55 protein-coding genes, 1 tRNA gene and 3 pseudogenes (2 of these 59 cut by a window edge) are annotated in these 57671 nt (G+C 49.9%); 28 read left to right on the forward strand and 31 right to left on the reverse strand.

Going from position 1 to position 57671, the window contains the following annotated elements; all coding sequences use genetic code 11:
* A protein-coding gene (tdh, locus tag ACLJQD_RS19470; RefSeq protein ID WP_000645990.1) for an L-threonine 3-dehydrogenase crosses the window boundary here: on the reverse strand, positions 1-733 show its 5' portion. It extends 293 nt beyond the left edge of the window; the window shows 733 of its 1026 coding nt (coding positions 1-733); its start codon is at positions 731-733; its stop codon lies beyond the left edge, outside the window.
* A gap of 9 nt (positions 734-742) precedes the next feature.
* A complete protein-coding gene (kbl, locus tag ACLJQD_RS19475; protein ID WP_001213790.1) occupies positions 743-1939 on the reverse strand; it encodes a glycine C-acetyltransferase in 1197 nt (398 codons plus the stop codon).
* A 202-nt stretch (positions 1940-2141) separates the two neighbouring features.
* On the opposite strand from kbl, the gene rfaD reads away from it, so the two are divergent.
* The 4 genes from rfaD to rfaL are packed head-to-tail and all read left to right on the forward strand — an operon-like array spanning position 2142 to position 6330.
* Entirely contained in the window at positions 2142-3074 is a 933-nt protein-coding gene (gene rfaD / locus ACLJQD_RS19480; RefSeq protein WP_000587771.1) for an ADP-glyceromanno-heptose 6-epimerase, read from the forward strand.
* 2 nt (positions 3075-3076) lie between these two features.
* The gene (rfaF, locus tag ACLJQD_RS19485) at positions 3077-4123 is read left to right on the forward strand and encodes an ADP-heptose--LPS heptosyltransferase RfaF (protein ID WP_000699196.1); all 1047 of its coding nucleotides are present in this window, start codon (positions 3077-3079) and stop codon (positions 4121-4123) included.
* The gene (gene rfaC / locus ACLJQD_RS19490; RefSeq protein WP_017442137.1) at positions 4123-5076 is read left to right on the forward strand and encodes a lipopolysaccharide heptosyltransferase RfaC; all 954 of its coding nucleotides are present in this window, start codon (positions 4123-4125) and stop codon (positions 5074-5076) included. Before rfaF ends, rfaC begins: the two co-directional genes overlap by 1 nt.
* 39 nt (positions 5077-5115) lie before the next feature.
* Positions 5116-6330: an O-antigen ligase RfaL gene (rfaL, locus tag ACLJQD_RS19495; RefSeq protein WP_017442136.1), complete on the forward strand. Its 1215-nt coding sequence runs from the start codon at positions 5116-5118 to the stop codon at positions 6328-6330.
* A gap of 57 nt (positions 6331-6387) precedes the next feature.
* On the opposite strand, the gene ACLJQD_RS19500 is transcribed toward rfaL, so the two are convergent.
* From ACLJQD_RS19500 to rfaQ, 10 genes and pseudogenes are all read right to left on the reverse strand, one after another.
* Complete coding sequence (locus ACLJQD_RS19500) at positions 6388-7533, reverse strand: lipopolysaccharide N-acetylglucosaminyltransferase (protein WP_000591834.1); 1146 nt, start codon at positions 7531-7533, stop codon at positions 6388-6390.
* 116 nt (positions 7534-7649) lie between these two features.
* Positions 7650-8459 (reverse strand): 3-deoxy-D-manno-oct-2-ulosonate III transferase WaaZ, encoded by an 810-nt coding sequence (waaZ, locus tag ACLJQD_RS19505; RefSeq protein WP_000536017.1) that lies wholly within the window; start codon positions 8457-8459, stop codon positions 7650-7652.
* Between the two features lie 149 nt (positions 8460-8608).
* Complete coding sequence (gene rfaY / locus ACLJQD_RS19510) at positions 8609-9307, reverse strand: lipopolysaccharide core heptose(II) kinase RfaY (protein ID WP_017442272.1); 699 nt, start codon at positions 9305-9307, stop codon at positions 8609-8611.
* Positions 9308-9329: 22 nt separating this feature from the next.
* On the reverse strand, positions 9330-10340 hold the full coding sequence (gene rfaJ / locus ACLJQD_RS19515) for a lipopolysaccharide 1,2-glucosyltransferase RfaJ (RefSeq protein WP_023242775.1): 1011 nt from the start codon (positions 10338-10340) through the stop codon (positions 9330-9332).
* Between the two features lie 17 nt (positions 10341-10357).
* Entirely contained in the window at positions 10358-11371 is a 1014-nt protein-coding gene (waaO, locus tag ACLJQD_RS19520; RefSeq protein ID WP_000088490.1) for a lipopolysaccharide 3-alpha-galactosyltransferase, read from the reverse strand.
* A gap of 5 nt (positions 11372-11376) precedes the next feature.
* On the reverse strand, positions 11377-12456 hold the full coding sequence (waaB, locus tag ACLJQD_RS19525) for a lipopolysaccharide 1,6-galactosyltransferase (RefSeq protein WP_017442015.1): 1080 nt from the start codon (positions 12454-12456) through the stop codon (positions 11377-11379).
* A gap of 117 nt (positions 12457-12573) precedes the next feature.
* A pseudogene (locus ACLJQD_RS19530) lies at positions 12574-12735 on the reverse strand (glycosyltransferase family 8 protein); the annotation flags it as partial.
* A 55-nt stretch (positions 12736-12790) separates the two neighbouring features.
* A complete protein-coding gene (rfaP, locus tag ACLJQD_RS19535) occupies positions 12791-13588 on the reverse strand; it encodes a lipopolysaccharide core heptose(I) kinase RfaP (protein WP_000229825.1) in 798 nt (265 codons plus the stop codon).
* The gene (locus ACLJQD_RS19540; protein ID WP_017442017.1) at positions 13581-14705 is read right to left on the reverse strand and encodes a glycosyltransferase family 4 protein; all 1125 of its coding nucleotides are present in this window, start codon (positions 14703-14705) and stop codon (positions 13581-13583) included. The genes rfaP and ACLJQD_RS19540 overlap by 8 nt, the downstream gene beginning before the upstream one ends.
* On the reverse strand, positions 14702-15772 hold the full coding sequence (gene rfaQ / locus ACLJQD_RS19545) for a lipopolysaccharide core heptosyltransferase RfaQ (protein WP_001521713.1): 1071 nt from the start codon (positions 15770-15772) through the stop codon (positions 14702-14704). The genes ACLJQD_RS19540 and rfaQ overlap by 4 nt, the downstream gene beginning before the upstream one ends.
* Positions 15773-16180: 408 nt before the next feature.
* Between rfaQ and waaA the strand changes: the two genes are divergently transcribed.
* Together waaA and coaD are read left to right on the forward strand one after the other, a co-directional pair.
* On the forward strand, positions 16181-17458 hold the full coding sequence (waaA, locus tag ACLJQD_RS19550; RefSeq protein ID WP_017442018.1) for a lipid IV(A) 3-deoxy-D-manno-octulosonic acid transferase: 1278 nt from the start codon (positions 16181-16183) through the stop codon (positions 17456-17458).
* 8 nt (positions 17459-17466) lie between these two features.
* The gene (gene coaD, locus ACLJQD_RS19555) at positions 17467-17946 is read left to right on the forward strand and encodes a pantetheine-phosphate adenylyltransferase (protein WP_001171884.1); all 480 of its coding nucleotides are present in this window, start codon (positions 17467-17469) and stop codon (positions 17944-17946) included.
* Between the two features lie 27 nt (positions 17947-17973).
* Here coaD and mutM read toward each other — a convergent pair whose 3' ends face one another.
* The 4 genes from mutM to radC all read right to left on the reverse strand — a co-directional run bounded on the left by mutM (position 17974) and on the right by radC (position 20188).
* The gene (mutM, locus tag ACLJQD_RS19560; protein WP_001114515.1) at positions 17974-18783 is read right to left on the reverse strand and encodes a bifunctional DNA-formamidopyrimidine glycosylase/DNA-(apurinic or apyrimidinic site) lyase; all 810 of its coding nucleotides are present in this window, start codon (positions 18781-18783) and stop codon (positions 17974-17976) included.
* A 97-nt stretch (positions 18784-18880) separates the two neighbouring features.
* Entirely contained in the window at positions 18881-19048 is a 168-nt protein-coding gene (gene rpmG / locus ACLJQD_RS19565) for a 50S ribosomal protein L33 (protein ID WP_001051798.1), read from the reverse strand.
* A 20-nt stretch (positions 19049-19068) separates the two neighbouring features.
* Positions 19069-19305, reverse strand: a complete 237-nt coding sequence (gene rpmB / locus ACLJQD_RS19570; RefSeq protein ID WP_001519051.1) for a 50S ribosomal protein L28 — start codon at positions 19303-19305, stop codon at positions 19069-19071.
* A 217-nt stretch (positions 19306-19522) separates the two neighbouring features.
* The gene (gene radC, locus ACLJQD_RS19575; RefSeq protein WP_000380129.1) at positions 19523-20188 is read right to left on the reverse strand and encodes a RadC family protein; all 666 of its coding nucleotides are present in this window, start codon (positions 20186-20188) and stop codon (positions 19523-19525) included.
* Between the two features lie 175 nt (positions 20189-20363).
* Here radC and coaBC point away from each other — a divergent pair, with 175 nt between their 5' ends.
* The 3 genes from coaBC to slmA all read left to right on the forward strand — a co-directional run bounded on the left by coaBC (position 20364) and on the right by slmA (position 22724).
* Positions 20364-21584, forward strand: coding sequence for a bifunctional phosphopantothenoylcysteine decarboxylase/phosphopantothenate--cysteine ligase CoaBC (gene coaBC / locus ACLJQD_RS19580; RefSeq protein ID WP_000050176.1), 1221 nt, complete (start codon positions 20364-20366; stop codon positions 21582-21584).
* Positions 21562-22020 (forward strand): dUTP diphosphatase, encoded by a 459-nt coding sequence (dut, locus tag ACLJQD_RS19585; RefSeq protein WP_000976078.1) that lies wholly within the window; start codon positions 21562-21564, stop codon positions 22018-22020. The genes coaBC and dut overlap by 23 nt, the downstream gene beginning before the upstream one ends.
* Positions 22021-22127: 107 nt before the next feature.
* Positions 22128-22724: a nucleoid occlusion factor SlmA gene (gene slmA, locus ACLJQD_RS19590; protein WP_000818607.1), complete on the forward strand. Its 597-nt coding sequence runs from the start codon at positions 22128-22130 to the stop codon at positions 22722-22724.
* 77 nt (positions 22725-22801) lie between these two features.
* Here slmA and pyrE read toward each other — a convergent pair whose 3' ends face one another.
* Both pyrE and rph read right to left on the reverse strand, forming a co-directional pair.
* The gene (gene pyrE, locus ACLJQD_RS19595) at positions 22802-23443 is read right to left on the reverse strand and encodes an orotate phosphoribosyltransferase (protein WP_000806167.1); all 642 of its coding nucleotides are present in this window, start codon (positions 23441-23443) and stop codon (positions 22802-22804) included.
* 78 nt (positions 23444-23521) lie between these two features.
* Positions 23522-24238, reverse strand: a complete 717-nt coding sequence (gene rph, locus ACLJQD_RS19600; protein WP_001247078.1) for a ribonuclease PH — start codon at positions 24236-24238, stop codon at positions 23522-23524.
* A 125-nt stretch (positions 24239-24363) separates the two neighbouring features.
* On the opposite strand from rph, the gene ACLJQD_RS19605 reads away from it, so the two are divergent.
* On the forward strand, positions 24364-25227 hold the full coding sequence (locus ACLJQD_RS19605; RefSeq protein WP_000621352.1) for a YicC/YloC family endoribonuclease: 864 nt from the start codon (positions 24364-24366) through the stop codon (positions 25225-25227).
* Between the two features lie 49 nt (positions 25228-25276).
* Here the strand turns inward: ACLJQD_RS19605 and ACLJQD_RS19610 are convergent, their stop codons facing one another.
* On the reverse strand, positions 25277-26179 hold the full coding sequence (locus tag ACLJQD_RS19610; protein ID WP_017442019.1) for a LysR family transcriptional regulator: 903 nt from the start codon (positions 26177-26179) through the stop codon (positions 25277-25279).
* 73 nt (positions 26180-26252) lie between these two features.
* Here ACLJQD_RS19610 and ACLJQD_RS19615 point away from each other — a divergent pair, with 73 nt between their 5' ends.
* A complete protein-coding gene (locus ACLJQD_RS19615; RefSeq protein WP_017442020.1) occupies positions 26253-27134 on the forward strand; it encodes an HARLDQ motif MBL-fold protein in 882 nt (293 codons plus the stop codon).
* Positions 27135-27384: 250 nt separating this feature from the next.
* Positions 27385-28002 (forward strand): trimeric intracellular cation channel family protein, encoded by a 618-nt coding sequence (locus ACLJQD_RS19620; RefSeq protein ID WP_000924334.1) that lies wholly within the window; start codon positions 27385-27387, stop codon positions 28000-28002.
* Here the strand turns inward: ACLJQD_RS19620 and ligB are convergent.
* Positions 27999-29684 (reverse strand): NAD-dependent DNA ligase LigB, encoded by a 1686-nt coding sequence (gene ligB / locus ACLJQD_RS19625; RefSeq protein WP_017442021.1) that lies wholly within the window; start codon positions 29682-29684, stop codon positions 27999-28001. The two genes, ACLJQD_RS19620 and ligB, sit on opposite strands and share 4 nt — an antisense overlap.
* 256 nt (positions 29685-29940) lie before the next feature.
* Between ligB and gmk the strand changes: the two genes are divergently transcribed.
* From gmk to recG, 5 genes are read left to right on the forward strand one after another with little or no spacing between them, the layout of a single operon-like run.
* Complete coding sequence (gene gmk, locus ACLJQD_RS19630) at positions 29941-30564, forward strand: guanylate kinase (protein WP_000046966.1); 624 nt, start codon at positions 29941-29943, stop codon at positions 30562-30564.
* A gap of 54 nt (positions 30565-30618) precedes the next feature.
* Positions 30619-30894 (forward strand): DNA-directed RNA polymerase subunit omega, encoded by a 276-nt coding sequence (gene rpoZ, locus ACLJQD_RS19635; protein ID WP_000135058.1) that lies wholly within the window; start codon positions 30619-30621, stop codon positions 30892-30894.
* 18 nt (positions 30895-30912) lie between these two features.
* Positions 30913-33024 (forward strand): bifunctional GTP diphosphokinase/guanosine-3',5'-bis pyrophosphate 3'-pyrophosphohydrolase, encoded by a 2112-nt coding sequence (gene spoT / locus ACLJQD_RS19640; RefSeq protein ID WP_000280467.1) that lies wholly within the window; start codon positions 30913-30915, stop codon positions 33022-33024.
* A gap of 4 nt (positions 33025-33028) precedes the next feature.
* Positions 33029-33718 (forward strand): tRNA (guanosine(18)-2'-O)-methyltransferase TrmH, encoded by a 690-nt coding sequence (gene trmH / locus ACLJQD_RS19645; protein ID WP_001068436.1) that lies wholly within the window; start codon positions 33029-33031, stop codon positions 33716-33718.
* A 5-nt stretch (positions 33719-33723) separates the two neighbouring features.
* Positions 33724-35805 carry an ATP-dependent DNA helicase RecG gene (gene recG, locus ACLJQD_RS19650; protein WP_017442022.1) on the forward strand — a complete coding sequence of 694 codons (2082 nt, stop codon included), beginning with the start codon at positions 33724-33726 and terminating at the stop codon, positions 35803-35805.
* A gap of 2 nt (positions 35806-35807) precedes the next feature.
* Here the strand turns inward: recG and ACLJQD_RS19655 are convergent, their stop codons facing one another.
* Positions 35808-36659 (reverse strand): hypothetical protein, encoded by an 852-nt coding sequence (locus ACLJQD_RS19655; protein WP_017442023.1) that lies wholly within the window; start codon positions 36657-36659, stop codon positions 35808-35810.
* A gap of 2 nt (positions 36660-36661) precedes the next feature.
* Positions 36662-37867 carry a sodium/glutamate symporter gene (gene gltS, locus ACLJQD_RS19660; protein ID WP_000462251.1) on the reverse strand — a complete coding sequence of 402 codons (1206 nt, stop codon included), beginning with the start codon at positions 37865-37867 and terminating at the stop codon, positions 36662-36664.
* A gap of 227 nt (positions 37868-38094) precedes the next feature.
* Here gltS and xanP point away from each other — a divergent pair, with 227 nt between their 5' ends.
* Both xanP and ACLJQD_RS19670 read left to right on the forward strand, forming a co-directional pair.
* Positions 38095-39486 (forward strand): xanthine/proton symporter XanP, encoded by a 1392-nt coding sequence (xanP, locus tag ACLJQD_RS19665; RefSeq protein ID WP_000115428.1) that lies wholly within the window; start codon positions 38095-38097, stop codon positions 39484-39486.
* A gap of 120 nt (positions 39487-39606) precedes the next feature.
* Complete coding sequence (locus ACLJQD_RS19670; protein WP_000766662.1) at positions 39607-41316, forward strand: AsmA family protein; 1710 nt, start codon at positions 39607-39609, stop codon at positions 41314-41316.
* A 102-nt stretch (positions 41317-41418) separates the two neighbouring features.
* On the opposite strand, the gene yicI is transcribed toward ACLJQD_RS19670, so the two are convergent.
* On the reverse strand, positions 41419-43737 hold the full coding sequence (gene yicI / locus ACLJQD_RS19675) for an alpha-xylosidase (protein ID WP_017442024.1): 2319 nt from the start codon (positions 43735-43737) through the stop codon (positions 41419-41421).
* Positions 43738-43748: 11 nt separating this feature from the next.
* Positions 43749-45131, reverse strand: coding sequence for a glycoside-pentoside-hexuronide family transporter (locus ACLJQD_RS19680; protein ID WP_000834259.1), 1383 nt, complete (start codon positions 45129-45131; stop codon positions 43749-43751).
* A gap of 287 nt (positions 45132-45418) precedes the next feature.
* Between ACLJQD_RS19680 and ACLJQD_RS19685 the strand changes: the two genes are divergently transcribed.
* Positions 45419-45513: transfer RNA gene (locus tag ACLJQD_RS19685), tRNA-Sec, on the forward strand.
* Between the two features lie 316 nt (positions 45514-45829).
* On the opposite strand, the gene ACLJQD_RS19690 is transcribed toward ACLJQD_RS19685, so the two are convergent.
* The gene (locus tag ACLJQD_RS19690) at positions 45830-46174 is read right to left on the reverse strand and encodes a hypothetical protein (RefSeq protein WP_000120776.1); all 345 of its coding nucleotides are present in this window, start codon (positions 46172-46174) and stop codon (positions 45830-45832) included.
* Positions 46175-46585: 411 nt separating this feature from the next.
* Here ACLJQD_RS19690 and ACLJQD_RS19695 point away from each other — a divergent pair.
* The 7 genes and pseudogenes from ACLJQD_RS19695 to misL form a co-directional block, all read left to right on the forward strand.
* Positions 46586-46717: pseudogene (locus tag ACLJQD_RS19695) on the forward strand (TA system toxin CbtA family protein); the annotation flags it as partial.
* Between the two features lie 133 nt (positions 46718-46850).
* Positions 46851-48042 (forward strand): annotated as a pseudogene (locus ACLJQD_RS19700) (AAA family ATPase).
* Positions 48039-48248 carry a hypothetical protein gene (locus ACLJQD_RS19705; protein ID WP_125011023.1) on the forward strand — a complete coding sequence of 70 codons (210 nt, stop codon included), beginning with the start codon at positions 48039-48041 and terminating at the stop codon, positions 48246-48248. Before ACLJQD_RS19700 ends, ACLJQD_RS19705 begins: the two are co-directional and overlap by 4 nt.
* Positions 48245-48970: a retron system putative HNH endonuclease gene (locus ACLJQD_RS19710; protein WP_024137353.1), complete on the forward strand. Its 726-nt coding sequence runs from the start codon at positions 48245-48247 to the stop codon at positions 48968-48970. Before ACLJQD_RS19705 ends, ACLJQD_RS19710 begins: the two co-directional genes overlap by 4 nt.
* Positions 48971-49199: 229 nt before the next feature.
* Complete coding sequence (locus tag ACLJQD_RS19715) at positions 49200-49331, forward strand: transposase (protein ID WP_000548511.1); 132 nt, start codon at positions 49200-49202, stop codon at positions 49329-49331.
* 735 nt (positions 49332-50066) lie between these two features.
* A complete protein-coding gene (locus ACLJQD_RS19720; RefSeq protein WP_000984812.1) occupies positions 50067-50684 on the forward strand; it encodes a helix-turn-helix transcriptional regulator in 618 nt (205 codons plus the stop codon).
* 74 nt (positions 50685-50758) lie between these two features.
* Entirely contained in the window at positions 50759-53611 is a 2853-nt protein-coding gene (gene misL, locus ACLJQD_RS19725; RefSeq protein ID WP_017442027.1) for an intestinal colonization autotransporter adhesin MisL, read from the forward strand.
* Positions 53612-53705: 94 nt separating this feature from the next.
* On the opposite strand, the gene ACLJQD_RS19730 is transcribed toward misL, so the two are convergent.
* Together ACLJQD_RS19730 and ACLJQD_RS19735 are read right to left on the reverse strand one after the other, a co-directional pair.
* Complete coding sequence (locus tag ACLJQD_RS19730) at positions 53706-54170, reverse strand: hypothetical protein (protein ID WP_001521985.1); 465 nt, start codon at positions 54168-54170, stop codon at positions 53706-53708.
* A 10-nt stretch (positions 54171-54180) separates the two neighbouring features.
* Positions 54181-55038, reverse strand: a complete 858-nt coding sequence (locus ACLJQD_RS19735; protein ID WP_017442028.1) for a transcriptional regulator — start codon at positions 55036-55038, stop codon at positions 54181-54183.
* 783 nt (positions 55039-55821) lie between these two features.
* Between ACLJQD_RS19735 and ACLJQD_RS19740 the strand changes: the two genes are divergently transcribed.
* A complete protein-coding gene (locus ACLJQD_RS19740) occupies positions 55822-56502 on the forward strand; it encodes an isochorismatase family protein (RefSeq protein ID WP_000106461.1) in 681 nt (226 codons plus the stop codon).
* 162 nt (positions 56503-56664) lie between these two features.
* On the opposite strand, the gene cigR is transcribed toward ACLJQD_RS19740, so the two are convergent.
* The 4 genes from cigR to mgtA form a co-directional block, all read right to left on the reverse strand.
* Entirely contained in the window at positions 56665-57144 is a 480-nt protein-coding gene (gene cigR / locus ACLJQD_RS19745) for an anti-virulence regulatory inner membrane protein CigR (RefSeq protein ID WP_001065322.1), read from the reverse strand.
* A 101-nt stretch (positions 57145-57245) separates the two neighbouring features.
* The gene (mgtU, locus tag ACLJQD_RS19750; RefSeq protein WP_252515021.1) at positions 57246-57332 is read right to left on the reverse strand and encodes a magnesium transporter protection protein MgtU; all 87 of its coding nucleotides are present in this window, start codon (positions 57330-57332) and stop codon (positions 57246-57248) included.
* A gap of 12 nt (positions 57333-57344) precedes the next feature.
* Entirely contained in the window at positions 57345-57437 is a 93-nt protein-coding gene (gene mgtR, locus ACLJQD_RS19755; RefSeq protein WP_001082117.1) for a protein MgtR, read from the reverse strand.
* A 21-nt stretch (positions 57438-57458) separates the two neighbouring features.
* Positions 57459-57671, reverse strand: the final stretch of a protein-coding gene (mgtA, locus tag ACLJQD_RS19760) for a magnesium-translocating P-type ATPase (protein ID WP_017442029.1). Its footprint extends 2514 nt past the window's final position; 213 of the gene's 2727 nt are visible here — the last part of the coding sequence; its start codon lies beyond the right edge, outside the window; its stop codon occupies positions 57459-57461.

A 57671-nucleotide genomic window follows, 5' to 3' on the forward strand; every position in this document is an offset into this window, starting at 1 on the left:
CCGGCGGCGCGCCGGACATCTCCAGACCCACATCGAACCCTTCGGTCATTCCCAGCTCCGCCATGACGTCGTTCAGGCTCTCTTTCGCGACGTTGACCGCGCGGGTGACGCCCATTTTACGCGCCAGCTCCAGACGGTATTCATTGACGTCAGTAATCACCACATGACGCGCGCCGACATGTTTCGCCACCGCGGCGGCCATTACGCCGATTGGCCCCGCCCCCGATACCAGTACATCTTCGCCGACCAGATCGAAAGACAGCGCCGTATGCACCGCATTACCAAACGGGTCGAAAATAGAGGCTAAATCATCAGAAATGTTATCCGGGATTTTAAACGCATTGAACGCCGGGATGACCAGGTATTCCGCGAAGCAGCCGGGACGGTTGACGCCCACGCCGGTGGTGTTGCGACACAGGTGAGTACGACCGCCACGGCAGTTGCGGCAATGACCGCAGGTGATATGACCTTCGCCGGAGACGCGATCGCCGATTTTAAAGCCTTTCACTTCCTGACCGATGCCGACCACTTCGCCGACATATTCATGCCCCACGACCATCGGAACCGGGATGGTTTTTTGCGACCAGTCATCCCAGTTATAGATGTGAACGTCAGTACCGCAGATGGCTGTTTTACGGATTTTAATCAGCAAATCGTTATGGCCGACTTCCGGTTCCGGAACGTCGGTCATCCAGATGCCCTCTTCCGCTTTCAGTTTGGATAACGCTTTCATCTTACATCCTCAGGCAATCACGCCCAGTTGTTTACCAATACGCGTGAACGCGTCTACTGCACGCGTAATTTGCTCAGGCGTATGCGCCGCAGACATCTGGGTACGAATACGCGCCTGACCTTTTGGTACGACCGGATAGAAGAAACCGGTAACGTAAATGCCCTCTTTTTGCAGTTCGCGGGCAAATTTCTGCGCGACAACCGCATCTCCCAGCATTACCGGGATGATGGCGTGATCCGCGCCTGCCAGCGTAAATCCCGCGGCAGACATCTGCTCACGGAACTGCCGGGCGTTCGCCCACAAGCGATCGCGCAGTTCTGCGCCCGCTTCCACCATCTCTAACACTTTAATAGAAGCCGCCACGATCGCCGGCGCCAGTGAATTGGAAAACAGATATGGGCGGGAACGCTGACGCAACCACTCAACGACCTCTTTGCGCGCCGCGGTATAGCCGCCGGATGCGCCGCCTAACGCTTTGCCCAGCGTACCGGTAATAATATCTACGCGGCCCATTACGTCGCAGTATTCATGGGAACCACGACCGTTTTCGCCGACAAAGCCTACCGCGTGGGAGTCATCAACCATCACCAGCGCATCGTATTTATCGGCCAGATCACAGACGCCTTTCAGATTGGCGATGACGCCATCCATTGAGAACACGCCGTCGGTGGCGATCAGGACATGACGCGCGCCGGCCTCACGCGCCTCTTTCAGCCGCGCTTCCAGCTCTGCCATATCGTTGTTGGCATAGCGATAGCGCTTCGCTTTACACAAACGCACGCCGTCAATGATAGACGCGTGGTTCAGCGCGTCGGAAATAATAGCGTCTTCCGCGCCCAGCAACGTCTCAAACAAGCCGCCGTTAGCGTCGAAACAGGAGGAATACAGAATCGCATCTTCCATGCCGAGGAAGCTTGCCAGCTTTTGCTCCAGCGCTTTGTGGCTGTCCTGGGTGCCGCAGATAAAACGCACGGACGCCATACCGAAACCGTGGCTGTCCATGCCCGCTTTTGCGGCATTAATCAGCTCAGGGTGATTCGCCAGCCCGAGATAGTTATTGGCGCAAAAGTTAATAACGTGGCTTCCATCCGCCACGGTGATATCCGCCTGCTGCGCAGACGTAATAATGCGCTCTTCTTTAAACAATCCTTCCGCTCGGGCGGTTTCCAGATCGTTGGTTAACTGTTTGTAAAAATCCCCACGCATTGCGATTCTCCAGACTGGGCAAATTTCAGCACATATTACCCAAAGCGATACGTTGATACGAGATGACGCGTCATCACTTCTTTAAAATGCAGCATAAATCACGCGTATCCTCACGGGTTATCAGTGAATGGATGAATAGTGTTATGATAAGAGCATTCATGTCTGAGACAGTCTCTGACACCATAATTCAAAGGTTACAGTTATGATCATCGTTACCGGCGGCGCGGGCTTTATCGGCAGCAATATCGTTAAGGCCCTGAATGATAAAGGTATCACCGATATTCTGGTGGTGGATAACCTGAAAGACGGCACCAAGTTTGTAAACCTGGTGGATCTGAACATTGCTGACTATATGGATAAGGAAGATTTCCTGATCCAGATTATGTCCGGAGAAGAGCTCGGCGATATCGAAGCTATTTTCCATGAAGGCGCCTGCTCTTCCACCACCGAGTGGGACGGCAAGTATATGATGGATAATAACTATCAATACTCCAAAGAGCTGCTGCACTATTGTCTTGAGCGCGAAATCCCGTTCCTCTACGCCTCTTCTGCCGCCACCTATGGCGGTCGCACGTCTGATTTCATCGAATCGCGCGAATACGAAAAACCGCTTAACGTTTACGGCTATTCTAAATTCCTGTTTGATGAATATGTGCGCCAGATCCTGCCAGAAGCGAACTCGCAGATTGTCGGTTTCCGCTATTTCAACGTCTATGGACCACGTGAAGGCCATAAAGGCAGCATGGCAAGCGTGGCATTTCATCTGAATACACAGTTAAACAACGGCGAAAGCCCGAAACTGTTTGAAGGCAGCGAAAACTTCAAGCGCGACTTCGTTTACGTGGGCGATGTGGCCGCCGTTAACCTGTGGTTCCTGGAAAGCGGTAAGTCCGGCATCTTTAACCTGGGCACAGGCCGTGCGGAATCTTTCCAGGCCGTCGCCGACGCGACGCTGGCATACCATAAAAAAGGCAGCATTGAATACATTCCGTTCCCGGATAAGCTGAAAGGCCGCTATCAGGCGTTTACGCAGGCGGATTTAACCAATCTACGCAACGCGGGCTACGACAAACCCTTTAAGACCGTCGCCGAAGGCGTCACGGAGTATATGGCCTGGCTGAACCGCGACGCGTAAGTATGAAAATTTTGGTCATTGGCCCGTCCTGGGTGGGCGACATGATGATGTCGCAAAGTCTCTATCGCACGCTTAAAGCGCGCTATCCCCAGGCGATAATCGACGTGATGGCGCCAGCCTGGTGCCGTCCATTGTTATCGCGTATGCCGGAAGTTAACGAGGCGATACCCATGCCGCTGGGCCACGGCGCGCTGGAAATCGGCGAGCGCCGCAGATTGGGCCATAGCCTGCGAGAGAAGCGCTACGATCGCGCCTGGGTGTTGCCAAATTCGTTTAAATCGGCGCTGATTCCTTTCTTTGCCAATATCCCGCACCGTACCGGCTGGCGCGGCGAAATGCGCTATGGCCTGCTGAACGATGCGCGCGTCCTTGATAAAGACGCCTGGCCACTAATGGTGGAGCGCTACGTGGCACTGGCTTATGACAAGGGCGTGATGCGCACGGCGAAAGATCTGCCGCAGCCGCTACTCTGGCCGCAGCTCCAGGTTAGCGAGGGTGAAAAGTCGCTGATGTGCAGCGACTTTTCATTATCTTCTGAACGTCCTCTGATCGGCTTTTGCCCCGGCGCGGAATTTGGCCCGGCAAAACGTTGGCCGCACTATCACTACGCCGAACTGGCAAAGCAGCTCATTAACGAAGGGTATCAGGTCGTGCTGTTTGGCTCGGCAAAAGACCATGAAGCCGGAAATGAGATCCTGGCGGCGCTGAATAGCGAGCAGCAGGCATGGTGTCGCAACCTGGCGGGGGAAACCCAGCTGGAACAGGCCGTCATTCTGATAGCCGCCTGTAAAGCCATCGTCACCAACGATTCCGGACTGATGCACGTCGCGGCGGCGCTCGACCGCCCGCTGGTCGCCTTGTATGGCCCAAGTAGCCCGGATTTCACGCCGCCGCTGTCTCATAAGGCCCGGGTGATTCGTCTCATTACGGGTTATCACAAAGTGCGTAAAGGTGATACGGCGCAAGGCTATCACCAGAGCCTGATCGATATCACGCCGCAGCGGGTTCTGGAAGAGCTTCATTCGCTGTTGTCGGAAGAGGGCGTTTAATGCGGGTTTTGATCGTTAAAACATCATCGATGGGCGACGTATTACATACCCTGCCTGCGCTTACCGACGCGCAACAGGCGATTCCGGGGATTCAATTTGATTGGGTTGTCGAAGAAGGGTTTGCGCAAATTCCGTCCTGGCACAGTGCTGTCGATCGCGTGATTCCCGTCGCTATTCGCCGTTGGCGCAAGGCCTGGTTTTCCGCGCCCATCAAAGCGGAACGCACAGCCTTTCATCGGGCGGTATGCGCATACCAATATGACGCTGTGATTGATGCGCAGGGGCTGGTGAAAAGCGCGGCGCTGGTGACGCGTCTGGCGCATGGGACAAAGCACGGTATGGACTGGAGTACCGCCCGCGAACCGCTGGCCAGCCTGTTCTATAACCGTAAACACCATATCGCAAAGCAACAACATGCGGTTGAACGGACGCGCGAGCTGTTCGCCAAAAGCCTGGGATACGATAAACCGCAGTCGCAGGGCGATTATGCCATCGCAAAACATTTTCTGCATTGCCAGCAGGCGGTTAGCGATCCATATGCGGTATTTTTACATGCCACGACCCGCGATGATAAACACTGGCCGGAAGCAAACTGGCGCGAGCTTATCGGCCTGGTGGGCAACACCGGATTACGGATAAAACTTCCCTGGGGCGCGCCTCATGAGGAGGCCCGTGCTAAACGACTGGCCGAAGGCTTTGACTATGTGGATGTGTTACCGCGCATGAGCCTGGAGGAGGTCGCCAGAGTGCTGGCTGGCGCAAAATTTGTCGTATCGGTTGATACCGGCCTGAGCCATCTCACCGCCGCGCTCGACAGACCGAATATTACGCTATATGGCCCAACGGACCCTGGGTTAATTGGAGGTTATGGGAAGAACCAAATGGCATGCTGCTCACCAGAACAGAACCTGGCGAATTTAGATGCCACAAGCGTATTTGGAAAGATTCATTAAAGAGACTCTGTCTCATCCCAAACCTATTGTGGAGAAAAGATGCTAACCACATCATTAACGTTAAATAAAGAGAAATGGAAACCGATCTGGAATAAAGCGCTGGTTTTTCTTTTTGTTGCTACGTATTTTCTGGATGGTATTACGCGTTATAAGCATTTGATAATCATACTTATGATTATCACCGCGATTTATCAGGTCTCACGCTCACCGAAAAGTTTCCCCCCTCTTTTCAAAAATAGCGTATTTTATAGCGTAGCAGTATTATCATTAATCCTTGTTTATTCCATACTCATATCGCCAGATATGAAAGGAAGTTTCAAGGAATTTGAAAATACGGTACTGGAGGGTTTCTTATTATATACTTTATTAATTCCCGTACTATTAAAAGATGAAACAAAAGAAACGGTTGCGAAAATAGTACTTTTCTCCTTTTTAACAAGTTTAGGATTACGTTCACTGGTAGAAATTGTCTTTTATATTCAGGACTATTCCAGGGGGGTGATGCCATTTACAAACTATGACCATCGACATATATCTGATTCAATGGTATTTCTGTTCCCGGCATTATTGAATATCTGGCTATTCAGAAAAACATCGCTCAAACTCGCTTTCTTTGCGCTGAGCGCCGTCTACTTGTTCTTAATGTTAGGTACCTTGTCGCGGGGAGCATGGCTGGCAGTTTTAGTGGTGGGTGCTTTGTGGGCAATTTTGAACCGCCAGTGGAAACTAATGGGAATTGGCGCTGCTATCCTGGTTATTGCTGGCGTTTTAGTTATCACTCAGCAAAGCCATAAACCGGATCAGGAGCGACTACTGTATAAATTACAGCAGACAGATAGCTCATATCGTTATACTAACGGAACCCAGGGCACCGCGTGGATACTGATTCAGGAAAACCCGATCAAGGGCTACGGCTATAGTAATGATGTGTATGATAGTGTTTATAATAAACGCGTTGTCGATTATCCAACGTGGACCTTTAAAGAATCTATCGGTCCGCATAATACCATTCTGTACATCTGGTTTAGTGCAGGCATATTAGGTCTGGCGAGCCTGGCCTATTTATATGGCGCTATCATCAGGGAAACAGCCAGCTCTACCTTCAGGAAAGTAGAGATAAGCCCCTACAATGCTCATCTCTTGCTATTTTTATCTTTCGTCGGTTTTTATATCGTTCGTGGCAATTTTGAACAGGTCGATATTGCTCAAATTGGTATCATTACTGGTTTTCTGTTGGCGCTAAGAAATAGATAAAAAAAACGCGCTGATACTTATTACGGTATCAGCGCGTTTTCCATCATCAGGACTCAATCACTTATCAAACCAGTTTTTCATTTGTTCCTCGAAACGCTGCGCTACATTTTCCCAACTGTATTTTGAAAACACCAGGGATTTTGCTTTTTCGGCAATCTGGTGGCGTTCCTTATCAGCAAGCGCACGGTTAATATCATTAATTATACTGTCGCTCGACATAGGTTCTGCGAGGTGATAGCCCGTTATGCCATCTAACACAAATTCGCTAATCCCCCCTTTTTTGCTGGCAAGAACCGCTTTTCCTGCTGCCATCGCTTCTACAGCCACCATGCAAAATGCTTCTTCAACCTGAGATGGCACAATAACCAGATCGGCTATATGATAGAAGTTATGCATCTGGTCAGGAGATTGCCCCCCAGCCATAATACAATCAGTTCCAATCTCTTTTGCGGCGTCCAGTACTTTCTTTTGATACTCTGCTTTTTCACCCTTGCGGCTTGCATAAGGGTCGCCAACAACGACAAGTTTAATATTACTTTTTAAGGTACGTAATTTTTTGAACGCCTGCAAAAGCAACAGGATGCCTTTATCAGGCGAAATTCTCCCGGCATATAAGAGAACGGTGGCATCTTCCGCAATATTTAATTGCTGACGGAGGTTATTTTGTGGGTTTCTTTTATAAGTCTCAGCACAAAAACCATTAGGCACAATACTAACAGCAGCGGCGGGCAATCTTTCTTCATAAAACGCTTTAAGAAACTGACTGGGCACGATAATTTTTGCATCATTATCAGGCAGTTCTGGTTCAAATGCGTTATGCATGTGCATAACCAGTTTTGCATTTGGATTGCGCTCTCTGATCTGCCGATACAGTTTCATACTATTATGAATAACAATGACGCTATCTTCCTGGGTAGTCACTTTATCTCTAATATTAAGGACACGCTGGGAATAGGGTAGTGGGTCGAGACGAGTCCATTTCTGAAAAAGACGCTTATAAACTTTACTAAACCCAATGTAATGAATATCACAGTTATCGTTTATTTTATTATATTCAGGATAGCCAGCATTCTTTATACAAGCAATAGCACTCGGTATTGATAGTCGTTTTGCAACCTGGTAAATCCAGGTTTCTACCGCAGCCGCGCCACGAGGAGGAATTGAAAATATAGGAGTAACAGTAAATATGATTTTTTTAATCATAATAGCTATAATCCAGAATAGTTAACTTTATAGAAAAAGAAATTTTATAGAAAAAGAAATTTTATAGAAAAAGAAATGCGTGCCGAAGCAACGCAAAATAATGATTTATCTAGTGTCTAGACAATTTTATCGTAATATATTTCATCCTCAAGTTCCGAGGCTGTAATATATGGAATAATATCGTAATGAATTGCAGTATCATCTGATAAATTAAAGATATTTAAATCACTCACATTTTTTCTCATAAAAGTAAAAAATGGCAGTATTTTAAACAGATCTTTACTAAGCTCAGATGGCATAGGGCTGGTAGATTCGTCATAGAAACGTGGGCAACTCCCTGTTAAGTCAAGCCCAGAACATATAATACGACCATACTTAAGGGAATAGGCAACTTGAATAGCGGTATAAGCAATAGTATGGCAAGAGCAATACCCGATGCTGATATCCTTGCAAAATCCAGCCAGTCGCCCTCTTTTCGAAAGGGGAACTGAAATAAGTAATGCTTTATGAACCCGCTTGAGGATATTAAATTTAATTTTCTTTAAAAAGCCCCCTTTTTCTCGGCGATAAAAGGAGCGAATAATTAAACAGTTTTCTTCAATATATTTTTGATCATCCACTGAAGCCTGTTCGTACACATCAAGATTGACGATAGTAAACTGACTGTTACGGCTAAAGTTATAAAAATCTTCGCGCCGGCGATGGAGGAAGCGAACATCCGTCAGAAGGTACAAAAATGGCTTGACGTTATTGTTTAGCAAATATTGAACAGAACCATTGACTGCAATGACATCTTTCATTCGTAACAAGGACAGCGGCGTCTTTCTGGACGTAGGACCAGAAAGAAAAATAATACAATCTTCAGCCGTTCTTTTCGCAATAAGTTGCAGAACATCGGCGTGAGTTATGAAGTTAACGCTGCCCATAAAAAACTCGTATGTTTATCATGCAACCTATAAATAAATGTTATATTCAATAACTAATATTACATCTCAAATTCTCTCAAGTATGTCATAACGCTGCAGCAAATAAAAGTCAGTCAGCTCCTTAAATTAAACCAAACGTGCTACATTGATCAGCGCTTTTCCTTACCCTTAATACGACGAAGGAAATTTCGGAGTTTTTTCTTATAAATCAATAAGTAAAATCCGATATCTCTCACATTATTTTTGATACCATAATGTCTTTCTAAATCAATACGATCCTTTGCTTTTCGTTGTCTGGAAGGTCTTTTTCCGGACAAATCGATAATTCTGATCTCATTGCCTTGCAGGATAAAGTTACCTTTATGGGGATCGCCCGAAACCATACCATGCTGATGCAGAGAATATATCGACTGTTTGATTTTCTCTCTCACCTCGTCAGAAATTTCTGGCATATCAACAAGTTCAATACCTTCAATATACTCAATTATCATCACGTATGTTTTTACATAGCGTAATGTTTTAATTTCCGCCAGCAGGTAAAAATCATTAAGCGCCGCAAACCCTTCACGCCGCACACGATCTGTCTGATGAAAAAGCTTTTCGTAGTAATCCCCTTTTACTAACGATTTAAAAAAGCGTTCAGTATTTTTTACTTTTGGGCTAAATACTTTGAGAATATATTTTCCGTAGTCTGTATTAATCAATACAACTTTTGTATCTTCTATATTACGGAAGACTTTAATAACCTGATGATTATAAGATAGAAAATCTTTGAATATTCCAATGTATTTTTCACCGTCTTTTTTGACAAAGACGGTATAGTTTTTAATCTTTTTTTCAATAATCATAATGGAGATTTAGGGAGGGGAATTATTTGTGGAAAAGTTTACGATAAAGATATGCGCTTCCAGCCAGAAGGCCTTTAAAATAATGCCCCTGCACGAGAAGATGTTTATATCGCTTCTTAAATTCGACTATGGTACGCGCATCTTTTGCGGGAGAATCTTTCCAGGGCGAGTTCAGCCGTGCATTTTTATAATAGATAACTGAAGGATAATTTGCCCAGGCATGCCATGGTTTTGTAGCGCCCGTATAATGAATTAAAACAGTATTATCATTAATTATATTGCTATATTTTTTATGTGACTTATCTTTCAACTCACTTTTAATAGTATAAATGGTATTATACGGTCGCGGTAGAAAAATGACTTTGTCCTGTAGGAGAATATTCAAAACATCCTGATCGGGATATTTAAAAGAGTCAGTTTCTTTACCTGCCAGAAGTAAAAATGCCTTTTCAGTTAAGGCATTCTCTTTCCATAATTTCAGGTTAACAAAAACCACGCCGGAGTTAAAATAACCACCTTGTAAATTAAATGCTCTTAATCTCTCATTTACCTTATTCTGGATGGAATCAACATCTTTTACGACCGCAGCAATCTTCTCTGTCAAATCAAGCCGTAGAAGATCTTGCAAAGATCCTTTGCATACAACATCGGCATCCAAATAAAGTAAGGTATTTACCTTCTTGCTGAGATAATCGAAAGCAAATAAACGAAAATACATTGCTCTCGACCATACTTTAGTTTGAGGCAATACCTCAAGGCTTTCTACTTTAATAAGATAAAGAGAAATTTTTATGTGATGCTGTACGGCTAAACGCTCTATATATTTTACAAAACACGGGGAGTATGAGTCACAAATAATGTGAAAAGCGAGCGGGATATTATTGTTTAATACAACTGAAGCGATTGATACCCCCACACCATCAAGATAGTTTTCATCAACGCCATAAGAAATGTTTAATACGTTATCATCATTATTATTACTTTCATCAAAAACTTTATATTCAGCTATTTCTATCTCAGGAAATGAATCCATTACATCACCTATGGGTTTTATTCAAGAAGTTTACGTTTAAAGTAGGCTATATAATAATTTATACCCGAAGTATAATGCTTCTGATTAAACATATGCTTTGCTGCATAACGTAACTGATGGCTAGTCACTGGATTTAAAAGTGCACAATGAGACCATGGTGAGTTGCTCTTAGCCTGTAAAAAATATTGTGACACGGGGTAAGCCCCCCAACTATGCCAGGGCTTCGTTGGTCCGATATAATGAACAAATACAGTCTCAGCATCAACTGGATTAATAACTGAATCTTTTAATTCATAGTTAAGACTAAATTGTGTATTAAATTTTTTATCAACAAAACGCGCTTTATTCACTAACAATATATTTAATACATCCTGATCAAGGTGCGTTATACGCTGTACTACCTCCGGATCTTTTAGCATTTCAATCGCTTTCTTAGAGATATTTTCTGCGGTCCAAAGAGGTATGTTAATTAAAATAAAACCGGCATTAAAATAGCCAGAAACCAGCCCAGGCGTTGCCAGGCTAACCGAGCGCTTAGTCCACCATTCCAACTCGCCTTCAGCAACGACAGCAGCAATCTCATTTTCAGTGAAATTAAGATCAATAAGTTCCTGAATACTCCCCTTACATGCAATATCTGCATCCAGATAAAGTACTCTATCTGTTTTATCTGAAAAATAATCGGCGATAATGAATCTAAAGTATGTTGCATAGGTCCAGTTTTTGGTACTGGGTAGCGATTTTAAGCGCTCACAGTCGATTAGGTAAACAACAATCTGCGTAGCGTACTGTTTTGCTAATGCCTCAAATCGCTGCTGGTCTTCAGAGTCAAAGAAATCGGTAAAAACATGGAAAGCTAACGTCTTCTCTGGGTTAGCGAGGAGAACCGATGCAATAGAGACACCACAGCCAAAAAGAAAGTTTTTATCAATCCCATAAGCTATATTAAATTTATCAGCATCACTATGTTGTGCATAGTTATAATCTAAAGTCTGTTGAATGACTTCTTCTTCAAAATATTTTCTGCTCATAGTGATCACTTTTGTAATTTCGAGAATATCGCATTATTAAAATTTTTAAAATATAGCACATCGTAAAATCTCTCAATCGTGCCGGGAATAATATCATGCTGATATTTTACTTCACCAGAAATAACACGATTAAGGTGTCCTACAAAATCATCTATAGCCCCCGGGGTGTAAAGCTCACCATTCAAGCCGGGTTTAATCATATCGCGCGGACCAGACATACAATCAGAACTAATACACGGAATTCCATATGACATTGCTTCCAGCAGGGTCATAGGAAATCCCTCAAATGCAGAGGTAAGTAGTAACGCGGTGACATTTTTTATTTTTTGCTGTACGACTTGCCACGGCGTGCTTTGCCAACCATACCAGATCACACGCTGCTCAATACCAAGCTCCCGACTATAGGCCTGGCACTTTTCAAAATCTGAGCCATCACCAATAATATGTAGCTGCCATTCCCCTGTCGTACGAGCTAAGCCATCAAATAAATCTTTAACTCTTTTCTGTCCTTCAAATTTAAGACGCCCTACATAGAGAAATACAGCGGGTTTATCGCGCTCAGGCGGCGGCACAATGATTGTTTTAATAGAGACAGGATTATAAACGACGCTAATATTTTGCGCTGAGATACCCCGTGCCATCATCTGTTCTTTAATACCACTACTTATGGCCAGATGATAATCCGCGTACGTTATACATTCTGCATGTTTTTTATGGTCGAGCGAAAAATGCGGCCACGAGAAAATAGTAAACTGTTTACCACTTTTCTTTCGTGCTTTATTGGCATAAAGACATGAGATGACATCAATACATATCACAATATCTGGTGACGTTTCTTTCAACCATTGACTAAAATTATAAACATGCTTAGCTCGACGAAGAAAACTTAATTTTATATTTGAGAATGATTGCGCATATTTAATCTCTTTTAGCCATGCTTTATCCATTTTGTCATTACGGCAAAAGAAAAACATTTCACAGTTGATTTTCGGAGAGCTATTTTCAAACGTATGGATAACGTTGCTAATAACGGTTTCCATCCCTCCAAAACCGGATACCGCTTCGCCAATAAAAGCTATTTTCATATATACTCCAGAGTTAAAACCTTAATCTAAAGACTTTAGATATTAAATAGCAAAAATAGTAATATAACCCTATAGAGTAATTTTTACCTGACATCTCTCTTTTGGCTTTAAGGCGTATTCAATATCTTTATTATTTTCGATAATGGAATATATTGCCACACCTGCTGGCATTATAAAACCATGATCAAAGCAAAGAGCAATGTCCAGTCTTCTTCCAAAAAAATCATCATGTTGAATTATGTTTTTTTGGTTTGAAATATAACTTTTAATGTCAGACATTCTGTCTATCCTTGTCTCACTCATAAATTACTCACTGAGTGCATAATTATTATAATTACAGATTTTTTCTTATTGTTCTTTCTTTAATTCGAGCGGCTTTAACATCTGCCTGATGAATCAACCCCGATTCTTTTTGCAAAATCTCTCGCAGGGGGAGAGAGAAATACTCACGCATAAACCGGAATATATCTCGCTGAGTCAGGCCAATATTCATTGAAGAAAAATAAAGCCCAATTAAATCTTTGTCACGCCAGCGAAGGGGAACGTGCTGGCGTATCTGCGCGCGATGCAGGTCGATTACGGAGATTTTTAAATCCTCTTCGCGACCAGTGAAAGGTAAATGCAGAAGAAAGTGGCAAATATAACAGTCGCGATGGTTAATTCCCCCGGCGTGCATTTTACGTACCATAGTCGCAACACGCTTAATGATCATCCACTTCACCTGCGCGTCCGGTGGATTAACAGCCCAGTCAGCACAGTAGTCTTCAAGGCTAATGGTAGGCGTTAAATCTTCGGTGATAATAAATGATGTTCTGGTTAGCGGGTTTACGCCTTTTTCACCAAAACCAACGCCGTGCATCGTATCAACGCCCAGCTCATGTAGACGATGAATGGCGTGCCATTCTCTGTCAGCGCCCAGAACAGGCATACGTAACGAAATCAGGTTCTTCACAATTTCTTTCAGCGAAGTGCCTTTATGCCACTTCAGGAAGTAGCTTTTACCGTCCAGCTCAAACCGCAATGTTCGACGCGTCTCCAGCTCTCTGAACACTTCGCCCTGTAACGTTTTTACTTCCTCAAAAGCATCTTTACCGCGCCATAGTGTGGTTAACGGCGCTTTCAGCTCAACCATCTAAATCACCTGTAATAATATCCGCGGCCTTCTCCGGTAAGCTGTATAAATCCTGGGTATCAGCATAATACCGCGCATTTTCAGCCCAGGCGTTGCGTAAGGAAGGCTGTGTCAGCGCTTTGAGTAAAACCTCATTTAGCGCATCCTGGCGGAATGGTTCAGTCATCGCTTCGCCACAGTTTGCATCCACAATATAATGTGCATAACCGCACACCGCGGTTGTCAGCACCGGCAAACCAGCAATAATGGCTTCCAGCAAAACAATACCAGCAGCTTCCTGATAGGCTGGATGCAGTAAAAGGTCGGCTGCCGCCATTAACTCCGCGATATCATTACGTCCGGAGAAAAAATGCACATTCGTGCCGACGCCGCTTCTTTCAGCCAGTGCTGCAAACTTCTTCGGCTTATCCTGCCCGACAACATAGAGCACCGTATTTTGCCGTAAAGATTCGGGTAGCGATGCCAGCGCTTCAATAGAGCGATCCACACCTTTACGGGTAAAGTCAGACCCTACTTGCAACAGTAATTTTTGCTGTTCTGAGATACCATTTTTCTGACGATAAATTTGACGACTGTTTGGGATCTGTTGGCTATATTTTCTGTCCGGGTAAATCCCCGGAGGAAGAATATGGAAACGCTCCGCTTCAGTCTGATAATGTTTTTGGAAGTCAGCAATCTGCTTATTCGTCAGCATTAATAGTTGTGTCGGCTTGCCGTGTTCAAACGTGGCGCGTTCAAAAGCAGCATAATGCCGATAGCGTGATGTCAGGCGATAGAAAAATCCTTTTTCCTGTGCGACTTTTTCGGCGTAACACACGTCTGCGGCGTAATACACATCAAGGCCCGGCATCTTATTGAATCCAACCACCCGATCGACAGGGTGGTCGCGCAAATGGTGTTGCACCCAGGCATAATATTCTGCGTTACGACCGTGGTTCGTCCGGGATTTAACCGGCACGCGGATTAATTCAAAGTTATCCGGGCATTCCCCTTCCCATGACTGAGTATAAACACGAACCTGATGCCCTCGCGCCGCCACGGTTTGGGCAATGCGCATAAAATCACGCTGCAGACCGCCAAAAGGAAAATATTTATATAAGCAAAAGGCAACTCTCATAGCAGGCTGTCCAAATCTATGGTGCGTGCCTCATGCGGCAGCATTTTTTCCGTCGCGGCGATAACATCTTCAGCTGGAATCACGGAAAGGTATTTTTTATTACGATCAAGCTCATGCCGTTCAGGCATCGGCTGATAATTGCCTGCCCAAAACTGAATGATGTCGTCGGTCCAGGGACGCCAGAACACATGATCCGTCGCGCCGAAAAGGCAAATGACCGGCGTTTTGACTGCTGCGGCAATATGACCAGGGGCCGAATCAACGCCGATAAAGAGATCCGCATGGTCAATCAACGCGCCCAATTCAGGAAAGCGAGTTTTACCCGCCAGACCAGTAACCGGTTTTGTCTCACAGCCGCGTGCAATAGCATCCACGCAGGCCATCTCGTCTGCGGCCGGGCCTGACGTCAGTACAACTTGATAACCGCGGCGCTGCACGGCATCAATAACCTGCGAGAATTTATCATTATCCCAGCACTTAAATAGCTGCCGTGCCGTAGGCTGAATAACAACATATTGTCGGGCCACACCAAGTTGTTTGAGCTGTTGTCGCATGTTTTCCCAATGTTCCGGGCGATAGCTCATGGTGGTTTCCGTGACATACTGTTTTAGCGCTAACGGCTTTAGCGCGGATAATGTGCGCTCAACAGCATGTTCTCCCGCATAAGGTACTAAATGCGTAAAGCTTTTTTTCCATAAAGCAGACTGACGATTACCGAAATCCTGCGAGATTTTTATTTTTGCGTTTAAAAAACGCACAATAAGCGCCACGCTCCACTGATCGGTGAGATTGACGACCAGATCATACGAGTTAGCACGCAATTTTTTGATTAGCGATAGCGCGTTTTTGATCTTCTCTTTTGTTCCTGCGCCTTTGTTACTGATGCCGTAGAGTGCATTAATCTCCGGATTTTCCGACAATATCGGTATGGTGTTCTGGTAAAGAAGCACATCGATTTTTGCATCGGGATAATTCTGCTTCAGCGTGCTGATGACAGGAGTGGTAAGTAACATGTCTCCATGAAAACGCATTTTTATAATCAGAATTCTTCGAAATGGCTTTTCCACAAGCGACTCTTTGGTTGAAATTGTCCGGATAAATAAGCAGAAAAAAGCACGCTACCGCCCCAGGCTTCACAGCAACCCGATGGCTAATACCGCACTCATTTTAGATGCGCTAGTGTAACACTTCTTTCGCAGCAATCCGATACGAATAATTTTTATACACAATCATTTTTTTAATCATAAATTCAAAGAGATATTAATTTATCCCTCTCTTGTGAATGGTCATTCCCATTGTCTGGGGCGACAAGGGCGGCAAATTTCAATGGATTACGTAAAAATGCAAAAATAATGGGGTTCAGCGCCTGGAATCCTCGCTTCTGAGCCAATTTGGCGCAAAAATGGGAAAAGTAATGGTAAAGCCCAGGCTAAATACATAGAATCCCCAGCACATCCATAAGTCAGCTATTTACTATGCTCGAATTGCTTTACACCGCTCTTCTCTACCTTATTCAGCCTCTGATCTGGATACGGCTTTGGGTGCGTGGACGTAAAGCGCCGGCCTATCGTAAACGCTGGGGTGAACGCTACGGATTCTACCGCCGTCCGTTGAAACCGGGCGGAATCATGCTGCATTCCGTCTCGGTGGGCGAAACTCTGGCGGCCATCCCATTGGTCCGCGCTCTACGTCATCGCTATCCCGATCTGCCTATTACCGTAACGACCATGACGCCGACCGGCTCGGAGCGCGTCCAGTCCGCCTTTGGCAACGATGTTCAGCACGTTTACTTGCCTTATGATTTGCCCGATGCGCTCAATCGTTTCCTCAATGAGATTGATCCTAAGCTGGTATTGATCATGGAGACTGAGCTCTGGCCAAATCTGATTGCTGCGCTGCACAAACGTCATATTCCGCTGGTTATCGCTAATGCGCGGCTTTCCGCCCGCTCCGCCGCGGGTTATGCGAAGCTTGGCAAGTTTGTCCGTACGCTCTTGCGCCGTATCACCCTGATTGCCGCGCAAAACGAAGAAGATGGCGAACGCTTTGTGACATTGGGCGCGAAGAACAATCAGGTCACGGTCACCGGCAGTCTGAAATTTGATATTTCAGTTACGCCGCAGTTGGCGGCTAAAGCCGTTACGCTACGCCGCCAGTGGGCGCCGCACCGTCCGGTCTGGATTGCCACTAGCACCCACGATGGCGAAGAGAGTATCGTTATCGCCGCTCACCAGGCGTTATTACATCAATTCCCGAATTTATTACTGATTCTGGTGCCCCGCCATCCGGAGCGTTTCCCGGATGCTATCAATCTTGTGCGTCAGGCAGGGTTAAGCTACATCACTCGCTCTTCGGGCGAAGTACCGTCCGCCAGCACCCAGGTCGTGGTAGGCGATACTATGGGCGAATTAATGTTGCTCTATGGCATTGCCGATCTCGCCTTTGTTGGTGGTTCGCTGGTTGAACGCGGCGGTCATAACCCGCTGGAGGCCGCCGCTCATGCGATTCCGGTACTGATGGGTCCGCATACCTTTAACTTTAAAGATATTTGCGCCCGTCTGGATCAGGCGAGCGGACTTATCACAATTACCGATGCGGCTACGCTGGCAAAAGAAGTTTCCTCTTTACTGACCGACGCTGATTATCGTAATTTCTACGGACGTCACGCAGTTGAAGTGCTGTATCAAAATCAGGGCGCGCTCCAGCGTCTGCTGCAACTGCTGGAGCCTTATCTGCCACCGAAAACGCATTGAGGGCTGTCATGCAAAAACGGGCGATTTATCCAGGCACGTTTGATCCGATTACTAACGGTCATCTCGATATTGTGACGCGCGCAACGCAGATGTTCGACCATGTCATTCTGGCCATCGCCGCCAGCCCCGGCAAGAAACCCATGTTCACCCTGGACGAACGCGTGGCGCTGGCGCAAAAAGCGACCGCACACCTGGGTAACGTAGAGGTGGTGGGCTTTAGCGACCTGATGGCCAATTTCGCCCGCGACAGACAGGCGAATATCCTGATTCGTGGTCTGCGCGCGGTGGCGGATTTTGAATATGAAATGCAGTTGGCGCATATGAATCGCCATCTGATGCCGCAACTGGAAAGCGTTTTCCTGATGCCGTCCAAAGAGTGGTCGTTTATTTCATCGTCGCTGGTCAAAGAAGTGGCGCGCCATCAGGGCGATGTGACCCACTTTCTGCCGGACAATGTGCATCAGGCGCTAATGGATAAGTTGAAATAAGTTTCCTTCCTTGCCGGGCCTGGCGTTTTACTTCTGACAGTGACGGCAATAGAACGTCGCACGCTGTGCGTGTTTCGTTGCGACTATCGGCGTACCGCATACCCGACACGGCTCGCCTTTGCGCCCGTACACCTGCAACTCCTGCGCAAAATAGCCCGGTTTCCCATCGCTTTGCAGAAAATCCTTCAGCGTTGTGCCGCCTTGTTCAATAGAGCGCAGCAAAACGGCTTTAATCACCCGTGCCAGCAGATCGCACTCCTCTGTCGAGAGTGACGACGCCAGGCGGTCAGGGTGAATACCAGCGGCAAACAGCGACTCGCTGGCGTAGATATTCCCCACGCCGACCACCAGCTTGTTATCCATCAGCCAGGGTTTAATCGCCGTCTTCTTCTTCGCGCATTTCTGCTGCAAATATTCGCCATTAAACTCATCGCTTAGCGGCTCCGGTCCCAGATGCGCCAGTACGTTATGCCCTTCCAGCTCTTTGGTCCATAACCAGGCGCCAAAGCGGCGAGGATCGGTATAACGTAGAATTTTGCCATTGCTCATCACCAAATCGACATGGTCGTGCTTTTCCGCCGGCAGCGCTTCCGACAGTATCCGCAAGCTTCCCGACATCCCCAGGTGAATAATTATCCAGCCGTCAGGCAGCTCCAGCAGTAAATATTTAGCACGACGCTGAACGCTAAGGACGGGTGTATCGCTCAGACGATAAATTTCGTCTGAAACCGGCCAGCGCAGACGGCCGTTACGGATATGGGCGTGCAGGATAGTAGCGCCAACTAAATGGGGTTCAATACCCCGGCGGCTGGTTTCAACTTCGGGTAATTCAGGCATAACGTCTCCGGCTGTGTGGCAGGTCTCATTAATATGGGGACGGCCAGAAAACAAAAAACCCCGCCGAAGCGAGGTTTTTGTTACATCAAAGCGAGAATTATTTGATTTTCGCTTCTTTGTAGATCACGTGCTGACGGACAACTGGATCGAATTTTTTCAGTTCCAGTTTTTCCGGCTTAGTACGTTTGTTCTTCGTAGTGGTATAGAAGTGACCAGTACCAGCAGAAGAAACCAGCTTGATTTTCTCACGAATACCTTTAGCCATGATTTATTTCCTCTTAGTACTTAGTACTTTTCGCCACGGGCACGCAGTTCAGACAGAACTGTTTCGATGCCTTTTTTATCGATGATACGCATACCTTTAGCAGATACACGCAGGGTGACAAAACGCTTCTCGCTCTCAACCCAGAAACGGTGAGAGTGCAGGTTAGGCAGGAAACGGCGTTTAGTCGCGTTCAGTGCGTGGGAACGGTTGTTACCGGTCACCGGACGCTTGCCAGTAACTTGGCAGACTCGGGACATGTCTATTCTCCAAAAATCAAATTAGCTCGAGCTTCGTATGGGGTATCGGCGCCTCGTCAGGCTTTACAGCCTGGTCATCGCGCAGTTCTATTGAACTCTCGATTGCCAGGCCCAAATGCCAAACCCGAGATTCTCAAAGGTGGCGTAGTATACGCTGACCCGGCGATATGCTCAAGTCCCGAACAGACAAAGATCCCGATGGATCGCGCAAAGAATCTTAAATCCAGCCGCGTTCGGCAAAAGAAACGTACTCTCCGCGCCCAATTATCAGGTGATCGAGCACCCGGATATCCATAAACTGGCAACACTTTATCACGCGCTCAGTGATAAGTTTATCTGCTTTACTTGGCTCTGCGCAGCCTGAAGGGTGATTATGCGCCAGAATGACCGCTGAAGCATTGAGTTTAATCGCTTCCCGAACAATCTCACGCGGATGCACCTCTACGTGGTTAAGCGTGCCGGAAAACAGGCGGCTGTGCTGAAGCACCCGGTGCTGGGCATCGAGGAAGATCACCAGAAAGATCTCACGCTCTTCGCCCGTCAGTTGGCTTTGCAGAAATTCCCGCGTCATTTCCGGACTCAGCAACGCACTTTCCTCATTCATGCGCACGCTGTAATAGCGCCTTGCCAGCTCAGCAATGCCTTTCAACTGCGCGAATTTCGCCAGGCCGATGCCGTTTACGCCGCGAAACTGCGCAAAGTCCGCCGACAGCAGGCCATACAGCGACCCAAAGTGCTGCAATATCTCTTTTGCCAACGTCATAACATCTTTTCCCGGCGTGCCGGTACGTAAAAAAAGCGCCAGCAACTCCACGTCGCTGAGGGAAGCAATGCCGGATCTGAGCATTTTTTCACGCGGTAATAATTCGTCCAACGTATCCATACGCGCACCTCCTTTTTTAAGGAAGCGGCATAGTGGCACAGCCTTTGGGAGAGATCGACGCCCCGATTTTGTTCTTGCGTAGCGCCTCGCAAAGTGGAGCGCAGGCAAAGACACGACGCCGTAGAGATTGTGATAAAATAGCCGCCTTTCAAAGTCACCCAACAGGAAAGACATGATGAGCCTGGCCGGTAAAAAAATTGTTCTCGGCGTTAGCGGCGGTATCGCTGCGTATAAAACGCCGGAGCTGGTGCGCCGTTTACGTGAGCGCGGCGCTGACGTGCGCGTGGCAATGACCGAGGCGGCAAAAGCCTTTATTACCCCCCTGAGCTTACAGGCAGTGTCGGGCTATCCCGTATCCGACAGTCTGCTTGACCCTGCCGCCGAAGCCGCGATGGGGCATATCGAGTTGGGGAAATGGGCCGACCTGGTGATTCTTGCCCCCGCGACCGCCGATCTGATCGCCCGTGTAGCATCGGGTATGGCTAATGATTTAGTCTCCACCATCTGCCTGGCGACGCCAGCCCCGGTGGCCGTTCTTCCGGCCATGAACCAACAGATGTACCGCGCTGCCGCCACGCAACATAATCTGGAGGTGCTCGCCTCTCGCGGCCTGTTCATTTGGGGGCCGGATAGCGGCAGTCAGGCGTGCGGCGACGTAGGCCCAGGCCGAATGCTGGACCCATTAGTTATCGTTGATAAGGCCGCCGCGCATTTCGCTGCCGTCAACGATTTGCGACATCTTAATATCATGATTACGGCAGGTCCGACGCGCGAACCGCTCGACCCGGTGCGTTATATTTCCAACCACAGCTCCGGTAAAATGGGCTTCGCTATTGCGGCGGCCGCAGCGCGTCGCGGCGCAAATGTCACGCTGGTCTCCGGTCCCGTTTCGTTACCGACGCCGCCTTTTGTAAAACGGGTTGATGTCATAACCGCGCTGGACATGGAAGCCGCTGTTCAGGCCGCCGTTCAACAGCAGCACATTTTCATTAGCTGCGCCGCCGTGGCTGACTATCGCGCAGAGACTATCGCCAGTGAAAAAATCAAAAAACAGGCGGCGCAAGGTGATGAATTACTAATAAAAATGGTCAAAAACCCGGACATTGTCGCCGGGGTGGCCGCACTCAGTGACAATCGACCCTATGTTGTTGGGTTTGCCGCGGAAACGAATAATGTGGAAGAATACGCCCGGCAAAAACGTATCCGTAAGAACCTTGACCTGATTTGTGCAAATGATGTTTCTCTTTCAAATCAGGGATTTAATAGCGATAAAAACGCTTTACACCTTTTCTGGCAGGATGGAGATAAAGTCTTACCGCTTGAGCGGAAAGAACTCCTGGGCCAATTATTACTCGACGAGATCGTGACCCGTTATGATGAAAAAAATCGACGTTAAGATTCTGGACCCGCGTGTTGGTCAGCAGTTTCCGCTGCCGACTTATGCTACTTCTGGTTCTGCCGGGCTTGACCTGCGCGCCTGTCTCGACGACGCCGTAGAACTGGCGCCTGGCGCAACGACGTTGGTGCCTACCGGATTGGCCATTCATATCGCCGATCCATCACTGGCGGCAGTCATGTTGCCGCGTTCTGGCCTGGGCCATAAACATGGTATCGTGCTGGGCAACCTGGTCGGGCTGATTGATTCCGATTATCAGGGGCAACTGATGGTTTCGATCTGGAACCGTGGTCAGGACAGTTTTACCATTGAACCGGGCGAACGTATCGCGCAAATGGTGTTTGTTCCGGTCGTTCAGGCCGAATTTAATCTGGTGGAAGCATTTGACGCCACCGAACGTGGCGAGGGCGGCTTCGGTCATTCTGGCCGTAAGTAAATTTTACGCATCCCCATAACGTCATAATACTGCCGCAAGCGCTGAGTTTGCGGTTATAGCGTGGGTGCTCGCCTGGCAAGTGCTTATTTTCAGGGGTATTTTGTAACATGGCAGAAAAACAAACTGCGAAAAGGAATCGTCGCGAAGAAATACTTCAGTCACTGGCGCTGATGCTTGAATCCAGCGATGGAAGCCAACGCATCACGACGGCAAAACTGGCGGCCTCGGTCGGCGTTTCCGAAGCGGCGTTATACCGCCATTTTCCCAGCAAGACCCGCATGTTCGATAGCCTGATTGAGTTTATCGAAGATAGTCTGATTACCCGTATCAATCTGATTTTAAAAGATGAAAAAAACACCAGCACGCGTTTGCGCCTGATTGTGTTGCTGATTCTGGGTTTTGGCGAACGCAACCCTGGCCTGACGCGCATTCTTACCGGGCACGCGCTGATGTTTGAACAGGATCGCCTGCAGGGGCGCATTAATCAGCTTTTTGAACGCATCGAAGCGCAGCTCCGCCAGGTGCTACGAGAAAAAAGAATGCGTGAAGGCGAAGGCTACACGACGGATGAAAATCTGCTGGCAAGCCAGCTGTTAGCCTTCTGTGAAGGTATGCTTTCACGGTTCGTGCGTAGCGAATTTAAATACCGCCCAACGGACGATTTCGACGCCCGCTGGCCGCTCATTGCCGCTCAGCTACAGTAACGCTGACTGGATAGTGGCTCACGCCTTATCCAGGCGACAGAAACATAAGCCCGGTAAAGCGCCACCGGGCAATTCGCTTACACGCCAAATTCTTCCCGGTATGCTCGCACAGCCGCCAGATGCTCAGCCATATCAGGTTTTTCTTCCAGATAGGCAATCAGGTCTTTCAGCGTAATGATGGAGATAACCTTACAACCATAGTCGCGCTCCACTTCCTGAATCGCGGAAATCTCGCCGCGGCCACGTTCCTGACGATCCAGCGAAATCAGTACGCCAGCCAGCGTAGCCCCGTGCGCCTGAATAATCTCCATCGACTCGCGAATCGCCGTACCTGCGGTAATCACGTCATCCACCAGCATCACGCGGCCCTGTAGCGCGCTGCCCACCAGACTCCCGCCTTCGCCATGATCTTTTGCCTCTTTGCGGTTAAAGCAGTACGGCAGGTCTTTATCGTGATGTTCCGCCAGCGCAACCGCCGTCGTCGTCGCGATCGGAATACCTTTGTACGCGGGGCCAAACAGCAGATCAAATTCAATACCGGAATCCACCAGCGCTTCGGCATAAAAACGGCCTAACAACGCCAGGTCGCGCCCGGTATTAAACAGCCCGGCGTTGAAGAAATAGGGGCTTTTGCGCCCGGATTTCAGCGTAAACTCGCCAAACTTTAGTACCTGCTTGTTAAGCGCAAACTCAATAAACTGGCGCTGATACGGTTTCATGGATTCGCTCCTTTTCTTACTTTCATCATTTACGAAATTTACGGACAAAAAAAAGGCGACTTTTCAGTCGCCTTAAAATCAATTTTCTAACGCCGCCTTCTGCGTCGCCACAATGGATTCAATTCCCCCTCGGGCCAGCGCCAACAAAGTGAGAAGTTCTTCATGGCTGAACGGCTCGCCTTCCGCGGTACCCTGTACTTCAATAATGCGGCCGTCTTCAGTCATCACGACGTTCATGTCGGTTTCTGCGGCGGAATCTTCAACATATTCCAGATCGCAGATCGCTTCGCCGTTAACGATGCCTACGGAAACCGCCGCCACCATGCCTTTCATCGGATTGGTTTTCAGCTTACCGTTGGCAACCAATTTATTCAGCGCATCCGCCAACGCCACGCAGGCACCGGTAATAGACGCTGTACGCGTACCGCCATCGGCCTGGATTACATCGCAGTCCAGCGTAATGGTAAATTCGCCGAGCGTTTTCAGATCGACCGCCGCACGCAGCGCACGCGCGATCAAACGCTGAATTTCCATAGTACGACCGCCCTGCTTACCCTTTGCCGCTTCGCGCGCGTTACGGGTATGGGTAGCGCGAGGCAACATGCCATACTCTGCGGTGATCCACCCCTGGCCTTGTCCTTTCAGAAAACGTGGGACGCCTTCTTCAATGGAGGCGGTGCACAACACTTTGGTATCTCCAAATTCGACCAGTACCGAGCCTTCAGCGTGTTTTGTATAGTTACGGGTCAGGGTTACGGGACGCACCTGATTAGCGCTACGGCCTGCTGGACGCATATTGAGATCTCCGGCTTAAAACGAATGTGGCTGCGCATTATACGGACTTCCGATGGTTATTCCTATCCTGACAAGGCCTGGATAGCTATAATCCCCTCATCTCTCCTTTAAAAACGGGAACATCTATGATCCGCAGTATGACCGCCTACGCCCGGCGTGAAATCAAGGGTGAATGGGGTAGCGCGACCTGGGAAATGCGCTCGGTAAACCAGCGTTATCTGGAAACTTACTTTCGTCTGCCGGAACAGTTCCGTAGTCTTGAACCCGTCGTGCGCGAACGCATTCGTACACGCCTGACGCGTGGCAAAGTCGAATGTATGCTGCGTTTTGAACCCGATGCCAGCGCGCAAGGCGAGCTTATTCTGAATGAAAAGCTAGCGAAACAATTAGTTAGCGCCGCAAACTGGGTCAAAATGCAGAGCGACGAAGGGGAAATCAATCCGGTTGATATTTTGCGCTGGCCAGGTGTCATGGCGGCGCAAGAGCAGGATCTGGACGCGATTGCCGCAGAAATTTTAGCCGCACTGGACGGTACGCTGGATGACTTTATCGTCGCGCGCGAAACGGAAGGCCAGGCGCTGAAAGCGCTGATTGAACAACGTCTGGAAGGCGTCAGCGCCGAAGTAGCGAAAGTCCGCGCGCATATGCCGGAAATCCTGCAATGGCAGCGTGAACGCCTGGTCGCGAAGCTGGAAGATGCTCAGGTTCAGTTGGAAAACAACCGTCTGGAGCAAGAGCTGGTGATGATGGCGCAACGCATTGATGTGGCGGAAGAGCTGGATCGTCTGGAAGCGCACGTCAAAGAGACTTACAACATTCTGAAGAAAAAAGAGGCGGTAGGTCGCCGTCTGGACTTCATGATGCAAGAATTTAACCGTGAGTCGAACACCCTGGCCTCCAAATCCATCAACGCTGATGTAACTAACTCCGCTATTGAATTAAAAGTGTTGATCGAGCAAATGCGCGAGCAAATCCAGAATATTGAATAATTCTGGCGCTCAATATGTCACAGAGCCCGCCTTATGCGGGCTCTCGCGTTTATCGGTAGTACGTTTTTAATTTCCGGCGAATAGCGTCGATAAGGCGTCGCTTCCACTCTACCGTCGAAGCCCGATACTGCATAAAAATAGCGCCTTCCGCCTGCTCCCCGGCAAGCGGCAGGACAAAAAGACCGCGCTTATCGGATAAATTTTCATACCAGGGGCGCGGTACAATCGCCATTAGCGGCGCCGACTGGACAGCAGGCGCAAGTTGACTGTAATCATGACAAACAAACGCCAGCGGACGTTCAAACCCGGCACGAGCCTGCTGCCTGTCCAGTTCGTTGTTCTCTTTTGTCCACGGCAAACAGTAAATGTGCTGATAATGCTGTAGATCAGCAAAATTCAACTCTGCGGCATTCTCCAGACGTGAACGCAATGGCGCACCATAAACCGCAATCAAACGCGTAGTCCCCACCCGCTCGTAATGCAGAGCGCTGACCTGCTTTTGATGGTCGCCAATTGCCAGCACCAAATCAACCGAGCTATCCAACAGTTCATCACGCCAGGGTCGGCGGGCAAAAGGAAGGCACTCGATCACCGCCTGATGAAGATGACCTTTCTCTGCGAGAACGGGCGTAAGCAGCGCGTTCAATGCGGGAGGAAGTACCACCCGGAAACAACGGGAGCCGTTCTCTTTATCGCCAAACAGCTCCTCATTAAGCGAAACAAACACAGGCGCCAATTTGTCACGCAGCGCCTGCGCATAAGGCGTAGCAATCTGGCGGTTCCCTTCCCGTCGAAACAACGGATCGTTTAGCGCATCGCGCAATCTCATTAACGCATGACTTACCGCAGAAGGCGACAAAGCCAGCTTTTGCGCCGTTTTCCCCGTAGAGCTCGTCTCCAGCAGCACATACAGTACTTTTAACAGGTTCATATCCATTTGCAGCAAGTTCATTAAACGTCTCTCTTATTGAACCTGGCTAAATTACTGCCAGGTATACTGCGGGCGCTTCAATCAGGAGAACATTATGAATCGCTATGCATTATTCCTTGTATGTATATTTTCAACATCAGCACTTCCTGCCATGGCGGCATTAGATCCTTCACAACCGTTATCACCCGCGCCTCCGTTATCACTGTTTAAAGCGTGGGCTAAGCCTATAAAGCCGTTTCAAATCACAGAAGGCGTGTGGTATGTCGGCACGGAAAATCTCTCTTCTATTCTGCTGACCACTCCGGCAGGGCATATTCTTATTGATGCGGGGTTGGATGAAAGCGCACCGCAAATTAAAGCGAATATTGAAGCGGCAGGATTCCGCCTCACAGACGTGCGCTATCTGTTGAATAGCCATGCGCGGCTGGATCAAGCGGGGGGCATGGCACGTTTGAAAGCGTGGAGCGGCGCACAATTGGTCGCCAGCCAACCCAACGCCGATCAGATGGCGAGGGGTGGACGAGAGGATTTTGCGCTTGGCGATGCGCTCCCCTTTCCGCCCGTCACCACCGATAAAATTATCCACAACCAGGAAAGCATCAGCCTCGGAGGGATAACCGTGACAGCGCTATTCACGCCTGGACATCTACCCGGTTCAACCTCCTGGCGCGTAACGCTCCGCAACGGCAAGACGCTAATTTACGCTGACAGTCTCGCCACGCCCGACTATCTGCTGATTAACAACAAAAATTACCCTGACCTGGTTACTGATATTCAGGGTAGCTTTAAGACACTGGCCGCCCAGCATGTTGATATCTTTATTGCCAACAAAGGTGACCGCTTCGGGCTACTGGAGAAACGACAGCAACTTCGCAACGGCGATACACAGGCATTCTTTGATTCCAATGGCTTGCAACAGTATGTGGAACGCTCGCGTCAGCGCTTCATCACACAACTTACCGCACAGCAGCCATAATGAAATGACTCACCGGCGGCGCGTCCAGGGCGCCGTTAAGTTAATTTATCTAAGTCAAAACAGAAAAACCTCGCATGTAATAAACCACAAAAATGATGTTCAACTTATTAATATTTATAATAAATAATTATTAATCATAAATTTAAAATCATTACTAAAATTTATTAATCGTGTAATGCCTTAGAAAATCTCAATCGTGATACAGCGCACAAATCGTTAATCTTCGCCCCCAGTAAATTAGGGGGAAATCATGCTGTTGCACGTTCTTTATTTAATTGGCATCACTGCCGAGGCCATGACGGGCGCACTCGCTGCGGGTCGTCGTCGCATGGATACATTCGGCGTAATTATTATTGCTACCGCCACCGCCATTGGTGGAGGCTCGGTTCGCGACATTCTGCTCGGTCACTATCCGCTGGGTTGGGTGAAGCATCCCGAATATGTCATTATTGTGGCGACTGCCGCTGTATTGACCACCATTGTTGCCCCCGTCATGCCCTATTTACGCAAGCTTTTCCTGGTACTTGACGCGCTGGGGTTGGTGGTTTTCTCTATTATTGGCGCTCAGATAGCCCTTGATATGGGCGAAGGGCCAATTATCGCCGTGGTGGCCGCCGTCACTACCGGCGTCTTTGGCGGCGTGCTCCGCGATATGTTCTGCAAACGCATTCCACTGGTGTTTCAAAAAGAGCTATATGCCGGCATTTCGTTCGCCTCGGCGGTGCTCTATATTGCGCTACAACATTACGTCATGAATCCGGATGTCGTCGTTATCTCTACGCTACTGTTTGGCTTTACAGCAAGGTTATTAGCGCTACGTCTTAAACTTGGCCTGCCGGTATTTTATTACCGCCATGAAGGGCACTAAGACCCAAATCCGGGAATATGCTGAGCAGCCAGCCATCTGCTCAGCGTTTTGATCTGCGGATTATCCCGCCAGTCGATAACTCTCCCGGCACGGCGCTCGCCCGTCGCTGGCAACTGCCGCCAGTGTTGCTCTGTTCGCATTAATAACTGCTCCCATGAGCGATCGCCGCTGGCCTGTAATGCGGCCTGCGTTAAGGGGATATCCATCGCCATGATCCAGCGGGTAAACGACTGCCGGCGCGCCAGGTTAAATTGCCGCCATATCTGCTCGCTTTTTCCTTTAGCAAAGCCTGGCGTGTTGGCTATTTGCGCTGACGTCAGGGCAAGCCAGGAGAAGATATGCTCAAAGCGATGCGTTTGATGCAAGGCCCGCCAGCTGGCTTCGCCCATTCCGTCCAGACCCAACGCCGACCGTGACCCCAGCCATACCAGCCTGGAGATAAACTGTTCCTGACACGTTGCCGACGCGTAAAAGCAGGTCAGCGAGTTGAAATGGCTATCAGGCGGTACAGGCTTACTCCGCTCACGACTCCGCCAGACGACCTCATCAAGCCGGGGAATGCCTTGCCCGGCCAGACTCACCAGGATCTGATCGCCCGGCGCGATATCCCACGCTTCCCAACGTTTCACAGAGCCGATATTGACCCGCTGAACCCGCTTATCATCCAATATAACGGGGACAAGCGACGCTACTACGGTAATTTTGCCGCTTTTCCCCACCGAGAACTGAATAGCGCTCACTTGCGCGACCTGCGCTACTGGCGGATATTTCCATGCTGCCAGCCAGTCGCCCTGCCCGGGTCGCCAGTGTTGTGACGCAGGTTCTTTAGCCATGCGTATCACTACGCCATCCGTTACAAAGGGTAATGCTGACGTCAGCCATGACTGGCGCGCCCGCTCGACCTCGCTGGCATTTTTTACCGCCAGGGAATATTTCTTCGTCAGACTGAATCCAGCCTTAGCAAGTTGGCTTAATCTTTCGGGCATATTTGCCGGACCGTCCGGCCACGCCCAAATAAAAATACCCAACGAATTTAGCGCGGAGGCGTTATCCTGGCGCATTAACATTCCTGCGACTTTCGAGCGCGCATTCATCCCGCCCATCCGTTGCTGGATATGCCCCTCGCGCTGTAGAAAGATTTCGCCCTGCAACACCGCGTTAGCTAGCGCGCCTTGTGTTGTCTGCGGTATAGAGGGGATCAGGCGAATTTTTGGCGTCCAGTCCTCGCCTTGTAGTCCGTTACCCCGGCTAATAGCCCTGGTCAGTTTACCGTTTTGATAAACCAGCGTTACCGCTACGCCATCCACTTTTGGCTGTACCCAAAGCTCGCTGCGCCCGCGCATCCACTGTTCTACCGCCTGTCGGTCCGCGAGTTTACGTACGCCCGTGTGCGCAACAGGGTGCATTGTTGTACCGTTTAACGGCGGTGAAACCGGAGTAGATGAAACATCCTGACCAACACAGCGTTGCCACTGAACCAGCCTTGCGCTGAGTTGGTCGTACACACTATCGTCAACCGCGCTAACCCCTTGTTTCCAGTAGATGTCATTCCAGTCAGCGAGCTGTTGCTGTAAACGGGCGATTTCTTCAGCGGCCCTTGCTGGCGGCCAGGCCGGGCAAAGCGCCCCACTCTGCGAATGCCACAATAAAATTCCCCACGCCATACTTTTCCATAATCTCATCACGACCTCCTGCGCACATTGCCCGGCAGGTATAGCGCTTTAGTGAATAAAAACCGACAGGTAAAAATGCATCATCCGAGCCGCTTTCCAGATTTTTTGGTGGGTTGCTGCAACGACGCGATAAAAGCGGAAAAAGGGACGCAAAATGCAATAATCTGGCGCAAAAAGTGTGACAAAGACTACGTCGCATAACGGCGATGTGTATAATAAGCCCGTATCAAGGCTCTATTTCGATAATCACAGACGTAAGATACTCATGGCTCAAGGTACGCTTTATATTGTTTCTGCCCCCAGTGGCGCGGGTAAATCCAGCCTGATTCAGGCTTTATTAAAAACCCAACCGTTGTATGACACTCAGGTTTCCGTTTCACATACCACGCGCGCGCCGCGTCCGGGTGAAGTGCACGGTGAGCACTATTTCTTTGTAAATCATGATGAGTTTAAAACCATGATTGGCAGGGAGGCGTTTCTGGAGCACGCGGAAGTGTTTGGCAATTACTACGGCACTTCGCGCGAAACCATTGAGCAAGTGCTGGCAACCGGCGTTGATGTTTTTCTGGATATCGACTGGCAGGGCGCCCAGCAAATTCGCGAAAAGATGCCGCAAGCACGCAGCATTTTTATTTTGCCGCCGTCAAAGATCGAATTGGATCGCCGTTTACGCGGCCGCGGGCAAGATAGCGAAGAAGTCATTGCCAAACGAATGGCGCAAGCGGTTGCAGAAATGAGCCATTACGCCGAATATGATTATCTTATTGTGAATGACGACTTTGATACCGCGTTAAGCGACTTGAAAACCATCATTCGCGCTGAACGTCTGCGTATGAGCCGCCAAAAGCAGCGTCATGACGCTTTAATCAGCAAATTGTTGGCAGACTGAACCCACTTTCAGTATCATGCCCAGTCATTTCTTCACCTGTGGAGCATTTTAAGTATGGCACGCGTAACTGTTCAGGACGCTGTAGAGAAAATTGGTAACCGTTTTGACCTGGTACTGGTCGCCGCGCGTCGCGCTCGTCAGATGCAGGTAGGCGGAAAGGATCCGCTGGTACCGGAAGAAAACGATAAAACTACCGTTATCGCGCTGCGCGAAATCGAAGAAGGTCTGATTAACAACCAGATCCTCGACGTCCGCGAGCGCCAGGAACAGCAAGAGCAGGAAGCCGCTGAATTACAAGCCGTTACCGCTATTGCTGAAGGTCGTCGTTAATCACAAAGCGGGTCGCCCTTGTATCTGTTTGAAAGCCTGAATCAACTGATTCAAAACTACCTGCCGGAAGACCAGATTAAGCGTCTTCGGCAGGCGTATCTCGTTGCACGTGACGCTCACGAGGGCCAGACACGTTCAAGCGGTGAACCCTATATCACGCACCCGGTAGCGGTGGCCTGTATTCTGGCCGAGATGAAACTCGACTACGAAACGCTGATGGCCGCTCTGCTGCATGACGTGATTGAAGATACCCCCGCCACCTATCAGGACATGGAACAGCTTTTCGGTAAAAGCGTTGCCGAGCTGGTAGAGGGGGTGTCGAAACTTGATAAGCTCAAGTTCCGCGATAAGAAAGAGGCGCAGGCCGAAAACTTTCGCAAAATGATTATGGCGATGGTGCAGGATATCCGCGTCATTCTCATTAAGCTTGCTGACCGTACCCATAACATGCGCACGCTGGGCTCATTACGCCCGGATAAACGTCGTCGTATTGCCCGCGAAACGCTGGAAATCTACAGTCCTCTGGCGCACCGTTTAGGTATTCATCACATTAAAACCGAGCTGGAAGAGCTGGGTTTTGAAGCGCTGTATCCCAATCGTTACCGCGTCATCAAAGAAGTGGTAAAAGCGGCGCGCGGCAACCGTAAAGAGATGATCCAAAAAATCCTCTCTGAAATCGAAGGACGTTTGCAAGAGGCGGGAATTCCGTGTCGCGTTAGCGGTCGCGAAAAACATCTTTACTCGATCTACTGTAAAATGGTGCTCAAAGAGCAGCGTTTTCACTCGATCATGGACATTTACGCGTTCCGCGTCATCGTTCATGACTCCGATACCTGCTATCGCGTACTCGGCCAGATGCACAGTCTCTATAAGCCGCGTCCGGGACGGGTGAAAGACTATATTGCCATTCCCAAAGCTAACGGCTATCAGTCTTTGCACACCTCAATGATCGGCCCGCACGGCGTTCCTGTTGAAGTCCAGATCCGTACCGAAGATATGGATCAGATGGCGGAAATGGGGGTCGCAGCGCACTGGGCGTATAAAGAACACGGTGAGACCAGCACCACGGCGCAGATCCGCGCCCAGCGCTGGATGCAGAGCCTGCTGGAGCTACAACAGAGCGCCGGTAGTTCGTTTGAATTTATCGAAAGCGTAAAATCCGATCTCTTCCCGGATGAGATTTACGTTTTCACCCCGGAAGGACGCATTGTCGAACTGCCCGCTGGCGCTACGCCGGTGGATTTTGCCTATGCAGTGCATACCGACATCGGCCACGCCTGCGTCGGCGCGCGTGTCGACCGGCAGCCTTATCCGCTGTCGCAGCCGCTTAGCAGCGGTCAGACCGTCGAAATTATTACCGCGCCGGGCGCACGTCCTAACGCCGCCTGGCTGAACTTTGTCGTCAGCTCTAAAGCGCGCGCTAAAATTCGTCAGTTGCTGAAAAACCTCAAACGTGATGACTCCGTAAGCCTGGGCCGTCGTCTGCTTAACCATGCTTTAGGCGGTAGCCGTAAGCTGGCGGAAATTCCGCAGGAAAATATTCAGCGCGAATTGGATCGTATGAAGCTGGCAACGCTTGACGATCTGCTGGCGGAAATCGGTCTCGGCAACGCGATGAGCGTAGTGGTCGCGAAAAATCTGCAGCAAGGCGAAGCCGTGGTGCCGACCGTTGCGCAATCGAATCACGGCCACCTGCCGATTAAAGGCGCGGATGGTGTGCTTATCACCTTTGCGAAGTGTTGTCGTCCGATCCCAGGCGACCCGATCATCGCTCACGTCAGCCCAGGTAAAGGACTGGTGATCCACCATGAATCCTGCCGTAATATCCGTGGATACCAGAAAGAGCCAGAGAAATTTATGGCGGTCGAATGGGACAAAGAGACGGAGCAGGAATTCATTACCGAAATCAAGGTGGAAATGTTTAACCATCAGGGCGCGCTGGCTAACCTGACGGCGGCGATTAATACCACCACCTCCAATATTCAAAGCCTGAATACTGAAGAGAAAGATGGTCGCGTCTATAGTACCTTTATTCGCCTTACCGCACGCGATCGCGTACATCTGGCGAATATCATGCGCAAAATCCGCGTGATGCCAGACGTTATTAAAGTCACCCGTAACCGAAACTAGCGCTATGAATCCAAAACGTTATGCGCGTATATGCGAAATGCTCGCCAGGCGTCAGCCTGATCTCACGGTCTGCATGGAGCAAGTCCACAAACCTCATAACGTTTCTGCAATCATTCGTACCGCAGATGCCGTTGGCGTCCATGAAGTCCATGCTATCTGGCCAGGTAGCCGGATGCGCACCATGGCTTCCGCGGCGGCGGGCAGCAACAGTTGGGTACAGGTGAAAACTCACCGTACCATTGGCGATGCGGTAGCCCATTTGAAAGGACGGGGAATGCAGATTCTGGCAACCCATCTTTCTGATAAGGCCGTAGACTTTCGCGAGATTGATTACACGCGCCCGACCTGTATTCTGATGGGTCAGGAGAAAACCGGTATTACTCAGGAAGCATTAGACCTGGCGGATCGGGATATCATCATTCCGATGATCGGCATGGTACAGTCGCTGAATGTTTCCGTCGCCTCCGCGCTCATTCTTTATGAAGCCCAGCGCCAGCGACAGAACGCGGGCATGTATCTGCGTGAAAATAGCATGTTGCCGGAAGATGAACAGCAGCGCCTGCTGTTTGAGGGTGGTTATCCGGTGCTGGCGAAAGTCGCTAAACGTAAAGGTCTGCCTTATCCTCGCGTCAATCAGCAGGGCGAAATCGACGCCGATGCTGACTGGTGGGCGACGATGCAGGCGGCAGGGTAATCACCATGTCAGGCCGCTTGTTAGACGCTGTTCCGCTCAATTCCCTGACAGGCATCGGCGCAGCGCAAAGCAGTAAACTGGCGAAAATTGGCCTGCATACCGTGCAGGACCTCCTGCTCCACCTCCCTCTGCGTTACGAAGACCGTACCCATCTCTACCCTATTGGCGAACTGCTGCCTGGCATCTACGCCACCGTTGAAGGTGAAGTGCTGAACTGCAATATCACTTTCGGCGGTCGTCGGATGATGACCTGCCAGATTAGCGACGGTTCCGGCATTCTTACCATGCGCTTTTTCAATTTTAACGCGGCGATGAAAAACAGCCTGGCGACGGGACGACGTGTGCTGGCCTACGGGGAAGCGAAGCGCGGCAAGTATGGCGCAGAGATGATCCATCCGGAATATCGCCTGCAGGGCGATCTCAGCACGCCGGAACTTCAGGAAACGCTCACCCCCGTCTATCCGACCACCGAGGGCGTGAAGCAAGCGACACTGCGCAAGCTTACCGATCAGGCGCTGGAGTTGCTCGACACCTGCGCCATTGCCGAACTACTGCCGCCGGAACTGGCGCAGGGTATGATGAGCCTGCCGGAGGCGCTACGTACCTTGCATCGCCCGCCGCCGACACTCCAGCTCGCCGATTTAGAAACCGGCAAACACCCGGCGCAGCGGCGGCTTATTCTTGAAGAGCTACTGGCGCATAACCTCAGTATGCTGGCGCTTCGCGCAGGCGCGCAGCGCTACCACGCTCAGCCGCTAAGTACCAACAACATATTGAAAGACAAGCTGCTGGCGTCGTTGCCGTTTAAACCCACCAGCGCGCAGGCGCGGGTGGTGGCAGAGATCGAACGTGATATGGCGCTGGATGTGCCGATGATGCGTCTGGTTCAGGGCGACGTCGGTTCAGGGAAAACGCTGGTTGCCGCCCTGGCGGCGCTACGCGCCATCGCTCATGGTAAGCAGGTGGCGCTGATGGCGCCGACCGAATTGCTGGCTGAACAGCACGCAAATAATTTCCGCAACTGGTTCGAACCGTTGGGCGTTGAAGTGGGTTGGCTGGCCGGTAAGCAAAAAGGTAAAGCGCGTCAGGCGCAGCAAGAGGCTATTGCCAGCGGTCAGGTGCAGATGATTGTCGGCACCCACGCTATCTTTCAGGAACAGGTGCAGTTCAACGGCCTGGCGCTGGTTATTATCGATGAGCAGCACCGCTTTGGCGTCCACCAGCGGCTGGCATTGTGGGAAAAAGGCCAGCAGCAGGGCTTTCATCCGCATCAGTTGATTATGACCGCAACGCCCATTCCGCGCACCCTGGCGATGACTGCCTACGCCGATCTCGATACCTCGGTGATTGACGAGCTACCGCCGGGCCGTACCCCTGTCACTACCGTTGCGATTCCGGATACCCGTCGCCATGAAATCATTGATCGTGTGCGCAACGCCTGCACAACCGAAGGCCGTCAGGCTTACTGGGTCTGTACACTGATTGAAGAGTCAGACCTGCTGGAAGCGCAGGCGGCGGAAGCCACCTGGGAGGAGCTCAAACTGGCGTTACCGGAGTTGAATATCGGCCTGGTACACGGCCGCATGAAGCCCGCCGAAAAACAGGCGGTGATGCAGGCCTTTAAGCAGGGTGAACTGCATCTGCTGGTCGCCACTACGGTGATTGAGGTGGGGGTCGATGTTCCTAACGCCAGCCTGATGATTATTGAAAACCCCGAGCGGCTGGGCCTGGCGCAGCTGCACCAGCTCAGAGGACGCGTTGGCCGTGGCGCGGTCGCGTCGCACTGCGTGCTGCTCTATAAATCACCGTTGTCGAAAACGGCGCAGAAGCGTTTACAGGTATTGCGCGACAGCAATGACGGCTTTGTGATTGCGCAAAAAGATTTAGAGATTCGCGGCCCGGGAGAATTACTGGGCACGCGCCAGACGGGTAACGCCGAATTTAAAGTAGCTGATTTGCTGCGCGATCAAGCCATGATCCCCGAAGTTCAGCGTATTGCCCGTCATATTCACGAACGTTATCCGCAGCAGGCACAAGCGCTGATTGAGCGCTGGATGCCGGAAACCGAACGTTATTCCAACGCCTAATCCTATTCGCCGCGCGACAGAGCCAACAGAAGATCCTCAATCTGGATAGCGATAACGTCCTGGGCTGCCAGGGCATCGCGCGAGATACGCGTTGCCATAGCACTCTCCGGCTCGTCCCGCAGCATTGCTGCCGCCTTCTGCACCCCGTCGAGGATCATCTCCGGCGTTAACTGCCGGGTTAAAAACGCCAGATTATTTTCCAACCACGGTTCTTCCGTCGCACCTAATGGCGGTTGCCACTGCCACGAGCCTTCTGGCCAAAGCGGGTTAACCTCTACCGGATAAATTAAATGCGCGGCGTACTGCAACGCGCATACCGCTTTACCCGGCGTATCCAGTAACCACCACTGATTCCAGAGCGAACGGATAAACGGCGCAATGCCGCCGAGAACATTGAAGGTATCCAGCCAGGTCAGCGGAGAATTGAAACCGCGCTCGTGATTGATTCGCGTCAGCATGGTCTCCAGCAAAAAATGCCGTACCTGCTGACGCTGAGCGGCATCCATCATTTCCCGCCAGAGATAAGGCCGCCGTAACGCGCGCAGGAAAGACTCCTCGAAGTGATCGCCATAGCCATGGGTTAACAGCGTTTCGCGCCAACAGGCAAGGCACAGCGGAAACAGATAACGAAACAATTCCGGCTGCATCGGCTCGTGGTAAACCAGATTCAGCACATAATAAACGCTCAGATGCCAATCGGTAATCTGCCGCCAGTCCGTCGCCGCCAGCGCCTGCAACTCAGCATCGGCATAGTCAAACTCCGCTTCCCACACGTTAAGAACCGGCGGCTCATCGCCAAAAATATGACGGCAGCGTTCACGCAGGGTTTCAGGTTGACGGCAACGTTTTTTCATCTTTATCCGGCAAACATTGGCAGCATCAGGTACAGCTTGATCACCAACGCATTGACGATATCGATAAAGAACGCGCCGACCATCGGCACCACCAGGAACGCCATATGCGAGGGGCCAAAACGGTCGGTAATCGCCTGCATATTAGCAATGGCGGTCGGCGTTGCGCCCAGGCCAAAACCACAGTGACCCGCCGCCAGCACCGCCGCATCGTAGTTTTTCCCCATCATGCGCCAGGTGACGAAGATCGCGTACAGCGCCATGAAGATGGTCTGTACCACCAGAATCGCCAGCATCGGCAGCGCCAGCGACGCCAGTTCCCACAGCTTCAGGCTCATCAGCGCCATTGCCAGGAACAGTGACAAACTCACGTTCCCCAGCACCGAAACAGCACGCTCAAATACGCGATAAAAACCCACCAGCGCCAGGCCATTGCTGAGGATCACCCCAACAAATAGCACACAAACGAAGACCGGCAGTTCAAGCACCGTTCCCGCCAGTAGCTGCGCTACGATTTTGCCCACGGTCAGACAGATAGCAATCAGGGCGATAGTTTCGATTAGCACCAGAGAGGTGATCATACGACCCACATCCGGCTTTTCAAAGGCTGTCGGCACGGCCTGATCGTCAGGCATTCCATCCGGCGTGGTGGAGTGTTTCACCAGATAACGCGCTACCGGGCCGCCAATCAACCCGCCCAGCACCAGGCCAAAGGTTGCACATGCCATCGCAACTTCGGTGGCATTGGCAAAACCATAACGTTCGACAAACAGTTTACTCCACGCCGCGCCGGTACCGTGTCCGCCGGACAGCGTAATTGACCCGGCAATCAGCCCCATTAACGGGTCCAGCCCCAACAGACTCGCCATGCCGATACCGATGGCATTCTGCATCAGCAGTAATCCGACCACGACGACCAGGAAGACGCCAACAACGCGTCCCCCCTTGCGCAGGCTGGCAAGGTTAGCGTTAAGGCCGATCGTCGCGAAAAACGCCAGCATCAACGGATCGCGCAGGGTCATATCAAAGTTGACCTCCCAACCGACGCTTTTTTTCAGTACCAGCAGAGCAACCGCGACCAGTAACCCCCCCGCCACCGGTTCCGGAATCGTATATTTCTTCAGTAAGGAGACAGACTGGACCAGCTTGCGACCCAGTAGCAGCACCAGCGTGGCGGCGACAAGGGTCGATAAGGTATCGAGTTCAAACATTTAAAGCTCCTGTAGTGCGCTGTGACACGTGCGCACAAATCATTTCCTGAGTCAGTTTTTTAGCTCTTTGCGAGTCTTCGGCATGGATTTTAAGCAGAAAAAGGCAAAAAGTTATATAAAAAGGTGCATTTATCTTTTTTAAATATTAAGAATATTCGCTCGCAATCGTTTGCTTTTACCATCTGGTCAGATAAAATCACCGCTTTTCCACCACGAGAATGTCCCTGATGTCCGTTAACGCCATCGAGCCGGCAGATGCGCAACCGGTTGCGCAGACGCAAAACAGCGAATTAATTTACCGTCTTGAAGATCGCCCGCCGCTCCCTCAAACCCTTTTTGCCGCTTGTCAGCATCTGCTGGCCATGTTTGTCGCGGTAATCACGCCAGCGCTGTTAATCTGCCAGGCGTTGGGTTTACCGGCGCAGGATACGCAGCACATTATCAGCATGTCGCTGTTCGCCTCCGGCGTAGCCTCTATTATTCAAATCAAAGCGTGGGGGCCGGTAGGATCGGGGCTGTTATCCATCCAGGGAACCAGTTTTAACTTTGTCGCCCCGCTGATTATGGGCGGTACCGCGCTGAAAACCGGCGGCGCGGATGTCCCGACGATGATGGCGGCGCTGTTCGGCACGCTGATGCTGGCAAGCTGCACCGAGATGGTGCTTTCTCGCATTCTACATCTGGCGCGCCGGATTATCACGCCGTTAGTCTCCGGCGTCGTGGTGATGATTATTGGCCTGTCGCTGATTCAGGTGGGGCTAACCTCCATCGGCGGCGGCTATGCCGCCATGAGCGACAACACCTTTGGCGCACCGAAAAACCTGCTGCTGGCCGGCGTCGTCCTGGCCATTATTATCCTGCTGAATCGGCAGCGTAATCCCTACCTGCGCGTGGCTTCTTTGGTTATTGCCATGGCGGCAGGCTATCTTTTGGCCTGGTTTATGGGCATGTTGCCTGAGAATAACGCGCCAGTCTCGCAGGACATCCTGATGGTGCCGACCCCGCTGTATTATGGTCTGGGCATTGACTGGAACCTGTTACTGCCGTTGATGCTGGTCTTTATGATTACGTCGCTGGAGACCATCGGCGACATCACCGCCACCTCTGATGTCTCCGAGCAGCCGGTATCCGGCCCCTTGTACATGAAACGGCTAAAGGGCGGCGTACTGGCTAACGGCCTGAACTCATTTGTTTCAGCGGTATTTAATACGTTCCCGAATTCCTGTTTCGGTCAGAACAACGGCGTAATTCAGTTGACCGGCGTCGCCAGCCGCTATGTGGGATTTGTCGTCGCGCTGATGCTGATTGTGCTCGGCCTGTTCCCGGCGGTAAGCGGTTTTGTGCAGCATATCCCGGAACCGGTGCTCGGCGGCGCCACGTTGGTGATGTTCGGCACCATTGCCGCCTCCGGGGTGCGTATTGTCTCGCGTGAGCCGCTGAACCGCCGCGCGATTCTGATTATCGCCCTGTCGCTGGCCGTGGGTCTTGGCGTCTCGCAACAGCCGCAGATCCTGCAGTTCGCGCCGGAATGGGTGAAAAATCTGCTCTCATCCGGAATTGCCGCTGGCGGCATCACGGCTATCGTGCTGAACCTGATTCTCCCGCCGGAAAAACCGTAAAAACCCTGCGGCGGCGACACGATTCGCCGCTGCTGTAACGCTCTTTCACCATTCCTGTCTTGAGGATTGCACGCAAATCGTGCATAAATCCCCTATGTGCATTTCACGGGATGGAAGACCATGAAATTGATTGGGAGGTTGCTTCTCTACGTGCTGATCGCCTGTTTAGTGGTGATTTTCGGCTTTTATTTTCTGCTGCAAACGCGCTGGGGCGCAGATCATGTCAGCAACTGGGTATCAGAGAACAGCGGTTATCACCTCACATTCGACGTGATGGATCATCGTTTTTCCGCCCCATCCCATCTTTTACTGGAGAATGTGACCTTTGGTCGTGATGGTCAGCCTGCTACCCTGGTCGCGAAAACCGTAGATATCGGTCTGAGCATTCGCCAGTTAACCGCGCCGCTGCATGTCGACACGATTCTGTTACAGGACGGCACGCTGAATATTTCAGTGCAAACCGCCCCTTTCCCGTTTGAGGCCGACCGCCTGCAACTTCGCAATATGGCGCTCAATAGTCCCGGTAGCGAATGGCGGTTGAGCGCCCAGCGCGTTAACGGCGGCGTTATGCCCTGGCGCCCCGAAGCCGGTCGGGTATTGGGCAATAAAGCCCAGATCCAACTGAGCGCCGGTTCGCTGACGTTAAACGACGTTCCCGCCACGAATGTGCTTATTGAAGGCAGTATCGACCATGATCAGGTGATGTTAAACACCGTTGGCGCCGATATGGCGCGCGGAGCGTTAACCGGCGTCGCCCGGCGTAACGCTGATGGTAGTTGGGTCGTTGAAAATCTGCGGCTGAATGATATTCGGTTACAAAGCGATAAATCCCTGAGCGAGTTTTTCGCGCCGCTTACTACGGTTCCATCTTTGCAGATTGGTCGTCTTGAAGTTACGGACTCCAGCCTGCAAGGACCAGACTGGGCAGTCACCGATCTTGACCTGAGTTTGCGCAATCTGACTCTGCGCAAAGAAGACTGGCAAAGTCAGGAAGGTAAATTATCGATGAACGCCAGCGAGTTTATTTACGGCTCGCTGCACTTGCTCGATCCAATCCTGAACGCCGAATTTTCACCACAGGGCGTTGCGCTACGCCAGTTCACTACCCGCTGGGAAGGCGGTATGGTCAGAACTTCCGGCGCCTGGTTACGCGAAGGCAAAGCGCTTATTCTGGACGATACCGCTATCGCCGGGCTGGAGTATACGCTGCCGGAAAACTGGAAGCAGTTATGGATGAAGCCGCTGCCCGACTGGTTGAACAGCCTGACGCTGAAAAAATTCAGCGCCAGCCGCAATCTGGTGATTGATATCGATCCGGCCTTCCCGTGGCAAATCACCGCTCTGGACGGCTACGGCGCAAACCTGGAGCTGGTACAACATCATCAATGGGGCGTCTGGAGCGGCAATGCGACCCTCAACGCCGCAGCGGCAACCTTTAACCGTGTGGACGTGCGCCGCCCGTCGCTGTCGTTGACGGCTAATGCCAGCACGGTCAACATCAGCGATCTGAGCGCGTTTACTGGAAAAGGGATACTGGAAGCCACTGCCAGCGTATCGCAACTGCCGCAGCGTCAGACGCAAATCAGCCTGAACGGACGCGGCGTACCAATGGATGTGCTACAGCAGTGGGGCTGGCCGGCATTACCGATTGCTGGCGATGGCAATATTCAGCTCACGGCCAGCGGCAATATTCAGGCCGATGCGCCGTTGAAACCGACGGTAAACGGGCAATTACACGCGGTCAACGCACAAAAGCAGCAGATAACGCAGACGATGCAAGCGGGCGTGGTGTCCGGCGGGGAAGTGACGTCAACGGAGCCAGCGCTGTAATTGAGGGCTTGCCCGGTGGCGGTGGCGCTTACCGGGCTTACGGTTCTTGCTCATTTGTAGGCCGGATAAGCGCAGCTCACGGCGCCATCCGGCGATTCAGATTTAAAGCGTAATTACCACTTCATTTCCCTGCGGGGTGACCACTACGCCCAGTTCACTTCCCGCATATGAACCGCATTTGGTACCGCTAATCTGCGTAATATTACGCAGACACAGCGTCCAGTTGCGCGCCTCGCCTTCGCCGCTCACCGTAATGGTATTGCCTGTGCGTTTCGCCTGCAGCGTAAAGATTGTCGAACCATCCGTAGCAGGGACTTCGCAGACCGCTTCGCAGCCGTCATCCAGATGGAATAACTGGAAGGCCGTACCCTCATGCCAGGCGTAATCGGGCTTCTGGCTATTGTTGCCCAGCGCCAGTAGTGTATTGTCACGCACGTACACTGGCAGACTCAGGAAGTCATGCTGCTGTTTATGCCAGCGGCTGCCCTGCACTTCATCGTTGCGCCACAGGTGCGTCCAGCGGCCTTCTGGCAGGTAGAACTCCACGTCGCCCGCTTCACTAAATACCGGCGCTACCATGACCGCATCTCCCAGCATGTACTGGCGATCAAGATAATCACACGCCGGATCGTCCGGGAACTCCAGCATCATCGCCCGCATCATTGGCGTACCTGCTTCGTTGGCGCGCGCCGCTTCCCGATACAGATATGGCATCATCCGGCACTTCTGTTCGGTGAAAAAGCGCACCACGTCACAGGACTCGTCGTCATAGGCCCACGGAACCCGGTAGGATTTGCTACCGTGCAGGCGGCTGTGGCTGGAGAGCAAGCCGAATGCGCACCAACGCTTGTAGACATGCGCCGGCGCGGTATTCTCGAATCCGCCAATATCATGGCTCCAGAAACCAAACCCTGACAGGCCGATGGACAGCCCGCCGCGCAGGCTTTCCGCCATCGATTCGTAGTTGGCGTAGCAGTCGCCGCCCCAGTGCACCGGGAACTGTTGCGCGCCCACCGAGGCGGAACGGGCGAACAGCACCGCCTCTTCAACGCCGACGGTCTCTTTCAGCACGTTCCACACCAGTTCGTTGTAGATGTAGGCATAATGGTTGTGCATTTTCTGTGGATCTGAACCATCAAACCACTGCACATCCGTTGGAATGCGTTCGCCGAAGTCAGTTTTGAAGCAGTCCACTCCCATCTCCACCAGGCCCTTCAGCTTGTCGGCATACCATTCGCAGGCTTGCGGGTTGGTGAAGTCGTAAATCGCCAGTCCCGGCTGCCATTTATCCCACTGCCACAAGGAGCCGTCCGGGCGTTTAAGCAAATACCCTTTCTCTTTTAGCTCCTGGAAGACCGGGGATTTCTGGCCGATGTAGGGGTTAATCCACACGCAGACTTTCAGCCCTTTCGCTTTCAGGCGGCGAATCATCCCTTTCGGATCGGGGAAAGTCACCGGGTCCCATTCAAAATCGCACCACTGAAAAGCTTTCATCCAGAAACAGTCGAAGTGGAAGACGTGCAGCGGTAGATTGCGCTCGGCCATACCGTCGATAAAGCTGTTAACGGTCGCTTCGTCGTAGTTGGTGGTAAATGAGGTGGTCAGCCACAGGCCAAACGACCAGGCGGGCGGCAGCGCCGGACGACCCGTAAATTGGGTATAGCGGTTCAGCACGTCTTTCGGGGTCGGGCCGTCGATGACGAAGTATTCCAGATACTCGCTCTCAACGCTGAACTGGACTTTGGAGACTTTCTCGGAGCCAATTTCAAACGACACGCACTGCGGATGGTTTACCAGCACACCGTAGCCACGGTTGGTGATATAGAACGGGATGTTCTTGTAAGACTGCTCGGTGCTGGTGCCGCCGTCGCGGTTCCAGGTCTCCACCGTCTGACCGTTACGCACCAGCGCGGTAAAGCGCTCGCCCAGTCCGTAGACGGTTTCGCCCACGCCGAGATCCAGACGCTCGAACATGTAGTTGCGCCCGCTATTGGTGTCCTGCACATAGCCGTTATTTTTCAACTGACTACCGGTGATACGTACACCGTTGCGCAGAAAATCCAGAGACCAGAGCTCGCCTTTGGTGACGCGCACGCTCAGGCTGCCGCTCTTGAGTTCGGCAAATTCAGCGTTGTTCTGCATCTCTACGTTGATATCTTGCAAGACATTGAGCGGATAATGTGGGCCGTTATCCAAAGCGCCCTGGAAGTGTTCCATCCGTACACCTATCACTCCTTCCTGCGGCGAGAAAAAGCGCAGGGTAAACAACGGGGTATCCAGTTGCCAGGTTCGTTCGCGGACATCGCGCGGCGCGGCATAGATCACCATCTCATTCCCGTGCTGTTCAACGTCGAACACCTGAACCGGGTGAATCAAATTAAGGCCAGGCTGGATCAGCCAGTTTCCGTCGCTAATTTTCATAGTCTGTTCCTTTAGTTCTGCAATTCTTTATGGGTAAATTCTTGTTCATTACGGTGTGCGCCCTGCGCCAGTTGTTCCAGAATGGTTTTCAGGAACGGGCTTTTCAGGGTGTAATAGCGTTTAGCGATCGCGGCGCTCAGCAGATAACAGATGGCCGGGACGATAGTGAACAGAGCGATGATGATGCTGATCGTGGCGCTGTTTTGCGTTTTCGCCGCCGCGTCGTAACCGCCGCCTGCCAGCATCCAGCCAATCAGCGCCCCGCCGAGGGCAAGACCCAGTTTCAGCACAAACAACGTGCCGGCAAAACTGATCCCCGTCAGGCGTTTGCCGTTACACCATTCGCCATAGTCGACGGTGTCAGACATCATCACCCACTGGATAGGCGTGACTAACTGGTGCAATACGCCAATCACAAAGATAAAGACGAACATAGCGATCGTGGCGTGCATCGGTACGAAGAACATCGCCACGCTGATTACTGCGAGTAAAGCATTGGTCCACCAGAAAACGCTCACTTTGCATTTCCAGTCGGTCAACGGTTTTGCCAGCGCCGAGCCAATCAGGTTGCCGACGCAATAGGTGGTGAGGAAGGCGACAAACACGCCCGGCTTGCCCAATATCCAGGTGACGTAATACATCATCGCCCCGCCGCGCACGCATACCGCCAGAATATTCAGGATGGTGAGCAGGCCGACTATGCGCCACTGGTCGTTGTGCCAGATATCACGCAGGTCTTCACGCATGGAGGTATGGGTGGCAGGCGCTTCAACGCGCTCTTTGGTGGTAAAGAAGCAGAACGCCAGCATCAGGAACGCCACCACCGAGAGCGCCGCGATACCCCCCTGGAAGCCCAGCGCCTTATTCTCGCCGCCAATCAGTTTCACCAGAGGCATCATCAGTACGGTAGAGAGCATTCCGCCCGCCGTTGCCAGCACAAAGCGCCAGGATTGCAGGGAGATACGCTGCGTTGGGTCATTGGTTATTACACCCCCCAACGCGCAGTAAGGGATGTTGACCACAGTATACAGAAGGGTGAGCAACGTGTAGGTGATGGCGGCATAAATCATTTTGCCGTTCAGACTGAGATCCGGCGTGCTATAAGCCAGCACACAAACGATACCAAACGGCAACGCGCCAAACAGCACCCAGGGTCGGAATTTGCCCCAGCGAGAGCGGGTGCGGTCGGCCAGCAGGCCCATGCAAGGGTCGGAGATGGCATCAAGCGCACGCGCCAGTAAAAACATGGTGCCAACAAAACCAGCGGGAATGCCGAAAATATCGGTATAGAAGAACATCATATATAACATGACGTTATCAAAGATGATGTGGCTCGCGGCATCGCCCATACCATAGCCAATCTTCTCCTTAACGGAGAGAATCTCACTTTTCATTACGCATCCTTAACGCTCACAACGCTCACTGATACCGGTTACAGTTTTTGTAAACCTTCCCTGCGAGCGTGAATATTCCGTTATTTAGTTATCAAATTACGATTCTTGTTTTCTGTGATCAGGGTAGCGTCAAAAAGTGTGATGAAATGTAACTAATGGATTTTATGGGGGTTTATATGAAACCGATCATGGCAGAAGGAAAGGCAAGTTAAAAAAGCACGGGAGGGGATGTGGAAACGTCAGGAAGTAGCTATAATGCGCGCGCCTCCATGTAGCAATCGAGGCGCGGAAGATCGTCGTCTCCGGTGAGGCGGCTGGACTTCAAATCCAGTTGGGGCCGCCAGCGGTCCCGGGCAGGTTCGACTCCTGTGATCTTCCGCCAACATCCTTCTCTCATGCCCACCATTCGTCCTCTATTTCGGGACAAAGTATTTGCTTATTATTAAGACTAGTTCTTGCATATAATACGAAAGGAAAGGTGGATAGAGAAAGTGGAATATTATTTTATTAATCACCATTTACCGATTGCTAAAACCGAACGTCCATTTATTGTGGGATATCGTCTGCAAAGAAGGGATAAAAGTACGCCAGGACTAACGCGGGCGGGACTTAACTAATCACCAAACGAACTTGTGGGTCATACTTACAGGCTCATCCTTTCTCAAAAGAGATACGCTTACCAGGCCAAAATTATGAGATCAACGTATAGAGCCATCCGGATAAAGATACATGCCTCCCTCCAGATACACGGGTTCTCCTTCTTCTACCGCTAAATTATGATATAGCGATTGCATTTCATCATCTGCACTTTCTTCCGGTTGGTTTTCAACTCGATAATAGGTATCTACATCATAGTTCTGTTTACGGAGATCGTCGTCGCTGTATACGCCAAGCCGTTTTTTTAAGCCTGTTATATTAAATATCCATTTTAACCCATCTTTAATATAATAGGCATCACCATAAGCATTTTCATCGGGGCATTCTTTATAGCCCATCCGCAATGCAACATCACAGCCATGCTTACCAACATATTTATAACTCATATCCCCCCCAATATGTTGCTTCAATATCCCAGATAAAATTCATAACGAAAACCTATCCTGATAACCTATGCCACATGAAGGATAGAATTTAAACTAAAGTACGCGTTATATTATCCCCTAAGTCCGTATCAAGTATGCGTATTCTGTAGTAGGTAGTAATATGTTCTAATTTATTAATGTGAGTTATATATGAAGAGATTATTTACAGCGATGATTATCGCTTTTATTACCGTCACGGCATCATCCGGTGCGCTTGCCTGCCCAAAGGGTCAACATCCACATGGGGGTACAGGCTCACATCATAAGGGTGGATGGTGTTCATACGAGCAGTAACGTCGCAGCTTACTCATCTACTTGAAGGCACTATAGCCTTACGTTTATCAACGCAGGCGCTACGTTTGTCGATGCCGTAACTTTCTGAAGAAAAAACATGAACGAGTTGGTATCGTTCGCAAAGAATATGGTTACCAGCAACAGTCACCTTGTCTCCAGGCTGTCGATATTCTACGGACACGACAGGAAATGATTTTATTAATTCCTTAGAAAAACCATGTTAATCAACAGGATAAATAGTTAAAACGTGATAAAAGGCTAACCTTTGCCCGCTTAAAGCGGGCAAGATTGCAGGCAAGAGATGTTATTATACTAAAACATAAAAACAGGTGAGGCTGGTGTAATGAGAATCGACAAACTTTCACTGCTTAACTTTCGTTGCTTCAGACAGCTCGATATTACTTTTGATGAGCACATTACGATTCTGGTTGCACCGAATGGCGCGGGCAAGACGGCAGTGCTAGATGCGATACGCCTGGCGCTGTTTCCCTTTATTCGTGGTTTTGATGCCAGCCTCTACGTAAAAGATAAATCGCTGGCGATCCGTACAGAAGATGTACGTCTGGTTTTCCGCCCCGAAGCGCTGAACATGGAAATGTCGTCTCCGGCCATGATTACGGCTACCGGGGAATGGGAAAGTGGAAAAACGGCAACCTGGATGCTCGACAAGCGAGGAGAACAGCCGCCGCATGAAGATAAGACAGCGGCGCAGCTTACCCGTTGGGGTGAACAACTTCAGACGCTGGTGCGTGAAGAGCATAATTTGCAGCAGGTTGAGCTTCCCCTAATGCTTTATCTGGGGACTGCTCGCTTGTGGTATCAGGAACGTTATGAGGCACAGCCTACTGAACAGCGTCTGGATAACAGCGCCTTTTCACGTTTGTCTGGTTATGACGATTGCCTTTCTGCCACATCAAATTATAAGCAATTTGAACAATGGTATAGCTGGTTATGGCTTAGCTACCGTGAACATCAAATCACACAACTTGAATCACCTTCAGCAAAGTTAAAAGAAGGTGTTCGTGTTCAGCGGATGAAAGAAGCTATTCAAGCCATCCAGCAAGCCATTAACTGTCTGACGCAGGAAGTGACTGGCTGGCACGATCTGGAATACAGCTCCAGCCATAACCAGCAATTGGTGATGAACCATCCACAGCACGGTAAGATTCCCTTATCCCAGCTCAGCGACGGCCTGCGTAATGCGGTTGCGATGGTAGCGGATATCGCGTTTCGCTGTGTCAAACTCAACCCCCATTTACGCGATGAAGCCGCCTTAAAAACACAGGGGATTGTGCTGATCGATGAAGTCGATATGTTCCTGCACCCAGCCTGGCAGCAGCAAATTATCCAGTCTTTGCGCAGCGCATTTCCACTAATCCAGTTTATTGTCACTACCCATAGCCCGCAGGTTATCAGCACGGTAAAACGTGAATCCATTCGTCTACTTGAGCAGGATGAGAATGGCAACGGGAAAGCGTTGATGCCGCTCGGAGCGACCTACGGCGAGCCGAGTAACGACGTGCTACAAAGTGTGATGGGTGTCGATCCGCAACCTCCGGTTAAGGAGAAGGCTGATCTACAAAAGCTGACGGCTTGGGTAGATCAAGGGAAGTACGACGAGCCAGAAGCACAGCAACTGATGGCTGCATTACAGGTGGCGCTGGGTGATCAACATCCACAACTCCAACGCTTACAGCGCAGCATTGCCCGGCAGAACATGCTGAAAGGGAAAGCGCAATGAGGCATGTGATAAAAACCCGACGTGGAACAGATGCCTTACTCACTGCACATGAGCAACCACCACAAAATTCAGATCAATCAACTCGTCGCTGGCAGCGCTTTGGTCGTGAGAATAAAGCAGCCTTAATGACTCTGCTTCTCAATGAGCAATATCACCTTTGCTGTTACAGCGAAATCCGTGCTGATTTGCGTGGCCTCGGCTATCACATTGAACACGTCGAAAATAAAAGCCAGCAGCCAGGGCGAACCTTCGATTATCAAAATCTCGCCGCCAGCGCGTTAGACTCTGAGAATGGTTTGCACCTGTTTAGTATCAACGCTTTCGGCGGTCACGCAAGAGGAAAACAAGAGGCCGTGGATATGGCAAAGTTTATTCATTGTCACCTCCCTGACTGTTCTCGTTATTTTGCTTACCTTTCTGATGGCCGAATAGTACCGGCTGATGAGCTAAATGCCCAGGAAATGGAGAGGGCAGAGTACACCATTGATCTACTAAATCTGAACAGCGGATTCCTTCAAACGGAACGTCGTAATCATTGGGAAGAGCTGGAACAGCTTTTTGAGGAACATATTGAAAAAGGCTGGGATCTGCAACAATTACTTCAGCTTGAGCTGGTCCCTTCGCCAGATCATAAACTGCATGAATTCTTCAGCATTACACGCCAGTTTTTCCAGCAAGAAGCTGAACAGGTATTACAGATCCACGCCCCAGCATTAATTTAATACCACTATTCCTGATTCAGGGCGACAGCGTGATTTATTGCGAGTCGCCTTCCTGATTTACACCCGCAAGATTTATTCAACTTTATTTCACCGCATAATATGTCTGCCACTCCCGGCGGGCGCGTTTGCTTTTTACTGGTAGTTAGTTTAATTTTTTGTACGTATCCCACATAATCGTGCTATTCACATTTAGAGATCACGTCATCGATCTGCTGACGAAGGAATCTCTATGCATAAAGCCCGTCTCACTGAGCATCAGAACATCACCATAATTAAGTTGGTCGAAGCTGGACGAGCGGTTAAAGATATCTGCCAGGAGGCGGATATTTGTGAAGTGACTGACAACATCTATGGACATTAGGTTTGACCACATCCTGTTTCTCACTAATGTGCTCCGGGAAAGAGTTTTCATCAGATGAGCAATTGAAAAAAGAAGCCAGAAGCTGAAGTTGCTTCGACCGATAAGTCTGTCGGTTGCTCAGACTGTCACGATCAGAATTAAGTCAGATCAACTTATTGGCAAGGTATGACTCCCAGCGTTAAGTTACAAGATTTTCTCATGGCATTAGCATTACACCTCCTTAAAGTTTACATGCGTCTCTATAAAAGAGTCTTAAATTTGTATATAAGAAGTTGATGAGAGCACAAATGTCACCATTAAGTCATTGAATAACAATGCAATAAAAGAAAAAATCTTAAATTAGGTTTTAATAATAAGAATTCATTACAGGTTTACAGGAATTACTTTTATATTTCATCACATCACCCCGATAGTGACGAGGACAGCAGACAGATGGTATTGAGAACCGTTATTTATCACCCTCATGATTTAGCAAATAGTGCTGTTTTAAGATTTTTTCTGATATTGGAGATTATGTATAAAAATCCCAATGGGTGAAATACAAATCCGAAATGATGTATTACGACTGTCGGATCTGTCATGGTTTTTTAAAGCTGTATTTTAGGTCTTTCCAGGAGTTTATGACACTGACAATATTTCGCGACTTTTGACAGCCGTAGCACGGTATATTATCTGGATTGACACATTTATTTACCAATGAAATATTAATAGAAACATCGACAGGAGTCGTTCAGGATGATGAGAAAGCCTTCACAAATTGTCCATTGCATTAGTTGCGATTTATCCTGTCAATTATTCCCTGACAGCGCAGTACGGGTGCAATACTGTCATAATGCGGCATTTTCCATCTGGCCAGATGGTAATGCTTTCCTGAAAAAAGGGTTTATTGAAAAGTTATTGCTTGATAGACACAACCATTTATCCAGCGGTTTTATCTTTGTTGATTTTTCTTTCCCGAATCTTCGACGATTTACCGATTTACAATGGGCTGACAGTCTGGCAAACAGTGGTATGCATATTGTCCTGATTTCTGACAGAAGTTTAACTCCGCTGGCCAATTACTGGATTTTGAAAAGCAATAAAATACAAGGAATTATTTATTCCGATGACGATGATATTGTGCAACAGCAAAAGATGCACCGCTTGTTTACCGGTCGGCTTGCCAACAGTAAACGTGGACGAACGCTTAACTATACGGAATTTATATTACTGAAGCGCTTTGTATCAGGAATAAGTATTCAGCAGATTGTAAATATTGACAATATTGATATTAAGAAACTTTATGTGCATAAGCTGCGGCTTGAAAATAAGCTAGGGCATAGCATTCATAAAATAATATCAAATATTTTATAGATCCGTTTCCATTTTTATTATTTCCATATTATTGCGATGTGGAAGACGCTTTACGCCATAATGCAGGAGGCAGAATGCCAACTCCCCAAAATTACTCATTCATCGCCATAGCGGTATCAGCAGCGTTAGCCTCTATGGTATTTCCCTCCCAGGCGGCCTGGGTCGACGTTGATAGTCTGCCATCCAGTGGGCTGGTCAGCCAGTTGCCGCCGGAATTACAGGCTATTATTCCCGCTCAGGCCAGTACCGGTTTCACCAAAGTCGGTACCATGCCCAACTACGTTTATCAGTGGAACACCGGCACTATCCCGGTTTATGGCAATGGCCTCACGCTTAATGGGCCGGGCGCGGAGGCGTTTGAACACACTGTCACGGTTATTCAGAACAGCGGGACGGGAAGTCCGGGCGTGATTTTTGGCAACGACCTGACCATTCGGACGCAGTCGGCGAATGCCGCGAATAATGGTAGAGACGTCGATGGCATCCGTACTCACGGCGCAAATACTCCGGATAACCCGGTGTTTATTATTACCGGTGACCGCACCCGCATCTACGTGGATGGTCAGGATGGTGACGGTATTAACGCCGGATATAACTCACTGGGCCAGGGTTGGACCGGATCGGCCAATATTTACGTCGGCGACGATCTGTATATCAAAACAACAGGTAGCCAGGGACGTGGAATTACAGCTAACGCCATGCGGGATGCGTCACGTGCCAAAAATACGATTGTCGTCGGCAATCGTGCACATATTGTTACTACCGGCGACAGTTCGGAGGGGCTGCGTACCGGACAAAGCGGTTCGTTGATTCGTCTGGGTGACGATGCAACCATCGAAACCTCCGGCGCATCCTCAACGGGGATTTACGCAGCATCATCCTCCAGAACCGAGCTTGGCAACAACGCTACTATTACGGTGAACGGTGCCAGCGCACACGCGGTATATGCAACTAACGCTACCGTTAATTTGGGAGAGAATGCCACTATTAGCGTTAACAGCGCCAGTAAGGCTGCATCCTATAGTAAAGCCCCTGCCGGTTTATACGCCCTCTCCCGAGGCGCCATTAATCTGGCAGGCGGTGCGGCTATTACTATGGCGGGCGATAACAGTAGCGAAAGTTACGCCATCAGCACGGAGACTGGCGGCATTGTTGACGGTTCTTCAGGAGGTCGTTTCGTCATCGACGGTGATATTCGTGCTGCTGGCGCCACCGCTGCCAGCGGTACGCTACCGCAGCAGAACAGTACGATTAAACTCAATATGACGGACAACTCGCGATGGGACGGGGCGTCGTACATCACCAGCGCTACGGCGGGCACAGGCGTTATCTCTGTACAAATGAGCGATGCGACCTGGAATATGACCAGCAGCTCAACGCTCACTGACCTGACGCTGAATAGTGGCGCAACCATTAACTTCAGCCATGAAGATGGCGAGCCATGGCAAACGCTCACCATCAATGAAGATTATGTAGGCAACGGCGGTAAGCTGGTCTTTAATACTGTGCTCAACGATGATGATTCCGAAACGGACAGGCTGCAGGTTCTCGGCAATACTTCAGGCAACACATTTGTTGCAGTAAATAATATTGGAGGAGCCGGGGCTCAAACCATTGAAGGTATTGAAATTGTAAACGTTGCTGGCAATTCCAACGGTACTTTCGAAAAAGCAAGCCGTATTGTTGCCGGAGCCTATGACTACAACGTGGTGCAGAAAGGTAAAAACTGGTATCTGACCAGCTACATTGAGCCGGACGAACCAATTATTCCCGATCCGGTGGACCCTGTCATTCCCGATCCGGTAGACCCTGATCCTGTAGACCCGGTTATCCCTGACCCTGTTATTCCCGATCCGGTGGACCCTGATCCTGTAGACCCTGAGCCAGTAGACCCGGTCATCCCTGATCCGGTCATTCCTGACATAGGGCAATCTGACACACCGCCGATAACAGAACATCAGTTCCGTCCGGAAGTGGGCAGCTATCTTGCCAACAACTATGCGGCAAATACGCTGTTCATGACGCGTCTCCATGACCGTCTGGGTGAAACCCAGTACACCGACATGCTGACGGGTGAGAAGAAGGTCACCAGCCTGTGGATGCGTAACGTCGGCGCCCATACTCGCTTCAACGATGGCAGCGGGCAGCTAAAAACCCGCATCAACAGCTATGTGTTACAACTGGGAGGCGATCTGGCACAGTGGAGCACTGACGGTCTTGACCGTTGGCATATTGGTGCAATGGCAGGTTATGCCAACAGCCAGAACCGCACGCAGTCTTCCGTGAGTGACTATCATTCCCGTGGTCAAGTCACCGGTTACAGCGTCGGCCTTTACGGCACCTGGTATGCTAACAATATCGATCGGTCTGGGGCTTATGTGGATACCTGGATGCTGTACAACTGGTTTGATAACAAGGTCATGGGTCAGGATCAGGCCGCTGAGAAATATAAATCCAAAGGAATTACCGCCTCGGTTGAAGCCGGTTACAGCTTCAGGTTAGGTGAAAGCGCGCATCAAAGCTACTGGTTGCAGCCCAAAGCGCAGGTGGTATGGATGGGCGTGCAGGCTGACGACAATCGCGAAGCCAATGGTACCCTCGTCAAGGATGATACCGCCGGTAATCTGCTAACCCGCATGGGCTTAAAAGCCTATATTAACGGCCACAACGCTATTGATAACGATAAATCTCGAGAGTTCCAGCCGTTCGTGGAGGCGAACTGGATCCATAATACGCAGCCTGCCAGCGTGAAGATGGACGATGTCAGCAGCGATATGCGTGGTACAAAAAATATTGGTGAACTGAAAGTGGGTATTGAAGGGCAAATTACCCCGCGCCTGAACGTATGGGGTAACGTGGCGCAGCAGGTAGGTGACCAGGGCTATAGTAATACCCAAGGCCTACTGGGGGTTAAATACAGTTTTTGATTCAGGTAACAACAGAGCCGCTGATCTTCAGCGGCTTTTACCCGGAAGCGCTTTCATTTGGCTGATACGTTCCATGAACGGCTCCCAAAACAGCTTAATGTGTACAGAAAAATATCGGGCGTTTCCCGATGGTGAACATAAAGCCACGATGGCCCTGAGTCAGGATGGTGTAACTGATACTTTTCCCTGGATAGACATAAAAATCGGGTAAAACCGTCTCGATAACCGCATCGGACAGTGTTTCGTCACGCGTGACTTTGTTGATATCCGTCGATATAAAATGGGTGCTGTCTTTATTTTCACTCCATACATAGGAAACATCACGGCGGATCACGCCGCTCATTTTATTATCGACGTAATACGTTCCGCTGATGGAAACCACCCCAGTGCGTTTTTTCAGCGAATACATAAAATCCAGCGTCAGGTTAGCCTGAGTGTTGTTATAAAACACAATCACAGGCGCCGTACATTTCTCTGGATCCCGGTTCTTTTCCGTATACAAATGAAAAAGATGTCCAAGCCCTACTCCCAGAAACAGTAACGTCAGGCAGGCTAACATCAGTGCCTTTTTACCCATGTGTCACCCCGCGGAAAAAAAGCGTCACGCAGCCTGTATCACCGCGCGTTTTATAAGGTTGCTGACAAATCAATGCCGTAACCGCTGGGGTGCGACTGCTGGAAGGGAAATAGACCCATGGGTATTTCTGACAATCCATACCGGTTTTTAGAATCATTGACTTATAGCTTGCAAAGCGGCTGCCGCTTTCGATATCTTCATTTCGCGAGAAAAAATGACAGCCCTGAGTTGTTTCAACCAGCGTGTAGCGATCGTAAAAATCCTTATCGGGAACGGTTTGCCAGCTTATAGTGCCAAGCAAAATACCAACAGCAAATGTCCCGGTCATCCAAAGTACAGGTACATAATGTTTAAACCAACGCCCTGACATACGCGGTGGCGTCTCACCCTTTTTTTCTATTGCCTGAGCGAAGTCTTTGCGGATGGTCATGAGGCTCACACCTGGCTCAATCTGAAAGCCTCTACGCGGAACCGTGATTATCAGCGTATCTTCATTTTCGCCAACGGTACGTAATCCGCGGCGAATAATGGAGATATTCTGATAAAGCGTATTTGCCGACACCACCATGCCGTCTTCTTCCCACACTTTTTGAAAGAATGTTTGTTGTGAGACGACGGAGGGGGCGTTTTCCAGCAGAAGGCGCAAGCAGCGGCTGGCGGGCGTTGTCAGAATAATGTTGAGATCTGGCCTCGATAATGACGCCAGGCGATTCATTTCTGGATTAAATTCAATATTATCGTTAATTATCCATAACATCGCATTGTTACCATGCCAAAACATAACGTAGTTGGAGAGGGTTAATAGACACCACTGAGTATAGTCTGATGCTGTGGCTGCGCAGCAGGACATGGATTGTCCCCTGCACATACCGATCATATAGAAGAGCGAGAGGCATAAAACATTAACAGGTAAGCGTAGACACCGCTTTTCTCATTATAGCAGACTCAGGGGTGAAAGTACGTTTGGTTTTCTTGTTCGTTAAGCCTCCTGTTTTGTATTGAGGTGAGAATATCACCTTTAATCAAGTGGCCAAATTTACTGTGCCACTACGCTTTAATATCTCATATATAAATCATGAGAAAAAATATCCTGATAATCTACCCCACATGAAAGACAAGGTTTTATTCAATGTGTTCCTATAATGGCTTGTAATATCCCAAAAAGCAGCACTCGTTATATAGGGATAGTTTCCAATTTATTAAGAGTTACAGTAGCCATACTTAATAAAAGCACGCTTCCCACTTAATATTTAAGCTGTGCTTTATGTTATTTAAATATAAATAAGTTAATCCTTAACCCACATATTTCAAATTTATACCAAATAATTTTAAAACTATCTATAAGAAACAATTTGTAGAGATATAGCCTGTTTTTTCAATCAATAATCCTCTCTGACATGTAAAATAGAAACATTTATTCATAATATGAATATTGTTGTGATAACAGATTCGCGTGAAAGTAAATCGACTGAAGGTGATGCCGATGAATATTCCTTCAGAAAGAACTCAACAGGGTAATCCAGGATCGGCAACGGATTACTGTCATCAGCTTAAAAACGGAAATCGCCCCGGCGATTAATGACTTTAACACTGATAGTGATTATCAGTGAAAGGCAACAACAAGGAATGAATTATGTCTACACCCGCGAATTTTAACGGTCAACGCCCTGCCATTGATGCTAACGACGCAGTAATGCTGCTGATTGACCACCAAAGTGGCCTGTTTCAGACCGTCGGCGACATGCCGATGCCGGAATTACGCGCGCGCGCCGCGGCGCTGGCTAAGATCGCTACCTTATGCAATATGCCGGTCATTACTACCGCATCCGTACCACAGGGACCGAATGGTCCGCTGATTCCGGAAATCCATGCGAATGCGCCCCACGCGCAATATGTCGCGCGTAAAGGGGAAATTAATGCCTGGGATAATGCCGATTTTGTACAAGCGGTAAAAGCGACAGGCCGTAAAACGCTGATCATCGCCGGTACTATTACCAGTGTCTGCATGGCTTTTCCAGCCATCAGCGCCGTCGCGGAAGGTTACAAGGTATTTGCGGTAATTGATGCCTCCGGTACGTACAGTAAAATGGCGCAGGAAATTACGATGGCCCGCGTGGTGCAGGCGGGCGTAGTACCAATGGATACCGCGGCGGTAGCCTCTGAGCTGCAACGTACCTGGAATCGGGAAGATGCCGCAGAATGGGCGGATGTATATACCAAAATATTCCCGGCCTATCAGCTACTGATTGAAAGTTATACCAAAGCGCAGGAAGTAGTAAAAAATAATGAACTGCTGGATTCTCAGCGCGCATAAATAACGCCCTGAAGCGGCTAAATAGCCCCATTTAATGGGGCTATTTTACTTGCCATTTTGGTCCTGGGCAGAAAATCCTCACGTACTACGTGTACGCTCCGGTTTTTGCGCGCTGTCCGTGTCCAAACTGGCTGCGCCAATAACGCCTGGTGGGATAGGCTCTTAATCAAATACGCCATTAATAATCGCCGTGACCACCGCGGTACTGAGCGCGATCAGCACCAGATTATCCCCAATGATTTTCCACTCATAGCCCGGATAATAAGGTAATTGTCCCAGCATAGACGCCGGCACCGTTTTTTTAGCGATTCCCGGCGGCAGCGGTTTTCCTCTCGCCAGATTTTTCGCAATCCCCGGAGGTAAAGACTGATAACCCGTCAGCCCTAAATTCACTGCCAGTTGCCTGGCGACAGCATAGCTAATGTCCGACTCGACGTGATCCGGTTTACCGCCATTTTTACGGTGTTCCGTTTTTTGCCCGGCATTTCCTTTATGTCCGTTACCGTTATTACCCTGATTAGCCGCGTTATTACCATGTCCGCCGCCATTGCCATTTCCCGGATTCGCCAGCACAGGCGTAGCGCTCAGGGAAAACGTAATCAACGTCGCCAGGACGGCGGTTAAACCACGACGATTATTCATGATATTGCCCTTCTGATGTGGGATACCATGAAAATAGCGCCCCGCCATAAAAAGAACAACTACATCGATTCTTATTTTAAGCGGGGCTCGCCAACGGCAGCTTATCGTATCCAGATAGTCAGTAAAATCAGGATGATTGCTATCAGGACAACCTGATAAAAAATTTTGTCCAACCCTCTTTTTTGCATGGCGTCACCTCGTTAGAAAACGATTTGCCAGAGGGCTAAACACAACACCAACAGGCTAATCAGTAAAAATATCAGCGCGATGATTTTATCGGGTGAGCGATTCATCTGGGCGATCCTCAAACATTATTAAAACCACTGGCCAAAGCGTTTGATATAAAAGCGTTTCATGCCTTGCGCCACCAGACAGTAGCTCAATAATGTCGCCACCAACCACGGGAAGTAGCTCAGCGGCAGCGGCTCCAGTCCAACCATCGCGCCCAGAGGTGAGAATGGAATATAAATGCCTATCGCCATAATCAAGCCGGTCGTCAATAATACCGGCAACGTCGCCCGACTTTG

The sequence above is a fragment of the Salmonella sp. SAL04214 genome, assembly GCF_046550615.1.
GTDB lineage: Bacteria > Pseudomonadota > Gammaproteobacteria > Enterobacterales > Enterobacteriaceae > Salmonella > Salmonella enterica.

Excerpts from the sequence above, each read along its gene's own strand:
- waaB (WP_017442015.1), bottom strand. The coding sequence starts at position 12,456 with ATGAAAATAGCTTTTATTGGCGAAGCGGTATCCGGTTTTGGAGGGATG.
- xanP (WP_000115428.1), top strand. The coding sequence starts at position 38,095 with ATGTCCGTTAACGCCATCGAGCCGGCAGATGCGCAACCGGTTGCGCAG.
- ACLJQD_RS19670 (WP_000766662.1), top strand. The coding sequence starts at position 39,607 with ATGAAATTGATTGGGAGGTTGCTTCTCTACGTGCTGATCGCCTGTTTA.
- rpoZ (WP_000135058.1), top strand. The coding sequence starts at position 30,619 with ATGGCACGCGTAACTGTTCAGGACGCTGTAGAGAAAATTGGTAACCGT.
- mgtR (WP_001082117.1), bottom strand. The coding sequence starts at position 57,437 with ATGAATCGCTCACCCGATAAAATCATCGCGCTGATATTTTTACTGATT.
- ACLJQD_RS19655 (WP_017442023.1), bottom strand. The coding sequence starts at position 36,659 with ATGAAAAAACGTTGCCGTCAACCTGAAACCCTGCGTGAACGCTGCCGT.
- ACLJQD_RS19720 (WP_000984812.1), top strand. The coding sequence starts at position 50,067 with ATGATGAGAAAGCCTTCACAAATTGTCCATTGCATTAGTTGCGATTTA.
- kbl (WP_001213790.1), bottom strand. The coding sequence starts at position 1,939 with ATGCGTGGGGATTTTTACAAACAGTTAACCAACGATCTGGAAACCGCC.
- misL (WP_017442027.1), top strand. The coding sequence starts at position 50,759 with ATGCCAACTCCCCAAAATTACTCATTCATCGCCATAGCGGTATCAGCA.
- ACLJQD_RS19620 (WP_000924334.1), top strand. The coding sequence starts at position 27,385 with ATGCTGTTGCACGTTCTTTATTTAATTGGCATCACTGCCGAGGCCATG.
- ACLJQD_RS19690 (WP_000120776.1), bottom strand. The coding sequence starts at position 46,174 with ATGAGTTATAAATATGTTGGTAAGCATGGCTGTGATGTTGCATTGCGG.
- rfaY (WP_017442272.1), bottom strand. The coding sequence starts at position 9,307 with ATGATTATTGAAAAAAAGATTAAAAACTATACCGTCTTTGTCAAAAAA.
- ligB (WP_017442021.1), bottom strand. The coding sequence starts at position 29,684 with ATGAGATTATGGAAAAGTATGGCGTGGGGAATTTTATTGTGGCATTCG.
- ACLJQD_RS19740 (WP_000106461.1), top strand. The coding sequence starts at position 55,822 with ATGTCTACACCCGCGAATTTTAACGGTCAACGCCCTGCCATTGATGCT.
- ACLJQD_RS19735 (WP_017442028.1), bottom strand. The coding sequence starts at position 55,038 with ATGTCCTGCTGCGCAGCCACAGCATCAGACTATACTCAGTGGTGTCTA.
- mgtU (WP_252515021.1), bottom strand. The coding sequence starts at position 57,332 with ATGCAAAAAAGAGGGTTGGACAAAATTTTTTATCAGGTTGTCCTGATA.
- ACLJQD_RS19710 (WP_024137353.1), top strand. The coding sequence starts at position 48,245 with ATGAGGCATGTGATAAAAACCCGACGTGGAACAGATGCCTTACTCACT.
- rfaC (WP_017442137.1), top strand. The coding sequence starts at position 4,123 with ATGCGGGTTTTGATCGTTAAAACATCATCGATGGGCGACGTATTACAT.
- gmk (WP_000046966.1), top strand. The coding sequence starts at position 29,941 with ATGGCTCAAGGTACGCTTTATATTGTTTCTGCCCCCAGTGGCGCGGGT.
- waaA (WP_017442018.1), top strand. The coding sequence starts at position 16,181 with ATGCTCGAATTGCTTTACACCGCTCTTCTCTACCTTATTCAGCCTCTG.
- ACLJQD_RS19610 (WP_017442019.1), bottom strand. The coding sequence starts at position 26,179 with ATGAACTTGCTGCAAATGGATATGAACCTGTTAAAAGTACTGTATGTG.
- ACLJQD_RS19715 (WP_000548511.1), top strand. The coding sequence starts at position 49,200 with ATGCATAAAGCCCGTCTCACTGAGCATCAGAACATCACCATAATTAAG.
- ACLJQD_RS19615 (WP_017442020.1), top strand. The coding sequence starts at position 26,253 with ATGAATCGCTATGCATTATTCCTTGTATGTATATTTTCAACATCAGCA.
- rfaF (WP_000699196.1), top strand. The coding sequence starts at position 3,077 with ATGAAAATTTTGGTCATTGGCCCGTCCTGGGTGGGCGACATGATGATG.
- ACLJQD_RS19680 (WP_000834259.1), bottom strand. The coding sequence starts at position 45,131 with ATGAAAAGTGAGATTCTCTCCGTTAAGGAGAAGATTGGCTATGGTATG.
- rpmG (WP_001051798.1), bottom strand. The coding sequence starts at position 19,048 with ATGGCTAAAGGTATTCGTGAGAAAATCAAGCTGGTTTCTTCTGCTGGT.
- trmH (WP_001068436.1), top strand. The coding sequence starts at position 33,029 with ATGAATCCAAAACGTTATGCGCGTATATGCGAAATGCTCGCCAGGCGT.
- rfaD (WP_000587771.1), top strand. The coding sequence starts at position 2,142 with ATGATCATCGTTACCGGCGGCGCGGGCTTTATCGGCAGCAATATCGTT.
- recG (WP_017442022.1), top strand. The coding sequence starts at position 33,724 with ATGTCAGGCCGCTTGTTAGACGCTGTTCCGCTCAATTCCCTGACAGGC.
- pyrE (WP_000806167.1), bottom strand. The coding sequence starts at position 23,443 with ATGAAACCGTATCAGCGCCAGTTTATTGAGTTTGCGCTTAACAAGCAG.
- slmA (WP_000818607.1), top strand. The coding sequence starts at position 22,128 with ATGGCAGAAAAACAAACTGCGAAAAGGAATCGTCGCGAAGAAATACTT.
- rfaL (WP_017442136.1), top strand. The coding sequence starts at position 5,116 with ATGCTAACCACATCATTAACGTTAAATAAAGAGAAATGGAAACCGATC.
- rpmB (WP_001519051.1), bottom strand. The coding sequence starts at position 19,305 with ATGTCCCGAGTCTGCCAAGTTACTGGCAAGCGTCCGGTGACCGGTAAC.
- dut (WP_000976078.1), top strand. The coding sequence starts at position 21,562 with ATGATGAAAAAAATCGACGTTAAGATTCTGGACCCGCGTGTTGGTCAG.
- ACLJQD_RS19540 (WP_017442017.1), bottom strand. The coding sequence starts at position 14,705 with ATGAGAGTTGCCTTTTGCTTATATAAATATTTTCCTTTTGGCGGTCTG.
- ACLJQD_RS19500 (WP_000591834.1), bottom strand. The coding sequence starts at position 7,533 with ATGATTAAAAAAATCATATTTACTGTTACTCCTATATTTTCAATTCCT.
- yicI (WP_017442024.1), bottom strand. The coding sequence starts at position 43,737 with ATGAAAATTAGCGACGGAAACTGGCTGATCCAGCCTGGCCTTAATTTG.
- mutM (WP_001114515.1), bottom strand. The coding sequence starts at position 18,783 with ATGCCTGAATTACCCGAAGTTGAAACCAGCCGCCGGGGTATTGAACCC.
- coaBC (WP_000050176.1), top strand. The coding sequence starts at position 20,364 with ATGAGCCTGGCCGGTAAAAAAATTGTTCTCGGCGTTAGCGGCGGTATC.
- rfaJ (WP_023242775.1), bottom strand. The coding sequence starts at position 10,340 with ATGGATTCATTTCCTGAGATAGAAATAGCTGAATATAAAGTTTTTGAT.
- waaZ (WP_000536017.1), bottom strand. The coding sequence starts at position 8,459 with ATGGGCAGCGTTAACTTCATAACTCACGCCGATGTTCTGCAACTTATT.
- rfaP (WP_000229825.1), bottom strand. The coding sequence starts at position 13,588 with ATGGTTGAGCTGAAAGCGCCGTTAACCACACTATGGCGCGGTAAAGAT.
- radC (WP_000380129.1), bottom strand. The coding sequence starts at position 20,188 with ATGGATACGTTGGACGAATTATTACCGCGTGAAAAAATGCTCAGATCC.
- ACLJQD_RS19605 (WP_000621352.1), top strand. The coding sequence starts at position 24,364 with ATGATCCGCAGTATGACCGCCTACGCCCGGCGTGAAATCAAGGGTGAA.
- cigR (WP_001065322.1), bottom strand. The coding sequence starts at position 57,144 with ATGAATAATCGTCGTGGTTTAACCGCCGTCCTGGCGACGTTGATTACG.
- coaD (WP_001171884.1), top strand. The coding sequence starts at position 17,467 with ATGCAAAAACGGGCGATTTATCCAGGCACGTTTGATCCGATTACTAAC.
- rph (WP_001247078.1), bottom strand. The coding sequence starts at position 24,238 with ATGCGTCCAGCAGGCCGTAGCGCTAATCAGGTGCGTCCCGTAACCCTG.
- waaO (WP_000088490.1), bottom strand. The coding sequence starts at position 11,371 with ATGAGCAGAAAATATTTTGAAGAAGAAGTCATTCAACAGACTTTAGAT.
- ACLJQD_RS19730 (WP_001521985.1), bottom strand. The coding sequence starts at position 54,170 with ATGTTAGCCTGCCTGACGTTACTGTTTCTGGGAGTAGGGCTTGGACAT.
- gltS (WP_000462251.1), bottom strand. The coding sequence starts at position 37,867 with ATGTTTGAACTCGATACCTTATCGACCCTTGTCGCCGCCACGCTGGTG.